The organism is Priestia sp. P1_B12_1, assembly GCF_056406695.1.
The window spans coordinates 1-56322 of record NZ_JBFTZR010000014.1; the positions used below are offsets into that span (position 1 = coordinate 1).

The 56322-nt window shown below is 39.8% G+C and carries 72 protein-coding genes, 1 rRNA gene and 2 other annotated features (1 of these 75 only partly in view); of the genes, 71 read left to right on the forward strand and 2 right to left on the reverse strand.

The features are described from left to right. From rrf to AC1D0Y_RS25720, 71 genes are all read left to right on the forward strand, one after another. A 5S ribosomal RNA gene (gene rrf / locus AC1D0Y_RS25370) occupies window positions 1-110 on the forward strand; the annotation flags it as partial. A 235-nt stretch (window positions 111-345) separates the two neighbouring features. After that, window positions 346-807: a CtsR family transcriptional regulator gene (locus AC1D0Y_RS25375; RefSeq protein ID WP_013054895.1), complete on the forward strand. Its 462-nt coding sequence runs from the start codon at window positions 346-348 to the stop codon at window positions 805-807. 41 nt (window positions 808-848) lie between these two features. Continuing rightward, window positions 849-1391 carry a UvrB/UvrC motif-containing protein gene (locus AC1D0Y_RS25380; RefSeq protein WP_025753183.1) on the forward strand — a complete coding sequence of 181 codons (543 nt, stop codon included), beginning with the start codon at window positions 849-851 and terminating at the stop codon, window positions 1389-1391. Window positions 1392-1394: 3 nt separating this feature from the next. Then, the gene (locus AC1D0Y_RS25385) at window positions 1395-2468 is read left to right on the forward strand and encodes a protein arginine kinase (protein WP_013054897.1); all 1074 of its coding nucleotides are present in this window, start codon (window positions 1395-1397) and stop codon (window positions 2466-2468) included. Between the two features lie 20 nt (window positions 2469-2488). Further along, window positions 2489-4930, forward strand: coding sequence for an ATP-dependent protease ATP-binding subunit ClpC (gene clpC, locus AC1D0Y_RS25390; protein ID WP_014462041.1), 2442 nt, complete (start codon window positions 2489-2491; stop codon window positions 4928-4930). 123 nt (window positions 4931-5053) lie between these two features. Continuing rightward, on the forward strand, window positions 5054-6430 hold the full coding sequence (gene radA, locus AC1D0Y_RS25395) for a DNA repair protein RadA (protein ID WP_477708115.1): 1377 nt from the start codon (window positions 5054-5056) through the stop codon (window positions 6428-6430). Window positions 6431-6433: 3 nt separating this feature from the next. Continuing rightward, window positions 6434-7513, forward strand: coding sequence for a DNA integrity scanning diadenylate cyclase DisA (gene disA / locus AC1D0Y_RS25400; RefSeq protein WP_013054900.1), 1080 nt, complete (start codon window positions 6434-6436; stop codon window positions 7511-7513). A 147-nt stretch (window positions 7514-7660) separates the two neighbouring features. Further along, a complete protein-coding gene (locus tag AC1D0Y_RS25405) occupies window positions 7661-8758 on the forward strand; it encodes a PIN/TRAM domain-containing protein (protein WP_013054901.1) in 1098 nt (365 codons plus the stop codon). 25 nt (window positions 8759-8783) lie between these two features. Continuing rightward, a complete protein-coding gene (ispD, locus tag AC1D0Y_RS25410) occupies window positions 8784-9485 on the forward strand; it encodes a 2-C-methyl-D-erythritol 4-phosphate cytidylyltransferase (RefSeq protein WP_028410360.1) in 702 nt (233 codons plus the stop codon). Further along, complete coding sequence (gene ispF, locus AC1D0Y_RS25415) at window positions 9482-9961, forward strand: 2-C-methyl-D-erythritol 2,4-cyclodiphosphate synthase (protein ID WP_013054903.1); 480 nt, start codon at window positions 9482-9484, stop codon at window positions 9959-9961. Before ispD ends, ispF begins: the two co-directional genes overlap by 4 nt. A 105-nt stretch (window positions 9962-10066) precedes the next feature. Beyond that, complete coding sequence (gene gltX / locus AC1D0Y_RS25420) at window positions 10067-11524, forward strand: glutamate--tRNA ligase (protein WP_477708116.1); 1458 nt, start codon at window positions 10067-10069, stop codon at window positions 11522-11524. A gap of 39 nt (window positions 11525-11563) precedes the next feature. Further along, window positions 11564-11788 (forward strand) — a binding site (T-box leader). A gap of 72 nt (window positions 11789-11860) precedes the next feature. Then, complete coding sequence (gene cysE / locus AC1D0Y_RS25425) at window positions 11861-12517, forward strand: serine O-acetyltransferase (RefSeq protein ID WP_025753192.1); 657 nt, start codon at window positions 11861-11863, stop codon at window positions 12515-12517. After that, a complete protein-coding gene (cysS, locus tag AC1D0Y_RS25430; RefSeq protein WP_477708117.1) occupies window positions 12507-13904 on the forward strand; it encodes a cysteine--tRNA ligase in 1398 nt (465 codons plus the stop codon). Before cysE ends, cysS begins: the two co-directional genes overlap by 11 nt. A gap of 7 nt (window positions 13905-13911) precedes the next feature. Continuing rightward, window positions 13912-14337 carry a Mini-ribonuclease 3 gene (locus AC1D0Y_RS25435; RefSeq protein ID WP_477708118.1) on the forward strand — a complete coding sequence of 142 codons (426 nt, stop codon included), beginning with the start codon at window positions 13912-13914 and terminating at the stop codon, window positions 14335-14337. Beyond that, window positions 14327-15070: a 23S rRNA (guanosine(2251)-2'-O)-methyltransferase RlmB gene (gene rlmB / locus AC1D0Y_RS25440; protein ID WP_028410364.1), complete on the forward strand. Its 744-nt coding sequence runs from the start codon at window positions 14327-14329 to the stop codon at window positions 15068-15070. The genes AC1D0Y_RS25435 and rlmB overlap by 11 nt, the downstream gene beginning before the upstream one ends. Before the next feature lie 2 nt (window positions 15071-15072). Then, window positions 15073-15582, forward strand: a complete 510-nt coding sequence (locus tag AC1D0Y_RS25445; RefSeq protein ID WP_013081364.1) for an NYN domain-containing protein — start codon at window positions 15073-15075, stop codon at window positions 15580-15582. 68 nt (window positions 15583-15650) lie between these two features. Further along, window positions 15651-16301 (forward strand): RNA polymerase sporulation sigma factor SigH, encoded by a 651-nt coding sequence (sigH, locus tag AC1D0Y_RS25450; protein ID WP_013054910.1) that lies wholly within the window; start codon window positions 15651-15653, stop codon window positions 16299-16301. Window positions 16302-16382: 81 nt separating this feature from the next. Then, window positions 16383-16532, forward strand: a complete 150-nt coding sequence (rpmG, locus tag AC1D0Y_RS25455; protein ID WP_028410365.1) for a 50S ribosomal protein L33 — start codon at window positions 16383-16385, stop codon at window positions 16530-16532. 53 nt (window positions 16533-16585) lie between these two features. Further along, complete coding sequence (gene secE, locus AC1D0Y_RS25460; protein ID WP_013054912.1) at window positions 16586-16765, forward strand: preprotein translocase subunit SecE; 180 nt, start codon at window positions 16586-16588, stop codon at window positions 16763-16765. A gap of 195 nt (window positions 16766-16960) precedes the next feature. Beyond that, complete coding sequence (nusG, locus tag AC1D0Y_RS25465) at window positions 16961-17494, forward strand: transcription termination/antitermination protein NusG (RefSeq protein ID WP_013054913.1); 534 nt, start codon at window positions 16961-16963, stop codon at window positions 17492-17494. Window positions 17495-17659: 165 nt separating this feature from the next. Next, window positions 17660-18085 carry a 50S ribosomal protein L11 gene (rplK, locus tag AC1D0Y_RS25470; protein WP_013054914.1) on the forward strand — a complete coding sequence of 142 codons (426 nt, stop codon included), beginning with the start codon at window positions 17660-17662 and terminating at the stop codon, window positions 18083-18085. 110 nt (window positions 18086-18195) lie between these two features. After that, window positions 18196-18891, forward strand: a complete 696-nt coding sequence (gene rplA / locus AC1D0Y_RS25475) for a 50S ribosomal protein L1 (RefSeq protein WP_013054915.1) — start codon at window positions 18196-18198, stop codon at window positions 18889-18891. 65 nt (window positions 18892-18956) lie between these two features. Next, window positions 18957-19100 (forward strand) — a sequence feature (ribosomal protein L10 leader region). A gap of 40 nt (window positions 19101-19140) precedes the next feature. Next, a complete protein-coding gene (gene rplJ, locus AC1D0Y_RS25480) occupies window positions 19141-19641 on the forward strand; it encodes a 50S ribosomal protein L10 (RefSeq protein WP_013054916.1) in 501 nt (166 codons plus the stop codon). A gap of 44 nt (window positions 19642-19685) precedes the next feature. Next, window positions 19686-20048, forward strand: a complete 363-nt coding sequence (gene rplL / locus AC1D0Y_RS25485) for a 50S ribosomal protein L7/L12 (protein ID WP_013054917.1) — start codon at window positions 19686-19688, stop codon at window positions 20046-20048. A gap of 112 nt (window positions 20049-20160) precedes the next feature. Further along, window positions 20161-20763, forward strand: a complete 603-nt coding sequence (locus AC1D0Y_RS25490; RefSeq protein ID WP_477708119.1) for a class I SAM-dependent methyltransferase — start codon at window positions 20161-20163, stop codon at window positions 20761-20763. 245 nt (window positions 20764-21008) lie between these two features. After that, window positions 21009-24572, forward strand: a complete 3564-nt coding sequence (rpoB, locus tag AC1D0Y_RS25495; protein ID WP_013081368.1) for a DNA-directed RNA polymerase subunit beta — start codon at window positions 21009-21011, stop codon at window positions 24570-24572. Between the two features lie 62 nt (window positions 24573-24634). Beyond that, the gene (gene rpoC, locus AC1D0Y_RS25500; RefSeq protein ID WP_013081369.1) at window positions 24635-28228 is read left to right on the forward strand and encodes a DNA-directed RNA polymerase subunit beta'; all 3594 of its coding nucleotides are present in this window, start codon (window positions 24635-24637) and stop codon (window positions 28226-28228) included. Between the two features lie 131 nt (window positions 28229-28359). Continuing rightward, complete coding sequence (locus tag AC1D0Y_RS25505; protein ID WP_013054921.1) at window positions 28360-28608, forward strand: 50S ribosomal protein L7ae-like protein; 249 nt, start codon at window positions 28360-28362, stop codon at window positions 28606-28608. Between the two features lie 99 nt (window positions 28609-28707). Beyond that, on the forward strand, window positions 28708-29130 hold the full coding sequence (gene rpsL, locus AC1D0Y_RS25510; protein ID WP_013054922.1) for a 30S ribosomal protein S12: 423 nt from the start codon (window positions 28708-28710) through the stop codon (window positions 29128-29130). Between the two features lie 50 nt (window positions 29131-29180). Continuing rightward, on the forward strand, window positions 29181-29651 hold the full coding sequence (gene rpsG / locus AC1D0Y_RS25515) for a 30S ribosomal protein S7 (protein WP_013054923.1): 471 nt from the start codon (window positions 29181-29183) through the stop codon (window positions 29649-29651). Between the two features lie 57 nt (window positions 29652-29708). Then, window positions 29709-31787 (forward strand): elongation factor G, encoded by a 2079-nt coding sequence (gene fusA / locus AC1D0Y_RS25520; RefSeq protein WP_028410367.1) that lies wholly within the window; start codon window positions 29709-29711, stop codon window positions 31785-31787. Between the two features lie 116 nt (window positions 31788-31903). Next, the gene (gene tuf / locus AC1D0Y_RS25525) at window positions 31904-33094 is read left to right on the forward strand and encodes an elongation factor Tu (protein ID WP_013081371.1); all 1191 of its coding nucleotides are present in this window, start codon (window positions 31904-31906) and stop codon (window positions 33092-33094) included. A 316-nt stretch (window positions 33095-33410) separates the two neighbouring features. After that, the gene (gene rpsJ / locus AC1D0Y_RS25530; protein ID WP_013054926.1) at window positions 33411-33719 is read left to right on the forward strand and encodes a 30S ribosomal protein S10; all 309 of its coding nucleotides are present in this window, start codon (window positions 33411-33413) and stop codon (window positions 33717-33719) included. Window positions 33720-33760: 41 nt separating this feature from the next. Beyond that, window positions 33761-34390 carry a 50S ribosomal protein L3 gene (rplC, locus tag AC1D0Y_RS25535; protein ID WP_013054927.1) on the forward strand — a complete coding sequence of 210 codons (630 nt, stop codon included), beginning with the start codon at window positions 33761-33763 and terminating at the stop codon, window positions 34388-34390. A gap of 28 nt (window positions 34391-34418) precedes the next feature. Then, window positions 34419-35042: a 50S ribosomal protein L4 gene (gene rplD / locus AC1D0Y_RS25540; RefSeq protein ID WP_013054928.1), complete on the forward strand. Its 624-nt coding sequence runs from the start codon at window positions 34419-34421 to the stop codon at window positions 35040-35042. Beyond that, on the forward strand, window positions 35042-35329 hold the full coding sequence (rplW, locus tag AC1D0Y_RS25545; protein WP_013054929.1) for a 50S ribosomal protein L23: 288 nt from the start codon (window positions 35042-35044) through the stop codon (window positions 35327-35329). Before rplD ends, rplW begins: the two co-directional genes overlap by 1 nt. Before the next feature lie 27 nt (window positions 35330-35356). After that, the gene (gene rplB, locus AC1D0Y_RS25550) at window positions 35357-36187 is read left to right on the forward strand and encodes a 50S ribosomal protein L2 (protein WP_013054930.1); all 831 of its coding nucleotides are present in this window, start codon (window positions 35357-35359) and stop codon (window positions 36185-36187) included. Window positions 36188-36244: 57 nt separating this feature from the next. Next, a complete protein-coding gene (gene rpsS, locus AC1D0Y_RS25555) occupies window positions 36245-36523 on the forward strand; it encodes a 30S ribosomal protein S19 (protein WP_013054931.1) in 279 nt (92 codons plus the stop codon). 19 nt (window positions 36524-36542) lie between these two features. Continuing rightward, window positions 36543-36884 (forward strand): 50S ribosomal protein L22, encoded by a 342-nt coding sequence (gene rplV / locus AC1D0Y_RS25560; protein WP_013054932.1) that lies wholly within the window; start codon window positions 36543-36545, stop codon window positions 36882-36884. A 3-nt stretch (window positions 36885-36887) separates the two neighbouring features. After that, the gene (rpsC, locus tag AC1D0Y_RS25565) at window positions 36888-37544 is read left to right on the forward strand and encodes a 30S ribosomal protein S3 (RefSeq protein ID WP_013054933.1); all 657 of its coding nucleotides are present in this window, start codon (window positions 36888-36890) and stop codon (window positions 37542-37544) included. Window positions 37545-37546: 2 nt separating this feature from the next. Beyond that, a complete protein-coding gene (rplP, locus tag AC1D0Y_RS25570; protein ID WP_060747341.1) occupies window positions 37547-37981 on the forward strand; it encodes a 50S ribosomal protein L16 in 435 nt (144 codons plus the stop codon). Then, window positions 37971-38171: a 50S ribosomal protein L29 gene (rpmC, locus tag AC1D0Y_RS25575; protein WP_013054935.1), complete on the forward strand. Its 201-nt coding sequence runs from the start codon at window positions 37971-37973 to the stop codon at window positions 38169-38171. Before rplP ends, rpmC begins: the two co-directional genes overlap by 11 nt. Window positions 38172-38196: 25 nt before the next feature. Beyond that, a complete protein-coding gene (gene rpsQ, locus AC1D0Y_RS25580; RefSeq protein WP_013054936.1) occupies window positions 38197-38460 on the forward strand; it encodes a 30S ribosomal protein S17 in 264 nt (87 codons plus the stop codon). A 51-nt stretch (window positions 38461-38511) separates the two neighbouring features. Further along, window positions 38512-38880 (forward strand): 50S ribosomal protein L14, encoded by a 369-nt coding sequence (gene rplN, locus AC1D0Y_RS25585; protein ID WP_013054937.1) that lies wholly within the window; start codon window positions 38512-38514, stop codon window positions 38878-38880. Between the two features lie 49 nt (window positions 38881-38929). Next, entirely contained in the window at window positions 38930-39241 is a 312-nt protein-coding gene (rplX, locus tag AC1D0Y_RS25590) for a 50S ribosomal protein L24 (protein ID WP_013054938.1), read from the forward strand. A 31-nt stretch (window positions 39242-39272) separates the two neighbouring features. Further along, a complete protein-coding gene (gene rplE, locus AC1D0Y_RS25595; protein ID WP_013054939.1) occupies window positions 39273-39812 on the forward strand; it encodes a 50S ribosomal protein L5 in 540 nt (179 codons plus the stop codon). A gap of 33 nt (window positions 39813-39845) precedes the next feature. Next, entirely contained in the window at window positions 39846-40031 is a 186-nt protein-coding gene (locus tag AC1D0Y_RS25600) for a type Z 30S ribosomal protein S14 (protein ID WP_013054940.1), read from the forward strand. 30 nt (window positions 40032-40061) lie between these two features. Then, entirely contained in the window at window positions 40062-40460 is a 399-nt protein-coding gene (rpsH, locus tag AC1D0Y_RS25605) for a 30S ribosomal protein S8 (RefSeq protein ID WP_028410368.1), read from the forward strand. Between the two features lie 30 nt (window positions 40461-40490). Continuing rightward, window positions 40491-41030: a 50S ribosomal protein L6 gene (gene rplF, locus AC1D0Y_RS25610; RefSeq protein ID WP_013054942.1), complete on the forward strand. Its 540-nt coding sequence runs from the start codon at window positions 40491-40493 to the stop codon at window positions 41028-41030. A 32-nt stretch (window positions 41031-41062) separates the two neighbouring features. Further along, the gene (rplR, locus tag AC1D0Y_RS25615) at window positions 41063-41425 is read left to right on the forward strand and encodes a 50S ribosomal protein L18 (protein WP_013054943.1); all 363 of its coding nucleotides are present in this window, start codon (window positions 41063-41065) and stop codon (window positions 41423-41425) included. 20 nt (window positions 41426-41445) lie between these two features. Beyond that, window positions 41446-41946 (forward strand): 30S ribosomal protein S5, encoded by a 501-nt coding sequence (gene rpsE / locus AC1D0Y_RS25620; protein WP_013054944.1) that lies wholly within the window; start codon window positions 41446-41448, stop codon window positions 41944-41946. Between the two features lie 14 nt (window positions 41947-41960). Continuing rightward, window positions 41961-42143, forward strand: coding sequence for a 50S ribosomal protein L30 (rpmD, locus tag AC1D0Y_RS25625; RefSeq protein ID WP_013054945.1), 183 nt, complete (start codon window positions 41961-41963; stop codon window positions 42141-42143). A 33-nt stretch (window positions 42144-42176) separates the two neighbouring features. Beyond that, window positions 42177-42617, forward strand: coding sequence for a 50S ribosomal protein L15 (gene rplO, locus AC1D0Y_RS25630; RefSeq protein WP_013054946.1), 441 nt, complete (start codon window positions 42177-42179; stop codon window positions 42615-42617). After that, window positions 42617-43909, forward strand: coding sequence for a preprotein translocase subunit SecY (gene secY, locus AC1D0Y_RS25635; protein ID WP_013054947.1), 1293 nt, complete (start codon window positions 42617-42619; stop codon window positions 43907-43909). Before rplO ends, secY begins: the two co-directional genes overlap by 1 nt. Window positions 43910-43975: 66 nt before the next feature. Beyond that, a complete protein-coding gene (locus AC1D0Y_RS25640; RefSeq protein WP_013054948.1) occupies window positions 43976-44629 on the forward strand; it encodes an adenylate kinase in 654 nt (217 codons plus the stop codon). Next, on the forward strand, window positions 44626-45372 hold the full coding sequence (gene map, locus AC1D0Y_RS25645) for a type I methionyl aminopeptidase (RefSeq protein ID WP_014462024.1): 747 nt from the start codon (window positions 44626-44628) through the stop codon (window positions 45370-45372). The genes AC1D0Y_RS25640 and map overlap by 4 nt, the downstream gene beginning before the upstream one ends. 235 nt (window positions 45373-45607) lie before the next feature. Further along, window positions 45608-45826 carry a translation initiation factor IF-1 gene (gene infA, locus AC1D0Y_RS25650; protein ID WP_010285101.1) on the forward strand — a complete coding sequence of 73 codons (219 nt, stop codon included), beginning with the start codon at window positions 45608-45610 and terminating at the stop codon, window positions 45824-45826. Window positions 45827-45863: 37 nt separating this feature from the next. After that, a complete protein-coding gene (gene rpmJ / locus AC1D0Y_RS25655; protein ID WP_003156543.1) occupies window positions 45864-45977 on the forward strand; it encodes a 50S ribosomal protein L36 in 114 nt (37 codons plus the stop codon). Between the two features lie 24 nt (window positions 45978-46001). Continuing rightward, complete coding sequence (rpsM, locus tag AC1D0Y_RS25660; RefSeq protein WP_013054950.1) at window positions 46002-46367, forward strand: 30S ribosomal protein S13; 366 nt, start codon at window positions 46002-46004, stop codon at window positions 46365-46367. A gap of 23 nt (window positions 46368-46390) precedes the next feature. Beyond that, a complete protein-coding gene (gene rpsK, locus AC1D0Y_RS25665) occupies window positions 46391-46780 on the forward strand; it encodes a 30S ribosomal protein S11 (RefSeq protein WP_013054951.1) in 390 nt (129 codons plus the stop codon). Window positions 46781-46960: 180 nt separating this feature from the next. Further along, on the forward strand, window positions 46961-47905 hold the full coding sequence (locus tag AC1D0Y_RS25670; protein WP_013054952.1) for a DNA-directed RNA polymerase subunit alpha: 945 nt from the start codon (window positions 46961-46963) through the stop codon (window positions 47903-47905). A 44-nt stretch (window positions 47906-47949) separates the two neighbouring features. Next, entirely contained in the window at window positions 47950-48312 is a 363-nt protein-coding gene (gene rplQ, locus AC1D0Y_RS25675) for a 50S ribosomal protein L17 (RefSeq protein WP_013054953.1), read from the forward strand. A 138-nt stretch (window positions 48313-48450) separates the two neighbouring features. Beyond that, window positions 48451-49290 carry an energy-coupling factor ABC transporter ATP-binding protein gene (locus AC1D0Y_RS25680; RefSeq protein WP_028410399.1) on the forward strand — a complete coding sequence of 280 codons (840 nt, stop codon included), beginning with the start codon at window positions 48451-48453 and terminating at the stop codon, window positions 49288-49290. Further along, window positions 49266-50135 carry an energy-coupling factor ABC transporter ATP-binding protein gene (locus AC1D0Y_RS25685; RefSeq protein ID WP_028410398.1) on the forward strand — a complete coding sequence of 290 codons (870 nt, stop codon included), beginning with the start codon at window positions 49266-49268 and terminating at the stop codon, window positions 50133-50135. The genes AC1D0Y_RS25680 and AC1D0Y_RS25685 overlap by 25 nt, the downstream gene beginning before the upstream one ends. Beyond that, window positions 50132-50929, forward strand: coding sequence for an energy-coupling factor transporter transmembrane component T family protein (locus AC1D0Y_RS25690; RefSeq protein WP_060747342.1), 798 nt, complete (start codon window positions 50132-50134; stop codon window positions 50927-50929). The genes AC1D0Y_RS25685 and AC1D0Y_RS25690 overlap by 4 nt, the downstream gene beginning before the upstream one ends. Before the next feature lie 18 nt (window positions 50930-50947). Further along, window positions 50948-51688 carry a tRNA pseudouridine(38-40) synthase TruA gene (gene truA, locus AC1D0Y_RS25695; RefSeq protein ID WP_013054957.1) on the forward strand — a complete coding sequence of 247 codons (741 nt, stop codon included), beginning with the start codon at window positions 50948-50950 and terminating at the stop codon, window positions 51686-51688. 156 nt (window positions 51689-51844) lie between these two features. Continuing rightward, a complete protein-coding gene (rplM, locus tag AC1D0Y_RS25700) occupies window positions 51845-52282 on the forward strand; it encodes a 50S ribosomal protein L13 (RefSeq protein WP_013054958.1) in 438 nt (145 codons plus the stop codon). Window positions 52283-52304: 22 nt separating this feature from the next. Beyond that, entirely contained in the window at window positions 52305-52697 is a 393-nt protein-coding gene (gene rpsI / locus AC1D0Y_RS25705) for a 30S ribosomal protein S9 (protein WP_013054959.1), read from the forward strand. A 111-nt stretch (window positions 52698-52808) separates the two neighbouring features. Further along, window positions 52809-53231: a DUF2521 family protein gene (locus AC1D0Y_RS25710; protein ID WP_013054960.1), complete on the forward strand. Its 423-nt coding sequence runs from the start codon at window positions 52809-52811 to the stop codon at window positions 53229-53231. Window positions 53232-53301: 70 nt separating this feature from the next. Further along, complete coding sequence (gene cwlD, locus AC1D0Y_RS25715) at window positions 53302-54009, forward strand: N-acetylmuramoyl-L-alanine amidase CwlD (protein ID WP_060747343.1); 708 nt, start codon at window positions 53302-53304, stop codon at window positions 54007-54009. A 90-nt stretch (window positions 54010-54099) separates the two neighbouring features. Beyond that, entirely contained in the window at window positions 54100-55173 is a 1074-nt protein-coding gene (locus tag AC1D0Y_RS25720; RefSeq protein ID WP_060747344.1) for an Mrp/NBP35 family ATP-binding protein, read from the forward strand. A 38-nt stretch (window positions 55174-55211) separates the two neighbouring features. On the opposite strand, the gene AC1D0Y_RS25725 is transcribed toward AC1D0Y_RS25720, so the two are convergent. Both AC1D0Y_RS25725 and gerD read right to left on the reverse strand, forming a co-directional pair. Beyond that, complete coding sequence (locus AC1D0Y_RS25725) at window positions 55212-56120, reverse strand: LysR family transcriptional regulator (RefSeq protein WP_477708120.1); 909 nt, start codon at window positions 56118-56120, stop codon at window positions 55212-55214. 187 nt (window positions 56121-56307) lie between these two features. Then, window positions 56308-56322, reverse strand: partial view of a spore germination lipoprotein GerD gene (gerD, locus tag AC1D0Y_RS25730; protein ID WP_013054964.1) — the end only. The gene runs 615 nt beyond the window's last position; the window shows 15 of its 630 coding nt (coding positions 616-630); its start codon lies off the right edge, out of view — the gene reads right to left on this strand; its stop codon occupies window positions 56308-56310.

Sequence of the window (56322 nt, forward strand, 5' to 3'; positions counted from 1 at the left end):
GGCGATAGCGAAGAGGTCACACCCGTTCCCATACCGAACACGGAAGTTAAGCTCTTTAGCGCCAATGGTAGTTGGGACTTTGTCCCTGTGAGAGTAGGACGTTGCCAGGCACCTGAAAAAGGACTAGCTATTTTAGCTAGTCCTTTTTTGTTTACAATTTATTTGTTTTATGAAAAAGTATAGTAAGAACAATAAAATTCACGATTTGCAGGTTTTGAAATAAATTTTAGTGGCAACGATAAAAGTAAAGAATAAACTTTAATAGTACATAGTTGAAAATTTTTTCGTTTCCTTTTATATTTAAATTAAGGTCAAATATAGTCAAAGTCAGAAGGAGGGGGCAGCGTGCCAAATATCTCTGACATTATCGAACAGTATTTAAAACAAGTACTTGAATTAAGTGAAAGAGAAATTGTTGAAATAAGGCGCAGTGAGATTGCTGATAAATTTCAATGCGTTCCGTCGCAAATTAATTACGTTATCAATACCCGTTTTACAGTTGAAAGAGGTTATCTTGTAGAAAGTAAGCGAGGCGGCGGCGGCTTTATTCGTATTGCAAAAGTAAAAATGCATGATGCAGCGGATTTGTTTCAGCAAGTAATTGAGATGATTCAAAATGAAATTTCACAAGTAAGTGCTGAAAACGTCATTATTAGGTTAGTTGAAGAAAAAGTCATCACAGAACGAGAAGCAAAAATCATGTTGAGTGTTATCAATCGTTCAGTTATTAATATTGAACTTCCTTATCGTGATGAGCTAAGGGCCAATCTTTTAAAAGCAATGCTTAATTCATTACGCTACCGATAAGCTCATGATCTATTTTATTTAGAACAGGGAGTGATGACAGGATGATTTGTCAGCAATGTGAAACGAGACCTGCAACTCTTCACTTCACAAAAATCATTAATGGTGAAAAGACGGAGATGCATGTATGTGAACAATGCGCTTCAGAAAATGGAGATGCATTTTCTTTTTCAAATCAGCAAGGTTTTTCAATCAATAACTTACTAGCTGGCCTACTTAACCTAGATCCAGCAGTAACTGAAAATTATAAGCAACAAAGTCAGGAGGTTCTTTCTTGTCCTACTTGTGGCATGACATATCAAAAATTTGCTAAAATCGGCAGGTTTGGATGTGCAGATTGCTACAAAACATTTGAGCGACCTCTTATTCCTTTCTTGAAGAGGTTGCATGGAGGTAATTATCTACATCACGGAAAAATACCAGCAAGAATTGCAAGTAATCTTCATTTAAAAAAGGAATTACAGGCATTAAGATTGAACTTAAAAGAGTATATCGAAAAAGAGGAGTTTGAGAAAGCAGCCGAACTCCGAGATCACATTCGATTACTAGAAAAGAAGATGAACGAATCGAGAGAGGAGGAAGCGTAATTCATGTCCCAGGATTTGTTCTTTTCCCAGCCTGTTAGCTCTTGGATGCGTCAAGAAGCTTCGAATTCAGATATTGTTCTAAGTAGTCGAATCAGGCTGGCTCGAAATTTAACTCATTATCTTTTTCCAACTCTCTTTTCTAAAGAACAAGCAGTTGAAGTGGTTCGAGTATTCGAGCAAGTTTTTCAAAAAAGTGAGAACACCAATCAGTGGAATTTGCATTTACTAAAGATGAACGAATTACAGCCTCTTCAAAAGCAAGTGTTGGTTGAAAAGCATCTTATCAGTCCTAACTTGGCTGAAGGAGATAACAACGGAGCTTGTTTTTTATCAGAAAAAGAAGATTTGAGTATTATGGTTAATGAAGAAGATCATTTACGCATACAATGTTTATTTCCAGGCCTTCAATTATCTGAAGCTTTAAGCACAGCGAATAAAGTAGATAATTGGATTGAGAAATACGTAGATTATGCGTTTGATGAAAATAGAGGGTATTTAACCAGCTGTCCCACAAATGTGGGTACTGGGCTACGTGCATCCGTGATGATGCATCTGCCGGCTTTAGTGATGACCCGTCAAATTCATCGTATTATTCCCGCTATTAACCAGCTTGGCTTAGTGGTGAGAGGAATTTATGGAGAAGGTAGCGAAGCTTTAGGGAATATCTTTCAAATTTCTAATCAGATAACCTTAGGGAAATCTGAAGAAGATATTGTGGCAGATTTAAATAGTGTCGTACAGCAGTTGATTACACAAGAGCACTCTGCACGAGACGCGCTGTTTAAAACATCTCATGTAGAGTTAGAAGATCGAGTGTATCGTTCATATGGAGTATTGGCCAATAGCCGTATTATTGAGTCAAAAGAAGCTTCACAATGTTTATCAGATGTTCGATTAGGAATCGATTTAGGGTATATAAAAGGACTGAGTCAAAATATATTGAATGAACTTATCATTATGACGCAGCCAGGCTTTTTACAAAAGTATTCGGGAGGTCCCCTAAAGCCTCAAGAACGTGACATTAAAAGAGCCACCTTAATTCGAGAACGTCTCACTATAAATAAAAACACAAATTAAACGTGGAGGGTGACGATTATATGATGTTTGGTAGATTTACAGAGCGCGCACAAAAAGTATTAGCTTTAGCACAGGAAGAAGCACTACGCCTAGGTCACAACAACATTGGAACGGAGCATATTTTATTAGGTATCGTTCGCGAAGGTGAAGGAATTGCAGCAAAAGCTCTTTCTGCTCTAGGCCTAAGCACTGAAAAAATTCAAAAAGAAGTGGAAGCATTAATTGGCAGAGGCCAAGAATTAACGCAGACCATTCATTATACACCTCGAGCGAAAAAAGTCATTGAACTTTCAATGGATGAAGCCCGAAAACTTGGTCATTCTTATGTAGGAACAGAACATATCTTACTAGGCTTAATTCGTGAAGGTGAAGGCGTTGCAGCACGCGTTTTAAATAATTTAGGTGTCAGCCTAAATAAAGCTCGTCAGCAAGTGCTTCATTTATTAGGTAGCAATGAAGCTGCTTCAAGTCATCAAGGCGGAGGCTCTTCAAACGCTAATACACCTACGCTAGACAGCTTAGCACGCGATTTAACAGTTGTAGCGCGCGAAGGAAGCTTAGACCCTGTTATCGGACGTGGGAAAGAAATTCAGCGTGTTATTGAAGTGTTAAGCCGACGTACAAAAAACAATCCTGTATTAATTGGGGAGCCAGGTGTCGGTAAAACGGCAATCGCTGAAGGTTTGGCTCAGCAAATCGTCAACAATGAAGTTCCAGAAATTTTACGCGATAAACGCGTTATGACTTTGGATATGGGAACGGTCGTTGCTGGTACAAAATACCGCGGAGAGTTTGAAGATCGCCTGAAGAAAGTAATGGATGAAATTCGTCAAGCAGGTAATATCATTCTCTTTATCGATGAGTTACACACATTAATTGGCGCTGGTGGCGCAGAAGGTGCTATCGATGCTTCTAATATTTTAAAACCGTCTCTTGCTCGTGGAGAACTTCAGTGTATCGGTGCTACGACTTTAGATGAATACAGAAAATACATTGAAAAAGATGCAGCGTTAGAGCGTCGCTTCCAGCCAATTCAAGTGGATGAACCAACGTTGGAGGAGTCTATTCAAATCTTAAAAGGGCTTCGTGACCGTTATGAAGCGCATCACCGAGTATCTATTTCTGATGAGGCAATCGAGCAAGCGGTGAAACTATCAGATCGCTACATTTCAGATCGTTTCTTACCGGATAAAGCAATCGATTTAATTGATGAAGCTGGTTCAAAAGTGCGTTTACGTTCATTTACAACGCCGCCAAATTTAAAGGAATTAGAGCAAAAATTAGAATCAGTACGCAATGAAAAAGATGCGTCTGTTCAAAGTCAAGAATTCGAAAAAGCAGCATCTTTACGCGATACAGAGCAACGCCTACGCGAAGAATTAGAAGACACAAAGAAAATTTGGAAAGAGCAGCAAGGTAAAGAAAACTCAGCTGTAACCGTAGAAGATATTGCGATGGTTGTATCTAGCTGGACGGGTGTACCGGTCTCTAAACTGGCACAGGAAGAGACAGAAAGACTGCTGAACATGGAAGAGATTCTTCACTCTCGTGTAATTGGGCAAGAAGAAGCGGTAAAAGCAGTTGCAAAAGCTGTGCGCCGTGCTAGAGCAGGCTTGAAAGATCCAAAACGTCCAATTGGTTCATTCATTTTCTTAGGACCAACAGGGGTTGGTAAAACAGAGCTTGCACGTGCATTAGCGGAGTCAATCTTCGGTGATGAAGATGCAATGATTCGTATCGATATGTCTGAGTACATGGAGAAACATTCTACTTCCCGATTAGTAGGTTCACCTCCAGGATATGTTGGATACGAAGAAGGCGGCCAGTTAACGGAAAAAGTAAGAAGAAAACCTTACTCAGTTGTTCTTTTAGACGAAATTGAAAAAGCGCATCCGGATGTATTTAACATTTTATTACAAGTGTTAGAAGATGGACGCTTAACAGATTCAAAAGGCCGTACAGTTGATTTCCGTAATACGATTTTAATTATGACATCAAACGTAGGTGCTGATACATTAAAACGAAGCAAGCACTTAGGGTTCACAGTAGAAGCAGAAGGGCAAGACTACAAAGATATGAAAGGAAAAGTAATGGCGGAAATGAAGCGCGCGTTCCGTCCGGAGTTCCTAAACCGTATCGATGAAATTATCGTCTTCCATTCATTAGAGAAACCTCACTTAGCTGAAATCGTTAAATTAATGGCGGATCAGTTAACAAAACGCTTAAAAGAACAAGAAATTGATCTTGAATTAACAAAAGAGGCAATTGATAAGATTGCAGAGGAAGGTTTTGATCCAGAATACGGTGCTCGTCCACTTCGTAGAGCAATTCAAAAACATATTGAAGACCGTTTATCTGAAGAGCTGCTAAAAGGAGTTGTTCAAAAAGGTCAGAAAGTGACGCTAGATGTAGACAAAGGAGAATTTGTTGTTAAATCCTCCGCTCCAAGCAGCATCAGCTAAATTTACTCAAACCAAGACGAGGCATACGAAAAAACACGTATGCCTCCCTTTTTATTTTAGCTTAGGAAATAGTGTACAATAGAGATAGAAATCGATTGAATGAACGGAGAGATTGATAACATAATGGCGAAACGAAAAACAAAATTTGCATGTCAGCATTGCGGATATGAATCAGCAAAATGGATGGGGAAATGTCCCGGATGCGGAAGCTGGAATTCTATGGTAGAAGAAATGGAAGAAACGAAATCATCACGCCGAGGAGCTTTTTCCGGAGCTACTGCTTCTAAAGTTCAAAAACCTCAGTCAATTACAGCGATTGAATCTACAACAGAACCACGAATTTTTACACCTTCTGCAGAGTTAAATCGTGTATTAGGTGGAGGTATTGTCAGAGGCTCACTCGTTTTAATAGGGGGAGATCCGGGTATCGGAAAGTCTACTTTACTTTTGCAAACCTCCGCGCAGTTAGCAATGAAACAAAATAAAGTACTATATATTTCGGGAGAGGAATCAACCAAACAAACGAAGTTAAGAGCGGACAGGCTAGATGTAAAAGCTGAAGAGCTTTATGTTCATGCAGAAACAAACTTAGAATTAATACTAGAGGCCATCTCAAGCATGCAGCCTGATTTTGTGGTGATTGATTCAATTCAAACCATTTACCATGCTGATGTGACATCAGCGCCAGGAAGCGTCTCACAGGTGCGAGAGTGTACGGCTGAACTAATGCGTGTTGCTAAAACGAATGGAATTGCCATCTTTATTGTGGGTCATGTAACGAAAGAAGGGGCCATTGCAGGACCAAGACTTCTTGAACATATGGTGGATACGGTTCTTTATTTTGAAGGAGAGCGCCATCATACGTATCGTATATTAAGAGCGGTTAAGAACCGATTTGGATCTACAAATGAAATGGGCATTTTTGAAATGAAAGAAAGTGGGCTAGAAGAAGTATTGAATCCATCTGAAATCTTTCTAGAAGAACGGTCTCAGGGAGCAGCAGGATCAGTTGTTGTCGCTTCAATGGAAGGGACAAGACCCGTATTAGTAGAGCTGCAGGCGCTAATCAGTCCAACGAGCTTTGGAAACCCTAGAAGAATGGCTACGGGAGTAGATCATAATCGTGTTTCGCTTATCATGGCTGTCTTAGAAAAGCGTGTAGGAATGCTGCTGCAGAATCAAGATGCGTATTTAAAAGTAGCAGGTGGAGTGAAATTAGACGAACCAGCAATCGATTTAGCTGTAGCCGTTAGCATTGCTTCAAGCTTCAGAGATGCTGCTTCTAGCGCTACAGATGTTATTGTAGGAGAGGTAGGATTAACAGGTGAAGTACGCCGAGTGTCTAGAATTGAACAGCGCGTTCAAGAAGCGGTAAAATTAGGGTTCCAACGAATTATTATCCCCGAGAAGAATTTAGGGGGATGGAAAGTCCCAGATGGTATTGATGTGATTGGGGTATCAACAGTAGCGGAGGCTCTGCAATATACATTAGGAGGATAAGCAGTGGAAGGAGAAAAAACAACAGTTAGTCAAAAACAAATATCAGAAATTCTGCAGTTTGTAGCACCAGGAACCCCTATTCGTGACGGTATCGATAACGTCTTGCGGGCAAAGACGGGCGGCTTAATTGTTATGGGCTACAATGAACAAGTCAAAAAGATGGTGGATGGGGGATTTTCGATTAATTGTGCATTTACACCTGCGCACTTATACGAGTTAGCCAAAATGGATGGAGCGCTTATTTTAAACGACAGCGGAAGCAAGATATTATTTGCTAATGCTCAGCTCATGCCAGATCCCTCTACTCCTTCTTCACAGACAGGAATGCGTCACCGTACAGCAGAACGCGTAGCTAAGCAGTCAGGTGTATTGGTGATAGCTATTTCACAAAGACGAAATGTGATTACGCTTTACAAAGGGTCTCTGCAGTATGTGTTGAAAGACATTAGTGTTATTTTAGCAAAAGCGAATCAAGCGCTTGGGACACTTGAAAAGTACAAGGCGGTATTAGACGAATCGATTACAAGTCTCAGTGCATTAGAGTTTGAAGAGCAAGTAACTCATACAGATGTGCTGCAGTCGCTTCATCGTACAGAAATGGTTCTGCGTATTAAAAATGAAATTTTGAGCTATATTAGCGAGTTAGGAACAGAAGGAAGACTAATCCGTCTCCAAATGAATGAATTACTTTCCCACTTAGAGGAAGAAGCAACTTTATTAATCAAAGATTATATGTATGACCTCAGCTTTGACCCTTACCGAGTAATTGAACGCATGCAGCAGCCGTCAAATAATGTTCTTCTCGATGACCAAACGCTCCTTCGCTTAATGGGATATCCCATGTATACAAGCTTTGAAGACAGCGTTATTCCTAGAGGGTATCGAATGCTTCATAAAATTCCAAGACTTCCATCGATTATTATTGAAAATCTCATTGATGAATTAGGGGATTTAAAAACGATAGCAGATGCGTCGGTAGAAGAATTGGATGAGGTAGAAGGCATCGGTGAAATTCGAGCAAGGAAAATCAGAGAAGGACTGAAAAGACTAAAAGAGCAGCATCTTACAAACCGTCAGCTATAGGATATTAATTGACATTAAATGTTTGATTCATTAAGATATTGTGAAAATACAAAAAAAGTGACAGTTTGTTTACAAATTCTGTTTTTTGGTTAAATAACAGGTTTCAATCATTGTAAACTGTTTATAATGATAAAGGGAGGTGAAGGCGTGTTAAAACGTTTTGTACAGTTATTTTTTATTATTACAGGTGGTACATTGGGCGTCTTTTTTATACCTGAACTTATTCAATTATTAAATCTGCAAGATGTAGCATTTCTAGAAAAGCCTTACGTCGATGCAATACTGGGAGCCATTTTGTTTTTCCTTGTCACGTTTTGGATTGTTGATTATATAGTTGAATTAATTCGCCGAGTGGAAGAGGCGTTACTGAAGGCGCCTGTAACGGATGTGCTTTTTGGGAGCTTAGGATTGATTTTAGGGCTTATTGTGGCCTACTTGGTCGGAGCTTTTTTAGGCAGAATTCAACTTCAAGTAGTAAGTACCATTTTACCAATCTTTCTAAGTATTCTTTTAGGTTACTTAGGGTTTCAAGTCGGGTTTAAAAAACGTGATGAGCTTGTAAGCGTGTTTTCGATGCCGGCTCGAATTGGGAAGAAAAAAGGCCAAGAAGAAGAAACAGATAACGAAGAATCATTAAAGTCTCTTAAGATTTTAGATACAAGCGTTATTATTGACGGCCGTATCGCAGATATTTGTCAAACAGGATTTTTAGACGGAACGATTGTTATTCCGCGCTTTGTGCTTGAGGAACTTCAGCATATTGCTGATTCTTCGGATGTTCTAAAACGAAACAGAGGTAGACGAGGTCTAGATATTCTAAACCGTATTCAAAAAGAACTGGCAATGAAGGTAGAAATTTATGAAGGCGATTTCGAAGACATTCAAGAAGTAGACAGCAAGCTGGTTAAATTGGCAAAGCTGACTTCCGGTTTGGTCGTGACAAACGATTTTAATTTAAATAAAGTATGTGAACTTCAAAATGTTGGCGTTTTAAATATCAATGACTTAGCAAATGCCGTCAAGCCAATTGTACTTCCAGGAGAAGAAATGAACGTATTGGTTATAAAAGACGGTAAAGAGCATAATCAAGGTATTGCCTATCTTGATGACGGTACAATGATTGTGGTAGAAGAAGGAAGAAATTATATTGGAAAGCAAATTGATGTACTGGTGACGAGCGTACTCCAAACCTCAGCAGGCCGTATGATTTTTGCGAAACCCAAGTTATTAGAAAAAGCACTGTGACGTAACAGGTAAAGGGAGTATACCTATGAAGTATGAAATTATCGTGTTAGCTGCAGGTCAGGGGAAGCGAATGAAAGCGGGGCGGAACAAACAATTTTTAACTATTCAAAACGTTCCGCTTATCATTCATACGCTGCAAAAATTCGAACAAGATCCTTGGTGCAGTGGAATTGTACTAGTCGTAAACGAAAAAGAAGTACAGATTTTTGAAGAGTTATTAATCAAATATCCAATTCAAAAGGTTCAATCTTTGACAGTTGGAGGCGATGAACGTCAACATAGCGTTTATAACGGTCTTAAAAGTTTAAAGCAGGCTCAGATGGTATTAATTCATGATGGCGCTCGTCCATTTGTTCAACAAAACACAATCCATGAGTTAGTAGAAAAAGCTGCTAGTGATAAGGCTGCTGTGCTGGCTGTTCCAGTAAAAGACACAATTAAGCGTGTGAAACAGGGTACTGTCATTGAAACAGTTGAGCGCTCTAGCTTGTGGGCTATTCAAACGCCGCAGGCTTTTCTTTTTGATGTAGTAATGGATGCACACGAAAAAGCAAAAATAAATGAATACTTAGGCACCGATGATGCAAGCTTAGTAGAAAAAGCGGGGCAAAAAGTATCGATTGTAGAGGGAAATTACGATAATATAAAACTAACAACACCAGAAGATTTGTTATATGCAGAAGCTATATTAACAAAGCTAAACAGGACTGAAGGAGTGGAAAAATGAACATTCGAGTAGGACAAGGTTTCGACGTACATGAATTTGCAGAAGGAAGACCTTTAATCATCGGCGGTTTAGAAATTCCGTATGAAAAAGGATTATTAGGCCACTCAGATGCAGATGTGCTGTTACATACAATCGCAGATGCCTTATTAGGAGCGGCGGCTAAAGGAGATATCGGAAAGCATTTTCCGGATACAGACCCTGAATTTAAAGATGCTGATTCAGCAAAGCTTCTTCAACACGTATGGAAACTGCTAAAAGATGAAGGTTATGAATTAAGCAATGTAGATTGCACCATTATCGCGCAAAAACCTAAAATGGCTCCTTACATTGAACCAATGAGAGAGCGTATTGCGCAGCTGTTAGAAGCAAGCATTTCTCAAATTAACGTCAAGGCAACAACAACAGAAAAGTTAGGCTTTACGGGACGCGAAGAAGGAATTGCCGCCCAAGCAGCCGTTTTAGTTTATCAAAAATAAAAACAGTTGACTTTGACAGATACCTATTTGGTGATAAAATTAGAACATGTCTAAAACATATAAATACATACTATAAGTAATATTAAATTGGAGGTCATCTTAGTTATGTCAAGCGAAGTAAGAGTTCGTTATGCCCCGAGTCCAACTGGACATCTTCATATAGGGAATGCAAGAACAGCACTATTTAATTATTTATTTGCACGAAATCAAAACGGTAAATTTATTATCCGTATTGAAGATACAGATCAAAAGCGTAATATCGAAGGCGGAGAAGAAAGTCAGCTGCGCTATTTAAAATGGTTAGGTATTGAATGGGATGAGAGTATCGACGTAGGCGGCGAGTACGGTCCTTATCGCCAGTCTGAACGTACGGAAATCTATCAAAAATATACGGAAGAACTTCTTGAAAAAGGATTAGCTTATCACTGTTACTGTACGTCAGAAGAGCTTGAAAAAGAGCGTGAAGAACAGCAGGCGAACAGTCAAATGCCGCGCTATTCAGGTAAGTGCCGTAACTTAACAGCTGAACAGCGTGCTGAACTAGAAGCAGAAGGCCGTGAGCCAAGCATTCGCTTCCGTGTTCCTAGCAACACAGAAATTAAGTGGAATGATATTGTCAAAGATGAAGTATCATTTGAGTCTGAAGGCATTGGTGACTTCGTTATTGTGAAAAAAGACGGTACCCCAACATATAACTACGCTGTAGCCATTGATGATTATCTAATGAAGATGACACATGTTCTACGCGGAGATGACCATATTTCTAATACACCGAAGCAAATTCTTGTGTATGAAGCTTTGGGCTGGACGCCTCCTGTATTCGGTCATATGACATTAATCGTAAATGAAAATCGCCGTAAGCTAAGTAAACGTGATGAGTCAATCATTCAGTTTATTGAGCAATATAAAGAATTAGGCTACTTGCCGGAAGCACTGTTTAATTTTATTACAATGCTTGGCTGGTCACCTGTGGGAGAAGAAGAAATCTTCTCTAAAGAACAGTTTATTGAAATCTTTGACCCAGCTCGTTTATCAAAATCTCCAGCACTATTTGATACAAGCAAATTACGTTGGATGAACAACCAATACATGAAACAATTGGATTTAGACGAGGTGGTAGCTTTATCAGTTCCTCACTTGGTGAAAGCCGGAAAAGTTGAAGAAACGCGCGGTGCAGAAACAGAACAATGGGTACGTGACTTAGTCGCTTTATACCAAGAACAAATGAGCTTTGGCGCTGAGATTGTTGAACTTACTGAAATGTTCTTTAAGAAAGAAATTGATTACAGTGAAGAAGCAAAAGCAGTGCTTGCTGAAGAGCAAGTACCGGAAGTGTTAAAAGCATTTGCTGAAGAGATTTCTTCCTTAGAAGAATTCAGCGCTGATGAAATTAAGGCAGCAACAAAGGCTGTACAAAAAGCAACAGGTCAAAAAGGTAAAAAACTATTTATGCCAATTCGTGTAGCAACAACAGGCGAAACACACGGTCCTGAGCTTCCAAAAGCTATTTCTCTTTTAGGGAAAGAAACAGTTTTAGCTCGTCTAGAAAGCATTTATAGTTAACAAATTTCTATTTTGCCCATATGATAAAATAATCAAATATGGATATCGTTGAGAAGGAAGAGTAGGCAAGTTCATTGCATATCAGAGAGGGTTATCACCGGCTGAAAGTAACCTATGACAAAACTTGTTGAAGTGCGCCTTTGAGTCTTTTGTTGAATGCTGCTAAAGTAAGTAGGCAAAAGCGGGTACTTTCACGTTATGAGAGAAGAGTTGGGATCGTTTGTTGATCCAAACAGAGTGGAACCGCGTATATACGTCTCTGTGTCATTTGACATAGGGGCGTTTTTTTATACAATCAATGAGTAGATAGAGGAATAGCGGAATTGGGGTGAGATGATGCTAAAGTTGTTAAAGGAAGACATTGAAGCCATATTTGAACAAGATCCTGCAGCAAGAAGTTATATTGAAGTGATATTAACCTATTCGGGGTTGCATGCTATTTGGGCACATAGATTCGCTCACGGGCTTTTTAAAAGAAAGTGGTTTTTTCTGGCACGTGTAATCTCACAAATTAGCCGATTCTTCACAGGGATTGAAATCCATCCGGGTGCGAAAATTGGCCGCCGCTTTTTTATTGACCACGGAATGGGAATTGTGATTGGGGAAACGTGCGAAATTGGAGATAATGTAACAGTATATCAAGGAGTAACACTCGGAGGAACAGGGAAAGAAAAAGGAAAGCGTCACCCGACGATCGAAGACAATGTCTTAATTGCAACAGGTGCTAAAGTGCTAGGGTCGATTACGATTCATGCACACTCCAAAATTGGAGCAGGTTCAGTTGTGTTAAATGACGTCCCAGAAAACTCAACGGTTGTTGGTATCCCTGGCCGAGTCGTCATTCAAAATGGCGTCCGGATTCCAAAAGATTTGAATCATCAAGATTTGCCAGATCCAGATGCAGAGCGTTTCAAACAGCTAGAGAAAGAAATTTTACACCTGCAAAATCAATTAAAGGAATTAAAAGAAGGGAAGATTCACCATGGCAATTAAGCTATATAACACGTTAACACGTCAAAAAGAGACGTTTGTACCGCTGGAAGAAAACAAAGTCAAAATGTACGTGTGCGGACCGACGGTGTATAACTATATTCATATTGGAAACGCGCGTCCTGCGATTGTATTTGATACGGTGCGCCGCTATTTAGAATTTAGAGGCTACGATGTAGAGTATGTCTCAAACTTCACAGATGTAGATGATAAATTAATTAAGGCAGCAAAAGAGCTAGGAGAAGATGTTCCAACGATCGCAAACCGCTTTATCGATGCTTACTTTGAAGATACGTCAGCTCTTGGATGCAAGCATGCCGATGTGCATCCGCGCGTAACTGAAAATATGGATATCATTATTGAGTTCATTGATGAACTTGTGAAAAAAGGTTATGCGTATGAGTCAGAGGGTGATGTATACTATCGTACACGTAAGTTTGAAGGATACGGAAAATTATCACATCAGTCTATTGATGAATTGCAATCCGGTGCTCGTATCGAAGTTGGCGAAAAGAAAGAAGATCCATTAGACTTTACTCTTTGGAAAGCAACCAAAGATGGAGAGATCGCATGGGATAGCCCTTGGGGTCAAGGAAGACCGGGCTGGCATATCGAGTGCTCGGCGATGGCACGCAAGTATTTAGGTGATACAATTGATATCCACGCAGGCGGTCAGGATTTAGCTTTCCCTCATCACGAAAATGAAATTGCCCAATCAGAAGCGCTCACTGGGAAATCGTTTGCGAAATACTGGCTTCATAACGGGTATATCAATATTGATAATGAAAAGATGTCTAAATCACTAGGGAACTTCGTGTTAGTTCATGACATTATTAAAAAGCATGATCCTTCCCTACTTCGATTCTTTATTTTATCTGTTCACTATCGTCACCCAATTAACTATAACGAAGAAATTTTAGAGAATACGCGCAAAGCGCTTGAACGTCTGCAAACAGCTTACGGCAACTTAACTCACCGTCTAGAGGCAGCAACAAATCTTCAAGAAGATGCTTCAGAATGGTTCGGAAAGCTAAAAGAGCTTCGCGAAACGTTTGTTGAAGAGATGGATGATGATTTTAATACGGCAAATGCTATTTCTGTTCTGTTCGAGCTAGCAAAGCAAGCTAACTTGTATTTGTTAGAACAAACAACGTCTACAGATGTAATTGAAGCCTTTATTAAAGAGTTTAAAGAATTAGGTGCTGCAATAGGCATTACGTTTGGAGAAGCTGAACTTCTAGACGAAGAAATTGATCAATTGATCCAAGATCGTATTCAGGCTCGTAAAGATCGTAATTTCCAATTAGCAGATCAAATTCGAGATGAATTAAAGGCTAAAAATATTATTTTAGAAGATACGGCGCAAGGAACAAGATGGAAAAGAGGATAATAGTGTTATGAGCAGCAGTAAATTAGATATAAAACAGCTAAATAGCTTAGCTCTTGCTTATATGGGTGATGCGGTGTTTGATTTACATGTTCGCCGCCACCTGCTGGTGTTAGGGACAGTGCGCCCTAACCAGCTTCATAATAAAGCTAAAAAATACGTATCAGCAAAAGCACAAGCGCAAATCGTATATTATTTTAAAAATGAAAACTTTTTTACTGAGGAAGAAGAAGGTGTACTGCGCCGAGGACGCAATGCAAAGTCCGGTACAGTCCCTAAAAACACAGATGTGCAAACGTATCGCTACAGTACGGCATTTGAAGCGGTCGTAGGCTATTTGTATCTTTTAGGTGAAGAAGAACGAATGATGGAACTTATTACTAAAGCTATCTCTTTCGTCGATGAAGGAGAGGGAGGAATGAATCATGGAACATGAATTTATCATTGGACGTAATCCGGTCCTAGAAGCCCTAAAGTCTGGGCGCGACATTAACAAACTATGGATTGCCGAAGGATCGCAAGGCGGTTCTATGGGGCAAATCACGCAGTTAGCAAAACGTAATGGTGTATTGGTGCAGTTTGTACCGAAAAAGAAAATTGAGCAAATGGTAGACGGTATTCATCAAGGAGTAGCTGCACAAGTGGCTGCTTATCAGTATGCAGAGTTAGATGATTTATTTAACTTAGCGGAAAAACGTAATGAAAGTCCGTTTTTTCTTCTGCTAGATGAGCTTGAAGATCCCCATAATTTAGGCTCTATTATGCGAACAGCCGATGCCATTGGCGCACACGGTATTATTATTCCAAAGCGCCGTTCAGTTGGATTAACGGCCACTGTAGCTAAGGCCTCTACAGGAGCGATTGAACATGTTCCCGTAGCAAGGGTAACAAACCTATCAAGGACGATTGATGAATTAAAAGATCGAGGCGTATGGATTGTTGGAACAGATGCGAAAGAAAGCGATGATTACCGCAACTTAGATGGAGGTATGCCGCTTACGTTAGTGATTGGAAGCGAAGGAAAAGGCATGAGTCGTTTGATTCGTGAAAAATGCGACTTCCTTGTACAGCTTCCAATGGTTGGGCATGTTACATCGTTAAATGCATCTGTAGCAGCTAGTCTTCTCATGTATGAGGTTTACCGAAAACGCCATCCTCTAGGTGAATAAGAATGGATATTCTACTGGTGGATGGTTATAACATGATAGGTGCGTGGCCCGACCTAAGAAAGCTTAGAGATAATGATTTAGCCGGTGCTCGAGACCTGTTAATCGAAAAGATGGCAGAGTATCAAGCATATATGGGTTATCGTGTCATTATTGTCTTCGATGCTCATATGGTCGAAGGAATTGAAAAGAAGGCAAAAAATCATAAGGTTGACGTTGTATTTACAAGAGAAAATGAAACAGCGGATGAGTACATTGAAAAGCTGGCTCAAGAGCTAAACAATGTAAAGACACAGATTCATGTTGCTACATCTGATTTCACGGAGCAGTGGGCAATCTTTGGACAAGGTGCGCTTAGAATTTCTGCTCGAGAATTGTACAACGAAATTGAGCAGATTGAGAAACATATTAATCTTGATGTGAAGTCTATTCAAAATCAAAAGCCAGCGGCACGCATTCAACTTTCCAATCAAGTAGCCGAAATTTTCGAAAAATGGCGTCGGGGACAGCGGTGAGGTTATTGACGGTACGGAATTAGCTACTGTATAATATTTCTATCTACTGTGCGGTCGGGGGGATCGATATGGGCGATAATTATGGGAGAAAACTGCATGCTCATTTCGAACAACAAGAGGATGAAACAGTTGTCGATCTTGTGCATAAAGGCGATATTGACGCATTAGAGTATTTGATTCATAAATACAAAAACTTTGTGCGAGCAAAGGCGCGGTCATATTTTTTAATTGGGGCAGACCGTGAAGATATTGTACAAGAAGGTATGATAGGGTTATATAAGGCAATTAGAGATTTTAGAGAAGATAAGCTAACTTCGTTTAAAGCTTTTGCTGAACTTTGCATTACCAGGCAAATTATTACCGCTATTAAAACCGCAACAAGGCAAAAACATATTCCATTAAACTCTTATGTATCATTGGACAAGCCAATATATGATGAAGAGTCCGACCGAACCTTAATGGATGTTATTTCGGGGACAAAAGTAGCAAATCCAGAAGAGTTGCTCATTAATCGAGAGAAGTTTGATGATATTGAATTAAAGATGGCTGAACTGTTAAGTGATCTTGAGCGAAAAGTTCTCGTTCTTTATTTAGATGGTCAATCTTATCAAGAGATTTCAGAAGAGTTAAACCGCCACGTCAAATCCATCGATAATGCACTTCAGCGTGTGAAGAGGAAATTAGAGCGCTACCTCGAGATTCGTGAAATCACAATGTAGCCTTCTATCCTCATATTGACATGCTAAGAAAGTCTGTGATACTTTTTTATAGACATTATCACTCTATAGGTGGTTGACATTATGCGTAAAAAAGTTGTACTTGCGTGTGTGCAATGCGCTAGTCGTAACTATACGACTATGAAAAACACACTGCAAAACGAAGAGCGTTTAGAAATGAAGAAGTTTTGCAAAACGTGTAACGCACATACGATTCATCGTGAAACAAAGTAGATCAATAATCTGCACAGACTAATACCCCTTTTAATTTATTGGAGGTTACAAACATGAACCGTGTAGGAAATTTCTTGCGTGATGTTGGGCGTGAGATGAAGAAGGTAAGTTGGCCTAAAAAAAATGAGCTAACTCGTTATACAATTACTGTTATTTCTACAGTTGTATTTATGACACTCTTTTTTGTAGTAGTTGATTACGGAATTTCGTCACTTATTCGTTTAATCCCTTGAATAAATTGACTTAAATCATGGTATAATAAAGCTAAATTATGTTTTTTTCAGAAAAGCCCGGAGACGGGTTTTTTAATTTGCTTTAAGAATGATTGTGCTAGGAGTCAACTATTTTCCTAGTGCGTTGTCTGTGCAATAGATTAGGACATCTTATTTTATAGTGAGCTGGGAGGGAAGGACGTATAGTCCTCAGAAATGGAGAAAAATTGGTATGTAGTCCATACTTATTCTGGATATGAAAATAAAGTAAAAACAAATTTAGAAAAGCGCGTAGAAACAATGGGTATGCAAGATAAAATTTTCCGCGTTGTTGTTCCTGAAGAAGAAGAAAGAGAAATTAAGAACAACAAAGAAAAGATTACAAAGAAAAAAGTATTTCCAGGGTACGTGTTAGTTGAAATCATCATGACGGATGATTCATGGTATGTAGTTCGTAATACACCTGGCGTTACGGGCTTTGTAGGTTCAGCAGGTTCTGGATCAAAGCCAACTGCTCTTCTACCAGAAGAAGTAGAAATGATCTTAAAACAAATGGGCATGGACGAGAAGCATGCTGACTTTGACTTTGAACTAAAAGAAACAGTATTGGTTCAAGAAGGTCCGTTTGCAAACTTTGAAGGTACCATTGAAGAAATCGATACAGATAAACGTAAAGTTAAGGTTCATGTGGATATGTTCGGAAGACAAACGCCAGTAGAGCTAGACTTTACACAAATTGAAAAAATATAATCTGTAAGACCTTGCAATTCATGAAGTTTAATGTTAATATTTCATAAGTCAGTATGTCTCAAAACTAGAGACTAAAACAACTATTTCTTTATTTTATATATAAAGAACATTGAGTGGGAGGGCATCGCCCTATTACCACATCACGGACTTAAGGAGGTGTGTCTCGTGGCTAAAAAAGTAATTAAACTTGTTAAGTTACAAATTCCTGCAGGTAAAGCAAATCCAGCGCCACCAGTTGGTCCTGCATTAGGTCAAGCCGGTGTTAATATCATGGGTTTCTGTAAGGAGTTTAACGCTCGCACAGCTGATCAAGCTGGTCTTATCATTCCTGTTGAAATCACGGTATTTGAAGACCGTTCATTTACATTTATTACGAAAACTCCACCTGCTGCTGTACTACTTAAGAAAGCGGCTGGTATTGAGTCTGGTTCTGGTGAACCAAACCGTAATAAAGTTGCAACAGTCAAGCGTGACAAAGTGCGTGAGATTGCTGAAACTAAAATGCCTGACTTAAACGCTGCTAGCGTTGAATCTGCAATGCGCATGGTAGAAGGTACAGCGCGCAGTATGGGAATCGTAGTTGAAGACTAATTCCATTTGATTGGGTGTTAGAAGGTTGCGAGAAATGGAAGTTTTCCTATGCTCGCAACCTTTATTAGTGGGAGGTTATTCCGTTAAAACCACATAAGGAGGAAACAAAAATGGCTAAAAAAGGTAAAAAGTACGTTGAAGCTGCTAAGCTTGTAGATCGTACACAAACTTATTCAGTACAAGAAGCGATTGAATTAGTAAAGAAAACAAACACAACTAAATTTGATGCAACTGTAGAAGTAGCATTCCGTTTAGGAGTTGACCCTAAGAAAGCTGACCAACAAATTCGTGGTGCAGTAGTACTACCAAACGGTACAGGTAAAACTCAACGTGTATTAGTATTCGCTAAAGGCGAAAAAGCTAAAGAAGCTGAAGCTGCAGGCGCTGACTACGTTGGCGATGCTGACTACATCAACAAAATCCAACAAGGTTGGTTCGAGTTCGATGTAATCGTAGCTACTCCAGACATGATGGGTGAAGTTGGTAAACTTGGTCGTGTATTAGGACCTAAAGGTTTAATGCCAAACCCTAAAACTGGTACAGTAACATTTGATGTTCAAAAAGCAGTTAACGAAATCAAAGCTGGTAAAGTAGAATACCGCGTTGATAAAGCTGGTAACATCCACGTACCAATCGGTAAAGTATCTTTCGAAGAGAGCAAGTTAGTTGAAAACTTCACTACAATCTTCGAAACTATGGTAAAAGCTAAGCCGGCAGCAGCAAAAGGCACATACATGAAGAACGTAGCTGTTACTTCAACAATGGGCCCTGGTATCAAAGTTGATACTGCTTCATTCTCTGCTTAATAAATTTGGAAATAAATCGGTGTTGACTTTTTGAAAGTCCCTGATTATAATAGATAATGTTGTTAAAAAGAATAACATTTGTACCGTAGACAGTAGGTGCTGCAAAGCTTAATTCCCTACCGAGGTGTGTGAGATAAATTAGTGAAACGTTATGGTTCGCTTACTACACCTCCATGTCTTTATTGTCATGGAGGTTTTTTATTGCACCTTGTCTGAGTGTACGGAAGGAAATCTACAGGAGGTGTAAAGATGAGCAACGTAATTGAACAAAAGAAACAAGTCGTAGACGAAATTGCTGAAAAACTTCAAGCGAGTAACTCAATAGTTGTCGTTGACTACCGTGGTTTGAATGTTGCTGAAGTTACTGAACTTCGTAAGCAATTACGTGAAGCAGGCATTGAGTTCAAAGTTTACAAAAACACTTTAACTCGCCGTGCTGTAGAAAAACTTGAACTAACAGATCTTAATGATGCGTTAGTAGGTCCAAATGCAATCGCATTTGGTGGAGAAGATGTTGTTGCTCCAGCTAAAATTCTAAACAACTTCGCGAAAGAACACGAAGCGTTAGAAATCAAAGCTGGTGTAATTGAAGGTAATGTTGCATCTGTTGAAGAAATTAAAGCACTTGCAGAACTACCATCTCGCGAAGGCTTACTTTCTATGTTGCTTAGCGTGCTTCAAGCTCCAATTCGCAACCTTGCTCTTGCTACAAAAGCTGTGGCAGATCAAAAAGAAGAACAAGGTGCATAATCTAGTCTGTTATATATAACACAATCACAAGGAGGAAATTAACAATGACTCAAGAACAAATCATTGAAGCAGTTAAAAATATGACTGTTTTAGAACTTAACGATTTAGTAAAAGCAATCGAAGAAGAATTTGGCGTAACTGCTGCTGCTCCTGTAGCTGTAGCTGGCGGTGCTGCTGGTGAAGCTGCTGCTGAGAAAACTGAATTTGACCTAGTACTTGAAAGTGCTGGCGGACAAAAAATCAAAGTTATCAAAGTAGTACGTGAAATCACTGGTCTTGGCTTAAAAGAAGCTAAAGAAATCGTTGATAACGCTCCAAAAGCTCTTAAAGAAGGTATTTCTAAAGAAGAAGCTGAAGAAGCAAAAGCTAAACTTGAAGAAGTTGGCGCTTCTGTAGAAGTTAAGTAATTATTGCTTAACAACTGATATAAAAAAGCTCGCTTGTACAAGCGAGCTTTTTTGCTTCTGTCATCCTTTTCATTTATAGTAAAGAAGAACATATTGATTAGGAGGTTCTATTTTGACAGAACATTATTTTTCCAATACACCATTGTCTGCAAGTAATGAAGAGTGCTTTTCATTTGAATTGAGAGGAACCTCTTTTTCATTTACGAGTGACCGCGGTGTTTTTTCAAAAAAAGAGATCGATTTTGGATCGCGCCTGTTAATTGAAACGTTTCAAATGCCCGAGAGTCCCGGCCCGCTTCTGGATGTTGGGTGCGGATATGGCCCAATTGGGTTGGCACTTGCAAAAGAGGACAGCCAAAGAAACGTTCATATGGTTGATGTTAATGAACGTGCATTAGCACTAGCTCAAAAAAATGCTGAAGTTAATTCAGTATCCAATGTTTCAATCTATCAAAGCTCTTGCTATGAAAATGTGAAGGAAACGAATTTTGCAGCTATTCTTAGTAATCCGCCGATCCGTGCGGGTAAAAAAGTTGTTCATGAAATTCTAGAAAAATCATTAGATCACCTTGCTGACCAAGGAGAACTTTGGATTGTGATTCAGAAAAAGCAAGGAGCGCCATCTGCTCTTGCGAAATTAGAATCTCTATTTAATGAAGTAGAAGTAGTAGACAAGAAAAAAGGGTATTATATCATATGTGCTAAAAAATGTTGACTAATATTTTTTAGTATGTTAGCATTATAAAATGCCAATATATAAATATTCCATATAAGCTCGGGTTATACATAAAATAAAAGGTATAATTTTGAATTATATGGGAAAAACTAATAAAATCAATAGTACGTTTTTATGAAATTGTGGTTTTCTATTTAAAGAGACCATTTTTCTTTTGTTCAATAATAAACATATGGTTTATTATATATTTTGAATAATAACGCTTGATTTGAGGGGTGAATCAGTTGACAGGTCAACTAGTTCAGTATGGACGCCACCGCCAACGCAGAAGTTATGCTCGTATTAGTGAAGTTTTAGAGTTACCGAACTTAATCGAGATTCAAACGGCTTCATACCAATGGTTTTTAGATGAAGGTTTACGAGAAATGTTCCAAGATATTTCTCCAATTGATGATTTTACAGGTAACTTATCACTAGAATTTATTGATTACAGCTTAGGTGAGCCAAAGTATTCAGTAGGAGAGTCCAAAGAACGTGATGTAACTTATGCAGCACCTCTTCGTGTTAAGGTGCGGTTAATTAATAAAGAAACAGGTGAAGTAAAAGACCAAGATGTGTTCATGGGAGATTTCCCATTGATGACCGAAACAGGTACCTTTGTAATTAATGGTGCTGAGCGTGTTATCGTATCACAGTTGGTTCGTTCACCAAGTGTTTACTATAGTGGAAAGCTTGATAAAAACGGTAAAAAAGGATATACAGCAACTGTTATCCCTAACCGTGGTGCATGGCTAGAATATGAAACTGATGCAAAAGATGTAGTATACGTGCGTATTGATCGTACTCGTAAACTGCCAGTAACAGTGCTGTTACGCGCGCTAGGTTTCGGTTCTGACCAAGAGATTATCGATTTAATCGGTGATAATGAATACATCCGTAATACGCTTGAAAAAGATAATACGGAAACAACGGAAAAAGCGCTATTAGAAATCTATGAGCGTTTACGTCCGGGTGAACCACCGACAGTTGAGAATGCGAAGTCTCTATTAGTATCTCGCTTCTTTGATCCAAAACGATATGACTTAGCGAACGTAGGTCGCTATAAAATTAATAAAAAGCTTCATATCAAACATCGCTTATTTAATCAAAAGCTAGCTGAAACATTAGTTGATCCTGAAACAGGTGAAATTATTGCAGAAAAGGGCGCAATGATTGACCGCCGTCTGCTAGATCGCTTGATTCCGATGCTTGAAGGTGGAGTAAACTTCAAAACTTACAGCCCGGTTGGTGGAGTAGTAGAAGACGATGTTACATTACAATCTATTAAGATTTATGCGCCAAATGATCCAGAAGGTGAAAAAATCATCACTGTATCAGGTAACGCGTATGTAACAGAAGAAGTTAAAAATATCACACCTGCTGATATTTTAGCATCGATCAGTTACTTCTTTAACTTGCTTCATCAAGTAGGAGACACAGATGATATCGACCACTTAGGTAACCGTCGTCTGCGTTCTGTAGGTGAATTGTTACAAAATCAATTCCGTATCGGTTTATCTCGTATGGAACGTGTTGTTCGTGAAAGAATGTCAATTCAAGACACGAATACAATCACACCTCAACAATTAATTAATATTCGCCCAGTTATTGCGGCGATTAAAGAGTTCTTTGGAAGTTCTCAATTATCACAGTTCATGGATCAAACGAATCCATTAGGCGAATTGACGCACAAACGTCGTCTTTCAGCTCTAGGACCTGGTGGTTTAACGCGTGAGCGCGCTGGTTTCGAAGTACGTGACGTTCACTACTCCCACTATGGCCGTATGTGTCCGATTGAAACGCCAGAGGGTCCGAATATCGGGTTAATCAACTCACTATCTTCTTATGCAAAAGTAAACAAATTCGGTTTCATCGAAACACCTTACCGTCGTATCGATCCTGAAACAGGTAAAGTGACAGAGCGAATTGACTACTTAACAGCTGATGAAGAAGATAACTATGTTGTAGCCCAAGCGAACGCTCGTCTAGGTGATGATGGTTCATTCTTAGATGAAAATGTCGTTGCACGTTTCCGTGGAGAAAACACGGTTATCCGTCGCGATCGTTTAGACTATATGGATGTATCACCAAAACAAGTTGTATCTGCCGCTACAGCATGTATCCCATTCTTAGAGAACGATGACTCTAACCGTGCATTAATGGGTGCGAACATGCAACGTCAAGCAGTACCTTTATTAAATCCTGAAGCACCAATCGTAGGTACAGGTATGGAATACGTATCTGGTAAAGACTCTGGTGCAGCCGTGATTTGTAAATATCCTGGCGTTGTAGAGCGCGTAGAAGCCAAACAAATTTTTGTTCGCCGCTATGAAGAAGTAGACGGACAAAAAGTTAAAGGTAACTTAGATCAATACAAACTATTAAAATTTGTTCGTTCTAACCAAGGTACTTGTTACAACCAGCGTCCAATTGTTTCAGTTGGCGACGAAGTAGTAAAAGGTGAGATCTTAGCCGACGGTCCTTCAATGGAAAAAGGTGAGCTTGCTTTAGGACGAAACGTAATGGTTGGTTTCATGACATGGGATGGTTACAACTATGAGGATGCCATCATCATGAGTGAACGCCTTGTGAAAGACGATGTATATACGTCTGTTCATATTGAAGAATATGAATCTGAGTCTCGTGATACGAAGCTTGGACCTGAAGAAATTACGCGTGACATTCCAAACGTAGGTGAAGATGCGCTTCGCAACTTAGATGAGCGTGGAATCATCCGCATTGGTGCAGAAGTAAAAGACGGAGATCTTTTAGTTGGTAAAGTAACGCCAAAAGGTGTAACAGAACTAACAGCTGAAGAACGTCTTCTACACGCTATTTTCGGTGAAAAAGCGCGTGAAGTTCGTGATACTTCTCTTCGTGTACCACACGGCGGCGGTGGAATCATTCTTGATGTTAAAGTCTTCAACCGCGAAGATGGCGACGAATTACCACCAGGTGTAAACCAATTAGTCCGTGTATACATTGTTCAGAAGCGTAAAATTTCTGAAGGTGACAAAATGGCCGGTCGTCACGGTAACAAAGGTGTAATTTCACGTATTTTACCTGAAGAAGATATGCCTTACCTACCAGACGGTACGCCAATTGACATCATGTTAAACCCATTAGGGGTACCATCTCGTATGAACATCGGTCAGGTGCTAGAGCTTCATTTAGGTATGGCTGCTCGTAAGCTTGGCATTCACGTTGCGTCTCCAGTATTTGATGGTGCGCGTGAGGAAGATGTTTGGGCAACAATCGAAGAAGCTGGCATGTCTCGTGATGCTAAAACAGTTCTATATGATGGTCGAACAGGTGAACCATTCGATAACCGTGTATCAGTAGGGATCATGTACATGATCAAACTTGCTCACATGGTAGACGATAAACTTCACGCTCGTTCTACTGGACCATACTCACTTGTTACACAACAACCACTTGGTGGTAAAGCGCAGTTCGGTGGACAGCGTTTTGGTGAGATGGAGGTATGGGCACTTGAAGCATACGGTGCTGCTTACACATTACAAGAGATCTTAACAGTGAAATCAGATGACGTAGTAGGTCGTGTGAAAACATACGAAGCAATTGTTAAAGGTGAAAACATTCCAGAACCTGGCATACCTGAATCGTTCAAAGTATTAATTAAAGAACTACAAAGTTTAGGTATGGATGTGAAGATGCTTTCTGCTGACGAGCAAGAAATTGATATCATGGACTCAGAAGAGGACCATGAGCAACCAACAGAATCAATTATTGCAGATAACGAAGAAAGCCTTTCTGAAGGACAAAAAGATCCTGTCACAAAAGAGTAAGGAATTACTTTCATATAAACGTTAAGGGAAAAAACCTGTAGATTAAAAGGGAGGTAGGCTCCTTGCTAGATGTAAATAACTTTGAGTATATGAAAATCGGTCTAGCTTCGCCAGATAAAATTCGTTCTTGGTCGTACGGTGAGGTAAAAAAACCTGAAACGATCAACTATCGTACGTTAAAACCTGAAAAAGACGGCTTATTCTGTGAGCGTATTTTTGGTCCACAAAAGGACTGGGAATGTCACTGCGGAAAATATAAGCGCGTTCGTTATAAAGGTGTTGTATGTGATCGTTGCGGCGTAGAAGTTACGCGCGCAAAAGTTCGTCGTGAACGCATGGGTCACATCGAGCTAGCTGCACCTGTTTCTCATATTTGGTACTTTAAAGGTATTCCTAGCCGCATGGGACTTGTCTTAGACATGTCCCCTCGTGCGCTAGAGGAAATCATTTATTTTGCTTCTTATGTAGTAACAGATGCTGGTGATACACCACTTGAAAAGAAACAGCTTTTATCAGAGAAAGAATACCGTGCGTATCGTGAGAAGTACGGACAAACTTTCCATGCAGCAATGGGTGCTGAAGCTGTTAAAAAATTATTGCATGACATCGATCTTGATAAAGAAGTAGATGCTTTGAAAGAAGAATTGAAAACTGCTCAAGGTCAACGTCGTACACGTGCTATTAAACGTTTAGAAGTACTAGAGGCTTTCCGTCATTCTGGTAACGAACCTTCTTGGATGATTTTAGACGTTCTACCGGTTATTCCGCCAGAACTTCGTCCAATGGTTCAATTAGATGGTGGACGCTTTGCTACGTCTGACTTAAACGATTTATATCGCCGTGTAATCAACCGTAACAACCGCTTAAAGCGTTTATTAGACCTTGGAGCTCCTAGCATTATCGTTCAAAACGAAAAGCGTATGCTTCAAGAAGCTGTAGATGCATTAATCGATAATGGTCGTCGCGGCCGTCCGGTAACAGGACCAGGTAACCGTCCATTAAAATCTCTTTCTCACATGTTAAAAGGTAAGCAAGGTCGCTTCCGTCAAAACTTATTAGGTAAACGTGTTGACTACTCTGGCCGTTCGGTAATCGTTGTAGGTCCGAACTTAAAGATGTATCAATGTGGTCTTCCAAAAGAAATGGCGTTAGAGCTTTTCAAACCTTTCGTAATGAAAGAGCTTGTTGAGCGCGGTTTAGCTCATAACATCAAGAGTGCAAAACGTAAAATTGAACGCGTGCAACCTGAAGTATGGGACGTATTAGAATCGGTTATTAAAGAGCATCCAGTTCTTTTAAACCGTGCACCAACGCTACACAGACTAGGTATTCAAGCATTTGAACCTACGCTTGTAGAAGGTCGCGCTATCCGTCTTCACCCGCTTGTATGTACAGCATATAACGCTGACTTTGACGGTGACCAAATGGCGGTTCACGTTCCATTATCTGCAGAAGCACAAGCAGAAGCACGTATCTTAATGCTTGCTGCTCAAAATATCTTGAACCCTAAAGATGGTAAACCAGTTGTTACACCTTCACAGGATATGGTATTAGGTAACTACTACTTAACGCTTGAGCGTGAAGAGGCAGTTGGAGAAGGTATGGTGTTCAAGGATACAAATGAAGCACTATTAGCGTACCAAAACGGTTATGTGCATCTTCATACACGTGTAGGTGTGTATGCAGGTTCTTTAAACAACGAAACGTTTACAGAAGCACAAAATCAACAGTTGCTTGTTACAACGGTTGGTAAATTAGTTTTCAACGAAATTTTACCAAAATCGTTCCCATACATTAACGAACCAACAAGAGAAAACTTAGAAGTGAAAACTCCTGAGAAGTACTTTGTTGAAAAAGGTGCAGATGTGAAGGAATTCATCAAGAATCAACCGGCTATCGCACCGTTTAAGAAAAAAATCTTAGGTAATATTATCGCTGAAGTATTTAAACGTTTCAAAATTACTGAGACTTCTAAAATGCTTGACCGTATGAAAGACCTAGGTTTCAAATATTCTACTAAAGCTGGTATTACAGTTGGTGTAGCTGATATCGTGGTTTTAGGAGAAAAAGAAGTTATCTTAACAGAAGCGCAAGCTAAAGTAGATAACGTACTAAAACAATTCCGTCGTGGTTTAATTACTGAAGATGAGCGTTATGAGCGTGTTATCTCTGTATGGAGTAGCGCGAAAGACGTTATCCAAGGTAAATTAATGGCGTCATTAGACAAACGCAACCCAATCTTCATGATGAGTGACTCTGGTGCCCGTGGTAACGCATCTAACTTCACTCAGCTTGCAGGTATGCGTGGACTAATGGCCAACCCGTCTGGTCGTATCATTGAGTTACCAATCAAATCTAGTTTCCGTGAAGGTTTAACAGTATTAGAGTACTTTATCTCTACCCATGGTGCACGTAAAGGTCTTGCCGATACGGCTCTTAAAACAGCTGACTCAGGTTACCTTACTCGTCGTCTGGTTGACGTGGCACAAGACGTTATCGTACGTGATGACGACTGTGGTACAGACCGCGGTATTCTGGCTGTTGCAATCAAAGAAGGAACAGAAGAAATTGAGAAACTTGATGAGCGTCTAATTGGACGTTATGCAAGAAAAACACTACTTCACCCAGGAACAAACGAAGTGTTAGTGAAAGAAAACGAACTGATTACAGAAGACCTAGCTGAAACAATTGTGGATGCTGGTGTTGAAGAAGTATGGATTCGTTCTGCATTCACTTGTAACACTCGCCACGGTGTATGTAAAAAATGTTACGGTCGTAACCTTGCAACTGGTTCAGAAGTTGAAGTGGGTGAAGCAGTTGGTATCATCGCTGCTCAATCTATCGGTGAGCCAGGTACACAGTTAACGATGCGTACATTCCATACAGGTGGGGTTGCTGGAGACGATATCACTCAAGGTTTACCGCGTATCCAAGAGATCTTCGAAGCGCGTAACCCTAAAGGTCAAGCCGTTATTTCTGAAATTGAAGGTACAATTGCCGGCATTTCTGAAGGACGCGATCGTCAACATGAAATTACTGTTCAAGGAGAGATTGAAACTCGTTCTTACACAGCTCCGTACAGTGCACGTCTGAAAGTTATTGAAGGACAGCGCATTGCACGTGGTCAAGAATTAACAGAAGGTTCAATTGATCCTAAAGAATTACTAAAAGTAAAAGACATCACGGCTGTACAAGAGTACTTGCTTCGTGAGGTGCAAAAAGTATACCGTATGCAAGGGGTAGAAATTGGAGATAAACACGTAGAGGTAATGGTTCGCCAAATGCTTCGTAAAGTGCGCGTAATGGATTCAGGAGATACAGATGTATTACCAGGTTCATTACTTGATATTCACCAATTCACTGATGCAAATGAAAAAGTATTACTTGAAGGCAATCGTCCAGCGACGGGTCGTCCTGTATTACTTGGTATTACAAAAGCATCTCTTGAAACTGATTCCTTCTTATCTGCTGCATCATTCCAAGAAACAACGCGTGTTCTTACGGATGCTGCAATCAAAGGAAAACGTGATGAGTTGCTTGGACTTAAAGAGAATGTTATCATTGGTAAGCTAGTTCCGGCTGGTACAGGTATGACGAGATATCGTAATGCTGAACCGATCAAAAACCAAGCTGAAGAAACGGTAACAATCGACTAATTATAAAATCATTACTCTAGAATGGATGTTTTTTTAAAAAACTACAAAACGTTAGTTGACATCCATTCTAGGGAATGATACTATATCAAAGGTGCTCCTATAAACTACCTGTTACTTTGGAGGATATGATAATGTCTTATGAAAAAGTATTACAGGCTGATCATATTATTGTAGGAACAAAGCAGACGGTGAAAGCATTAAAAAAAGGTACAGTAAAGGAAGTCATCATTGCTGAAGACGCTGATTTTTATGTCACATCCATTGTGGCAAAAACGGCACAGCAAGAAAACGTTCCGTATACGTATGTCCCTTCTATGCGAAAGCTTGGTCAAGCTTGTAGGATAGAAGTTAACGCTGCAACTGTTGCAATTATTAGTTAACACGTTTTTGAACTTTTAGTTTCAAAGACTTTGTTTTTTGCTAAAAAATGAACCACCTGGATGTGTGGTCTTACAAAAGGCGAAAGGAGGAAAATTTAAATGCCTACTATTAACCAATTAATCCGTAATGGTCGTGTGAGTAAAGGTAAAAAATCTGACTCACCTGCTTTAAACAGAGGTTACAACAGCTTCAAAAAAGCTCAAACTAACCAATCTTCTCCACAAAAACGTGGTGTATGTACACGTGTGGGTACTATGACACCGAAGAAACCGAACTCGGCTCTTCGTAAATATGCTCGTGTACGTTTAACAAACGGTATCGAGGTAACAGCTTATATCCCAGGTATTGGTCACAACTTACAAGAACACAGCGTGGTACTTATCCGCGGTGGACGTGTAAAAGATTTACCAGGGGTACGTTACCATATCGTACGTGGTGCACTTGATACTGCTGGTGTGGATGGCCGTATGCAAGGTCGTTCTAAATATGGTACTAAGCGACCAAAAGCAGCTAAAAAATAATAGCTTAACAATTAATAGATAAACTTTTAAAAGTGAAAGGAGGAAGTAGAATGCCACGTAAGGGACCTGTTGCAAAAAGAGACGTATTACCAGATCCGATTTACAATTCTAAGCTTGTATCTCGCTTAATCAACAAAATGATGCTTGATGGAAAGCGCGGTAAGTCACAAGCTATTCTTTATAGAGCATTCGATTTAGTACAAGAGCGCAGTGGTAAAGAAGCTATGGAAGTATTCGACCAAGCTCTTAAAAACATCATGCCTGTACTAGAAGTTAGAGCACGCCGTGTAGGGGGTTCTAACTACCAAGTTCCTGTAGAAGTACGTCCAGAGCGTCGTACTACTTTAGGTCTTCGTTGGTTAGTAAACTATGCTCGTCTTCGTGGAGAAAAAACGATGGAAGAGCGTTTAGCTAACGAAATCCTTGATGCAGCTAACAACACTGGTGCTGCAGTTAAGAAACGTGAAGATACTCACAAAATGGCAGAAGCTAACAAAGCATTTGCTCATTACCGTTGGTAATCTTTTAACGAAACTTTTTAAAAAACAAATTATAATATGGAAGGAGAAATACCTAAGATGGCAAGAGAGTTCTCCTTAGAAAACACTCGTAATATTGGGATCATGGCTCACATTGATGCTGGTAAAACAACAACAACTGAGCGTGTTCTTTATTATACTGGCCGTATCCATAAAATTGGTGAAACTCATGAAGGAGCTTCACAAATGGACTGGATGGAGCAAGAGCAAGAACGTGGTATCACTATCACGTCTGCTGCGACAACTGCTTCTTGGAAAGGTCACCGCGTTAACATCATTGATACTCCTGGACACGTAGACTTCACTGTTGAAGTTGAGCGTTCATTACGTGTACTTGATGGCGCTGTGGCAGTTCTTGATGCTCAATCTGGTGTTGAGCCTCAAACAGAAACAGTATGGCGTCAAGCGACTACGTACGGTGTTCCCCGTGTCGTATTCGTTAACAAAATGGACAAAATTGGTGCTGACTTCTTGTACTCTGTAAAAACGATCCACGATCGTTTAGGTGCAAATGCTCACCCAATTCAGTTGCCAATTGGTGCTGAAGATGAGTTCGAAGCAATCATTGACCTAGTGGAAATGAAAGCATACTTCTACGAAGATGACTTAGGTACTCGTTCAGAGTCTCGTGAAATTCCTGAGGAATACAAAGAGCAAGCTGAAGAATACCGTGCAAGCTTAGTAGAAGCTGTTGCAGAACTTGACGAAGAATTAATGATGAAGTACTTAGACGAAGGCGAGCTTACAGTTGAAGAACTAAAAGCTGGTATCCGTAAAGGTACTTGTGACGTTGAATTCTACCCAGTTATCTGTGGTTCAGCATTCAAAAACAAAGGTGTACAATTAATGCTAGATGCAGTAATTGACTACCTACCATCTCCAGTAGATGTACCAGCAATCCAAGGTATCGTACCTGACACAGAAGAAGAAGTTACGCGTGAGTCTAGCGACAACGCTCCTTTCTCAGCATTAGCGTTCAAAGTTATGACGGACCCTTATGTTGGTAAATTAACATTCTTCCGTGTGTACTCTGGTGTACTAAGCTCTGGTTCATACATCAAAAACTCTACAAAAGGTAAGCGTGAGCGTGTAGGTCGTATCCTACAAATGCATGCTAACTCTCGTGAAGAGATTTCTGAAGTATACGCTGGAGATATCGCGGCAGCTGTAGGATTAAAAGATACTTCTACTGGTGATACTCTATGTGACGAAAAGAGTCTTGTAATTCTTGAGTCTATGGAATTCCCAGAGCCAGTTATCTCTTTATCTGTTGAGCCAAAATCAAAAGCTGACCAAGATAAAATGACTACAGCTCTTCAAAAGTTACAAGAAGAAGATCCAACTTTCCGTGCGGAAACTAATACAGAGACTGGTCAAATCATCATCTCTGGTATGGGTGAGCTTCACCTTGATATCATCGTTGACCGTATGCGTCGCGAATTCAAAGTAGAAGCAAACGTTGGTGCTCCTCAAGTAGCTTACCGTGAAACTTTCCGCGCTGGTGCGAAAGTTGAAGGTAAATTCGCTCGTCAATCTGGTGGTCGTGGACAATTCGGTCACGTTTGGATTGAGTTCGAACCTAACGAAGAAGGAAAAGGCTTTGAATTTGAGAACAAAATCGTTGGTGGTGTAGTTCCACGTGAATACATCCCTGCAGTTCAAGCTGGTCTTGAAGATGCATTACAAAACGGTGTTGTTGCTGGTTATCCATTAATCGATATCAAAGCTGCTTTAGTTGATGGATCTTACCATGACGTTGACTCAAGTGAGATGGCGTTTAAAATTGCCGCTTCTATGGCTCTTAAAAACGCAGTATCAAAATGTAGCCCAGCTATCCTTGAACCAATGATGAAGGTTGAAGTTGTTATCCCTGACGAATACTTAGGAGATATCATGGGTGACATTACGTCTCGTCGTGGACGTGTAGAAGGTATGGAAGCACGCGGTAACGCTCAAGTTGTACGTGCATTCGTTCCACTTTCTGAAATGTTTGGTTATGCAACTGCATTACGTTCAAACACTCAAGGTCGCGGAACATATTCTATGCACTTCGATCACTACGAAGAAGTTCCTAAATCAATTTCAGAAGAAATTATTAAAAAAAATAAAGGTGAATAATTGATTTTCACTCTTTATTGAAGTATAACTACTTATGTACGCTGTGAAAGTGGAGCTCATTCCCTTTCACGGCCTCATAAAACATAAACTACATGAATTTTAAGGAGGATTTTCGAATGGCTAAGGAAAAATTCGACCGTTCAAAAACACATGCCAATATCGGTACAATTGGTCACGTTGACCATGGTAAAACAACTTTAACAGCTGCTATCACTACTGTTCTTGCTAAGAAAAGTGGTAAAGGTGCAGCAATGGCTTACGACATGATCGACGCTGCTCCAGAAGAGCGCGAGCGTGGAATCACAATCTCAACTGCACACGTTGAGTACGAAACTGACACTCGTCACTATGCACACGTTGACTGCCCAGGACATGCTGACTATGTTAAAAACATGATCACTGGTGCTGCTCAAATGGATGGCGGTATCTTAGTAGTATCTGCTGCTGATGGTCCAATGCCACAAACTCGTGAGCACATCCTTCTTTCTCGTCAAGTAGGTGTACCTTACCTAGTTGTATTCTTAAACAAATGTGACATGGTAGACGACGAAGAGCTACTTGAATTAGTAGAAATGGAAGTACGTGACCTTCTTTCTGAATACGACTTCCCTGGTGACGATGTACCAGTAATCAAAGGTTCTGCTCTTAAAGCTCTTGAAGGTGAAGCTGATTGGGAAGCTAAAATCATCGAGCTTATGGACGCTGTTGATGAGTACATCCCAACTCCAGAACGTGACACTGAAAAACCATTCATGATGCCAGTTGAGGACGTATTCTCAATCACTGGTCGTGGTACAGTTGCTACAGGTCGTGTAGAGCGTGGACAAGTTAAAGTTGGTGACGTTATCGACATCATCGGTTTAACTGAAGAGCCAAAATCTACTACTGTAACAGGTGTAGAAATGTTCCGTAAGCTTCTTGACTATGCTGAAGCTGGCGACAACATCGGTGCTTTACTTCGTGGTGTAGCACGTGAAGAAATCCAACGTGGACAAGTATTAGCTAAACCAGGCTCAATCACTCCACACACTAAATTTACTGCTGAAGTATACGTTCTTTCTAAAGACGAAGGTGGACGTCACACTCCATTCTTCACAAACTACCGTCCACAGTTCTACTTCCGTACAACTGATGTAACTGGTATTTGTAACTTACCTGAAGGCGTAGAAATGGTAATGCCTGGCGACAACATCGAAATGACTGTTGAACTTATCGCTCCAATCGCGATTGAAGAAGGTACTAAATTCTCAATCCGTGAAGGTGGACGTACAGTAGGCGCTGGCGTTGTAGCTAAAATCAGCGAGTAATTTCTCGTTTCAGTAAAGGGAGTAGGGTAACCTACTCCTTTTTTTATTTGGTGATAAAAGGTAAAGATAGTTTTTACTATTACACTTGCAAAATGATCTCCTTTTATATATAATGAAAAAAGTGTGCGACACATAAAAAAGTTTTTTAACTTTATTGTTGCAATATGAACCCATTTTTAGTATAATAAAAATGTTGGTCTTTGACTGCGATGATGCGGAAGGTTGCCGACACACCCGGCCGCTTTGCCATGGCGAGTGTGGGGAAATTTCCGCGGAGAATGTCTATTGTAAAATAGGCGAAAAAGGAGGGAAAATAATGGCAAAAGAAAAAATTCGCATTCGTTTAAAAGCATATGATCACAGAATTCTTGATCAATCTGCTGAGAAAATCGTAGAAACTGCAAAACGTTCTGGTGCGGCTGTATCTGGTCCGATTCCATTACCGACTGAAAAATCAATTTATACAATTCTACGTGCAGTACACAAATATAAAGATTCTCGTGAGCAGTTCGAAATGCGCACGCATAAACGCTTAATTGATATCGTGAATCCAACACCACAAACTGTTGATTCATTAATGCGTTTAGACTTACCATCTGGTGTAGATATCGAAATTAAACTTTAATTTAAAATAAAGAATGAAAAGATACTTAGGAGGTGTGACTAATGGCCAAAGGAATCTTAGGAAGAAAGATCGGTATGACTCAAGTATTTGCTGAAAATGGTGACTTGATCCCAGTAACAGTAATTGAAGCTTCTGCTAACGTAGTTCTTCAAGTTAAAAACGCTGAGACAGACGGTTACGAAGCAATCCAATTAGGTTTCGAAGATATCCGTGAAAAACTATCTAACAAACCTGCAAAAGGACATGCTACTAAAGCTAATACTGCTCCTAAGCGCTTCATCCGTGAGTTACGCGGTGTGGACGCTTCAGCATATGAAGTTGGTCAAGAAGTCAAGGTTGATATTTTCGCAGAAGGCGATGTAATTGATGTAACAGGAATCTCAAAAGGTAAAGGTTTCCAAGGTGCTATTAAACGCCACGGACAATCTCGCGGACCTATGTCTCATGGTTCTCGCTACCACCGTCGCCCAGGTTCAATGGGTCCTGTAGCTCCAAACCGCGTATTCAAAGGTAAATTATTACCAGGACGCATGGGTGGAGAGCGCATCACTGTGCAAAACTTATCAATCGTTAAAGTTGACGCAGAACGCAATCTTTTATTAGTAAAAGGTAACGTGCCAGGAGCTAGAAAATCTCTAGTTACTGTTAAATCTGCAGTTAAATCTAAATAATAATTCTTCGAGAAAGGAGGAATAACCAATGCCAAAAGTAGCATTGTTTAACCAAAACGGTGAAAACGTTGGAGAAATCGAACTTCAAGATGCCGTTTTCGGTATCGAACCAAACAACAAAGTACTTTTCGACGCGATCGTAATGCAACGCGCATCTCAACGTCAAGGTACTTCTAAAGTTAAAAATCGTTCTGAAGTAAGAGGCGGTGGCCGTAAGCCATGGCGTCAAAAAGGTACTGGTCGTGCTCGTCAAGGATCTATCCGTTCTCCACAATGGCGTGGTGGTGGCGTAGTATTTGGTCCAGTTCCAAGAAGCTATAGCTACAAATTACCTAAAAAAGTTCGTCGTTTAGCAATTAAGTCTGCATTATCAACTAAAGTTCAAGATAACAGCATCGTTGTTCTTGAAGCTCTTTCTTTTGATGCTCCAAAAACAAAAGAAATGGTAGCAGTTCTTAAAAACCTAACAGTAGAACGCAAAGCATTAGTAGTAACTGCTGATCTTAACGAAAACGTTGCACTTTCAGCACGTAATATTCCTGGTGTAACAGTTGTTGCAGCTAATGGTTTAAGCGTATTAGACGTTATGAACCATGATAAGCTTGTAATCACTAAAGACGCAGTTGAAAAAGTAGAGGAGGTGCTTGCATAATGAAAGATCCTCGTGATATTATTAAGCGCCCCGTAATTACAGAACGTTCAACAGACTTAATGGCTGAGAAAAAATATACGTTTGATGTTGATGTAAGAGCTAATAAAACTGAGGTTAAAGATGCTATCGAAAAAATCTTTGACGTAAAAGTTGAAAAAGTAAACATCATGAACTACAAAGGTAAATTCAAGCGTGTAGGTCGCTACAGTGGTCTTACTAACCGTCGTCGTAAAGCGGTAGTAACACTAACTCAAGAGAGCAACGAAATCGAATTCTTCGAAGCTTAAGATTACTAGAGAAGGAGGGAAATTGAGATGGCGATTAAAAAGTATAAACCAACCTCAAATGGTCGTCGTGGCATGTCAGTTTCTGATTTCGCTGAAATTACTACTGACAAACCAGAAAAATCGTTACTTGCACCTGTCAAGAGAAAAGGTGGTCGTAACAACCAAGGTAAATTGACTGTTCGTCACCAAGGTGGTGGGCACAAGCGTCAATACCGTATCATCGATTTTAAACGCGATAAAGATGGAATACCTGGACGCGTTGCTACAATCGAATATGATCCAAACCGTTCAGCTAACATCGCATTAATTCATTATGCTGATGGTGAAAAACGTTACATTCTTGCTCCTAAAAACCTAAAAGTAGGTTTAGAAGTTATGTCAGGTCCTGAAGCTGACATTAAAGTAGGTAACGCGCTTCCTTTAGCTAACATTCCTGTTGGTACAGTAGTACACAACATCGAATTGAAACCTGGTAAAGGTGGACAATTAGTTCGTTCTGCAGGTACATCTGCTCAAGTACTTGGTAAAGAAGGTAAATACGTATTAGTACGTTTAACTTCTGGTGAAGTACGCATGATTCTTGCAACTTGTCGTGCAACTGTAGGTCAAGTTGGTAACGAACAACACGAGTTAATCAACATCGGTAAAGCCGGTCGTTCTCGTTGGTTAGGTATCCGTCCAACTGTACGTGGTTCTGTAATGAACCCTAACGATCACCCACACGGTGGTGGTGAAGGACGTGCTCCAATCGGACGTAAGTCTCCAATGAGTCCATGGGGTAAACCAACACTTGGTTACAAAACTCGTAAGAAGAAAAACAAATCCGATAAATTTATCGTTCGTCGTCGTAAAAAATAACGGGATTGAGCTACGGTTCAAACGAACCGTAGGACAATCACGAAGGGAGGTTCATTTATGGGTCGCAGCTTAAAGAAAGGACCTTTTGTAGATGACCATTTAATCAACAAAATTGAGAAGTTAAACGAAACTGACAGCAAGCAAGTAGTAAAAACTTGGTCTCGTCGTTCAACTATCTTCCCTCAGTTCATTGGTCATACAATTGCTGTATATGACGGTCGTAAACATGTACCAGTTTATGTTACTGAAGACATGGTAGGTCACAAACTTGGTGAATTCGCACCATCTCGTACTTACAAAGGTCACGCAAGTGATGATAAGAAAACAAGACGCTAATATGAGAGGAGGCTTTTAAATGCAAGCTAAAGCTGTCGCGAGAACAGTACGTATTGCTCCTCGTAAAGTTCGTTTAGTTGTAGATTTAATTCGAGGTAAGCAAGTGGGTGAAGCGCTAGCAGTGCTACTTCACACGCCAAAGGCTGCTTCTCCAGTCGTTGAGAAAGTATTAAAATCTGCTATTGCCAATGCAGAACACAATTATGAAATGGACGCTAACAATTTAGTTATTACTGACGCTTTTGTTAACGAAGGTCCAACTTTAAAACGTTTCCGTCCACGCGCTATGGGACGTGCAAGCCAAATTAACAAGCGCACAAGCCACATCACAATCGTGGTATCAGAAAAGAAGGAGGGATAATTCATGGGTCAAAAGGTAAATCCGGTCGGTCTTCGCGTCGGTGTCATCCGTGATTGGGAATCAAGATGGTTCGCTGGCAAAGACTACGCTGACTTATTACATGAAGACTTAAAAGTACGTGAATATATCGCTAAACGTTTAAACGATGCAGCTGTTTCTAAAGTTGAAATCGAACGCGCTGCTAACCGCTTAAACGTAACGATCCACACTGCAAAACCTGGTATGGTAATTGGTAAAGGTGGTACTGAAGTAGAATCACTTCGTAAAGCTCTTAACCAATTAACAGGCAAGCGTGTACACATTAACATCCTTGAAATTAAACGAGCAGATTTAGATGCTAAACTAGTAGCTGAAAACATCGCTCGCCAACTTGAGAACCGTGTATCATTCCGTCGTGCTCAAAAGCAAGCTATCCAACGTAGCATGCGTGCTGGCGCACAAGGTATCAAAACAATGGTATCTGGTCGTTTAGGCGGAGCTGATATTGCTCGTTCTGAATATTACAGTGAAGGTACAGTTCCACTTCATACACTTCGCGCTGATATTGACTATGCTCACGCTGAAGCAGATACTACTTATGGTAAACTTGGTGTGAAAGTATGGATCTATCGTGGAGAGGTTCTTCCTACTAAAAAGAAAACTGAGGAAGGAGGAAAATAATTATGTTATTACCAAAACGCGTTAAATATCGTCGCGAACATCGCGGAAAAATGCGTGGACGCGCTAAAGGTGGTACGGAAGTACATTTCGGTGAATTCGGTTTACAAGCTACTGAAGCTTCTTGGATTACAAACCGTCAAATCGAAGCTGCTCGTATCGCAATGACTCGTTACATGAAACGTGGCGGTAAAGTATGGATTAAAATTTTCCCTTCTAAACCTTATACTGCTAAGCCTCTAGAAGTCCGAATGGGTTCTGGTAAAGGTGCTCCTGAAGGTTGGGTAGCAGTTGTTAAACCTGGAAAAGTAATGTTTGAAATTTCAGGTGTATCTGAAGAGGTTGCACGTGAAGCTTTACGTTTAGCTGCACACAAGCTACCTATAAAATGTAAGTTTGTAAAACGTGAAGAAATTGGTGGTGATTCTAATGAAAGCTAATGAAATTCGTGACCTTACCACTGCTGAAATTGAACAAAAAGTTAAGGCTTTAAAAGAAGAGTTGTTTAACCTTCGTTTCCAATTAGCGACTGGACAATTAGAGAATACTACTCGTATTCGTGAAGTGCGCAAATCGATCGCTCGTATGAAAACTGTAGTTCGTGAAAGAGAGATTGCTGCTAATAAATAATTAAGTCTGAGAGGAGGCTTTCAGAATGAGTGAACGCAACCAACGTAAAGTTTACACTGGCCGCGTAGTTTCTGACAAAATGGATAAGACTGTTACTGTTCTTGTTGAAACTTACAAAAAGCATTCGCTTTATGGCAAGCGTGTAAAATACTCAAAGAAATTCAAAGCTCACGATGAAAACAATACAGCTCAACTAGGCGATATCGTGAAGATCATGGAAACTCGTCCGTTATCAGCTACTAAACGTTTCCGTCTAGTAGAAGTTGTAGAAAAAGCTGTTATCATCTAATAGTTAAGATAGATCGGATAAGAATGATTCATCCGAAGGGAGGTTTCGTACATGATTCAACAAGAATCTCGTTTAAAAGTTGCAGACAACTCTGGTGCACGTGAGGTACTTACTATTAAAGTACTTGGTGGTTCAGGTCGCAAGACAGCAAACATTGGTGATGTTATCGTTTGTACGGTGAAACAAGCAACACCAGGAGGCGTTGTTAAAAAAGGTGACGTTGTTAAAGCTGTTGTTGTACGTACAAAAAGTGGTGTTCGCCGTACTGACGGTTCTTACATCCGTTTCGACGAAAATGCTTGCGTAATCATCCGTGACGACAAAGGACCACGTGGTACTCGTATCTTCGGACCAGTTGCTCGTGAATTACGTGATAACAACTTCATGAAGATCGTATCATTGGCTCCAGAAGTTATCTAATTGATATATAGAACAAATACAAAATGCCTTTTAAGGAGGTGCGAATAGGATGCATGTTAAAAAGGGCGACAAAGTAGTGGTTATCTCTGGTAAAGACAAAGGTAAGCAAGGTGAAGTACTTGCAGCTTTCCCAAAGAAAGACCGTGTACTTGTTGAAGGCGTGAACGTTGTTAAAAAACACTCTAAACCTTCTCAAGTAAATCCACAAGGTGGAATCGTTAGCCAAGAGGCACCTATCCACGTATCAAACGTAATGCCGTTGGATCCTAAATCTGGTGAGCCAACTCGTGTTGGGTACCAAGTTATCGATGGCAAAAAGGTACGTGTAGCAAAAAAATCTGGTGAAACTTTAGATAAATAATTAATGAAATGTGAAGGGAGGTTTAGTTCACATGAACCGTCTTAAAGAGAAATTTACAAAAGAGATTACTCCTGCTCTAGTTAGCAAGTTTAATTATGAATCTGTAATGCAAGTGCCAAAAATCGACAAGATCGTAATCAACATGGGTATCGGTGATGCTGTTTCTAACTCAAAAGCTTTAGATAACGCTGTTGAAGAACTAGCTGAAATCACTGGTCAAAAACCTGTTGTAACTCGTGCGAAAAAATCTATCGCTGGTTTCCGTCTTCGTGAAGGTATGCCAATCGGTGCGAAAGTTACTTTACGCGGCGAGCGTATGTACGAATTCTTCGATAAATTAGTATCAGTATCACTTCCACGTGTGCGTGATTTCCGTGGTGTATCTAAAAAAGCATTTGATGGTCGTGGAAACTACACGTTAGGTGTTAAAGAACAATTGATCTTCCCAGAGATCGATTATGATAAAGTAACTAAAGTTCGTGGTATGGATATCGTTATTGTTACAACAGCAAACACTGATGAAGAAGCTCGTGAGCTTTTAACTCAGTTCGGTATGCCATTCCAGAAGTAATAACTGCCAACGTTAAGCAGAGGAGGCGAAAATGTGGCTAAAAAATCAATGATTGCGAAGCAAAAACGCCAGCAAAAATTCCAAGTACAAGAGTATACACGTTGCGAACGTTGTGGACGTCCACACTCAGTACTACGTAAATTCAAGCTTTGCCGTATTTGTTTCCGTGAGCTTGCTTATAAAGGTCAAATTCCTGGTGTTAAAAAAGCTAGTTGGTAAAACCCAAGTTTGGGAAGGAGGTAAATTAATATGGTAATGACTGATCCTATTGCAGATTTACTAACTCGTATCCGCAATGCGAACATGGTTCGTCATGAGAAAATTGAAGTTCCTGCTTCTAACATTAAGAAGCAAATTGCAGAAATCCTTAAGCGTGAGGGTTTCGTACGTGATGTAGAATACATCGAAGACAACAAACAAGGTATTATCCGTATCTTCTTAAAATACGGTTCAAATAACGAACGTGTAATTACAGGCTTAAAACGTATCAGTAAACCTGGTCTACGTGTTTATGCAAAAAATAACGAAGTACCACGTGTACTTAACGGTTTAGGTATCGCAATCGTTTCTACTTCTCAAGGTGTTTTAACTGACAAAGAAGCTCGTCAAAAGCAAGCTGGTGGAGAAGTATTAGCGTACGTTTGGTAATAAGTTTTAAATGTGAATGGAGGTGTAACTATGTCACGTGTTGGTAAAAAGCCTTTAGAACTTCCAGCAGGTGTTACAGTTACGAACGAGAGCAACACTGTAACTGTAAAAGGACCAAAGGGTGAATTAACTCGTACATTCCACCCTGAAATCGAAATTAAAGTTGAAGACAACGTATTAGTTGTTAATCGTCCTAGTGACAATAAAGAGCACCGCGCTCTTCACGGAACTACTCGTAGCCTTTTAGGTAACATGGTTGAAGGTGTTACTAAAGGATTCGAACGTGGTTTAGAATTAGTCGGTGTAGGTTACCGTGCACAAAAATCTGGTAGCAAATTAGTATTGAGCGTTGGATACTCTCACCCAGTTGAGATTACTCCTGAAACAGGAATCGAAATCGAAGTTCCTTCTCAAACTAAGATCGTTATTAAAGGTATTGATAAAGAACGCGTAGGTGCATTAGCTGCAAATATTCGTGACGTTCGTCCACCAGAGCCTTACAAAGGTAAAGGTATTCGTTACGAAGGCGAATATGTACGTCGTAAAGAAGGTAAAACTGCTAAGAAGTAATGCCGGTTAGGTAAAAGAAAGGAGTGCCCGAAATGATCACGAAGCTTGATAAAAACAAAGTTCGTAAAAAAAGACATGCTCGTGTTCGTGCGAAGTTATCTGGAACTGCAACTCGTCCGCGTTTAAACGTGTTCCGTTCTAATCAACATATTTACGCACAAGTTATCGACGATTTAAATTCAGTAACAATCGCAAGTGCTTCAACGTTAGATAAAGACCTGACTTTAGAAAGCACTGGTAACACTGAAGCTGCTATCAAAGTTGGCGAATTAGTCGCTAAACGCGCAGTAGAAAAAGGTGTAAACGAAGTAGTATTCGACCGTGGCGGTTATTTATATCATGGCCGTGTTAAAGCATTAGCTGACGCTGCTCGTGAAGCTGGATTACAATTCTAATTGTAAAAGGAGGGAAAATCATGCGTCGTATTGATCCAAATAAATTAGAGCTTGAAGAACGTGTTGTTACCGTTAACCGCGTAGCTAAAGTTGTGAAAGGTGGACGTCGTTTCCGCTTCGCTGCATTAGTTGTAGTTGGTGACAAAAACGGTCACGTTGGATTCGGTACTGGTAAAGCACAAGAGGTACCAGATGCAATCCGTAAAGCAATTGAAGATGCGAAGAAAAACTTAATTACTGTACCTATGGTTGGTACAACTATTCCACACGAAATCCTTGGACAATTTGGTGCAGGTCAAATTTTCTTAAAACCTGCTTCTGAAGGTACAGGAGTTATCGCTGGTGGCCCAGTTCGTGCGGTACTAGAATTGGGTGGAGTAAGTGATATTCTATCTAAATCTTTAGGTTCAAACACTCCAATCAACATGGTACGTGCAACTCTTAACGGTTTAGCTAACCTAAAACGTGCTGAAGATGTTGCAAAACTACGTGGCAAGACTGTAGAAGAACTGTTAGGATAAGGGAGGGATATGGAATGGCAAACAAACTAGCAATTACCCTTACTCGTAGCGTAATTGGTCGTCCAGAAGATCAACGTGTAACTGTTCGTACACTTGGCCTACGTAAGTTAAATCAAACTGTCGTTCAAGACGATAATCCTGCAATTCGCGGAATGATTAACAAAGTAGCTCACCTTGTTACAGTAAAAGAGCAATAAGTATAAATTGTCACTCTAAGGAGGTGCTCCGGAATGAAACTTCATGAATTGAAACCAGCTGAAGGTTCACGTAAAGTACGTAACCGTGTAGGTCGTGGTACTGGTTCAGGTAACGGAAAGACTTCAGGTAAAGGTCACAAAGGGCAAAACGCTCGCTCTGGCGGTGGCGTAAGACCTGGCTTCGAAGGTGGTCAAACTCCTTTATTCCGTCGTCTTCCAAAACGTGGGTTCACTAATATCAATCGCAAAGAATACGCGATCGTTAATTTAGAAGCTCTTAACCGTTTTGAAGATGGAACTGAAGTAACACCAGAATTATTAATCGAAACTGGTTTAGTAAGCAAAGCAAAAGCTGGCGTTAAAGTACTAGGAAACGGTACATTAAACTCTAAGCTAACTGTTAAAGCTGCTAAATTCTCTTCAACTGCTAAAGAAGCTATCGAAGCTGCTGGCGGTACAGTTGAGGTGATCTAATGTTTCAAACAATCTCCAATTTAATGCGCGTGCGTGAAATAAGACAAAAAATCTTTTTCACTTTGTTAATGTTAATTGTCTTCCGAATTGGTACATTTATTCCTGTACCTAGTGTTAATACGGATGTACTGAAATTGCAAGATGGGTTAAATGTATTCGGAGTTCTGAATACATTTGGCGGCGGCGCGTTAAAAAACTTCTCCATTCTTGCTATGGGCATTATGCCTTATATTACAGCATCCATCATCGTCCAATTATTGCAGATGGATGTTGTACCTAAGTTTACAGAATGGTCAAAGCAGGGAGATGTTGGGCGCCGTAAATTAGCTCAAGTAACTCGTTATGGAACAATTGTGCTTGGATTTATCCAGGCTTTAGGTATGTCTATAGGATTCAACAATATTTCGGGCGGACAATTGATCGCTAATCCAGGAATTTCTACGTATCTTCTAATTGCTACAGTGTTAACGGCAGGTACTGCCTTCTTAATGTGGTTAGGAGAGCAGATTACTGCAAAAGGCGTAGGTAATGGTATTTCTATCATTATCTTTGCTGGGATTGCAGCTGGTATTCCGACAACATTAAATCAAATTTATGCACAGCAATTTGAAGACGTTGGGGATCAATTATTCATTCGTATCGTAACGGTAGTTTTAATTGCGATTGCAGTTTTAGCTATTATTGTTGGGGTTATTTATTTCCAACAAGCGCTACGAAAAATTCCTATTCAATATGCAAAGGGTTCAGCTGGTCGTAATCCTGTTGGAGGTCAATCCACTCATTTACCGTTAAAAGTAAATGCTGCTGGGGTTATTCCTGTTATCTTTGCAGTTTCATTTATTATCACACCACCAACAATTGCATCATTTTTCGGTCCAAATGATGTAACGACGTGGATTCAGAATACATTTGACTATACTAAGCCAATTGGTATGATAGTGTATGTAGCGTTAATCATTGCTTTTTGTTACTTCTATACATTTGTTCAAGTTAACCCTGAACAAGTAGCAGAGAACTTGAAAAAGCAAGGTGGCTACATCCCAGGCATCCGTCCTGGTAAAAGCACACAAGCTTATTTAACGAAAGTGTTATATCGTCTGACATTAATCGGTTCGATATTCCTTGCGTTAATTGCTGTGTTGCCGGTTCTGTTCATCAAAATTGCAAACTTACCATCATCTGCTCAGATCGGCGGTACTAGTTTGTTAATTGTTGTCGGTGTAGCTCTTGAGACAATGAAACAGCTTGAGAGTCAATTAGTGAAACGCCATTATAAGGGATTTATTAAGTAAAGCTGTTTAGTGGGAAGCAAGCTGCTTTCCCATTAAACGGATAAGATACTGAGGGGGAAGCAAGAAATGAATTTAGTGTTAATGGGCCTTCCTGGTGCTGGGAAAGGTACTCAAGCAGAAAAAATCGTTGAGCATTACGATATCCCTCATATCTCAACAGGAGATATGTTCCGAGCTGCAATTAAAGAAGGAACGCAACTAGGTTTAAAAGCTAAATCATTTATGGACCAAGGTAACCTTGTTCCTGATGAAGTAACAATTGGAATTGTGCGCGAGCGTTTAAACAAACAAGATTGTGAAAACGGCTTTTTACTTGATGGCTTCCCGAGAACAGTAGCCCAAGCAGAAGCTCTTGAAACAATTACAAAAGAACTAAACAAGCAAATTGATTATGTGATTAATATTGATGTAGATCAAAGCATTTTAATGGAGCGTCTTACTGGACGCCGCATTTGTAAAGATTGCGGAGCTACTTACCACTTAGTATTCAATCCTCCTGCGAAAGAAGGAGTTTGTGACAAATGTGGCGGAGAGCTTTATCAACGTGCAGATGACAATGCTGAGACGGTTTCAACTAGACTTTCAGTTAATGTTAAACAATCTCAACCTCTACTTGATTTCTATCAAGAAAAAGGTTATCTACGCAATATTAATGGTAATCAAGATATTAACATTGTGTTTGAGGATGTTCGTCAATTACTTGCTGGGGTTAAGCAATGATCATTTGCAAGACACCAGAGGAAATTGAGGTCATGCGTGAAGCTGGACGAATCGTGGCTTTAACTCATCAAGAGTTAAAAAAGCATATCGCTCCAGGTATTACGACTATAGAATTGGATGCAATTGCTGAAAATTTTATTCGTCAACATGATGCAATTCCGTCTTTTAAAGGGTATAATGGTTTTCGCGGCAGTGTATGTGCTTCTGTGAATGAAGAATTAGTTCATGGTATTCCGGGTGAACGCAAGCTTAATGAAGGGGATATCATCAGTTTAGACATCGGAGCTAAATTCGGTGGCTATCACGGTGATTCAGCTTGGACATATGGAGTAGGAAAGATTTCATTAGAAAATCAAGAGCTGCTTGATGTGACTGAGCAATCTCTCTACAAGGGATTAGCAGAAGCTAAGCCGGGCGAGCGTTTGTCGAATATTTCACATGCTATTCAACAGTACGCAGAATCACGTAACTTTTCGATTGTAAGAGAATATGTTGGCCATGGGGTCGGCAAAGACTTACATGAAGATCCGCAAGTACCTCATTATGGTCCACCGAATAAAGGACCGCGTCTACGTCCAGGCATGGTATTGGCAGTTGAGCCAATGGTGAATGCTGGTATGCGATATGTAAAGACATTACCTGATAACTGGACAGTTGTCACAGTAGATGGTAAAATGTGTGCGCACTTCGAACATACTATTGCAATTACTGAGACGGGATATGAAATTCTGACAGCATTGTAATGTTAAAGGATGTTATCTCTATCCATTCCTCGCTAGATGCACTGGACAGTAAACAGTAATTATCTAAATTCACGATGATCGTTTTTCGTCTGAATTGCTGTTAAAATGGTAAAGATGTATATTAGCGTCAATCATCTTGAATTTAATGATTACGATCTCCGGATGTTCAGAACAGGTTCTTTTTAAGTCGTTTAATGATAGCTTGTTACTGTTTCAAAGAAAGGAGAGCACTTTAATGGCAAAAGACGATGTAATTGAAGTTGAAGGTACAGTTGCTGAGACTTTACCTAACGCTATGTTCAAGGTAGAATTAGAAAATGGTCATACAGTACTTGCTCACGTATCAGGAAAAATTCGCATGCATTTCATTCGAATCTTACCTGGTGATAAAGTAACTGTAGAATTGTCACCATACGATTTAACTCGCGGTAGAATTACGTACCGTTTCAAATAAAACCTATGCACTCCGTACTATCAAGGAGGTATGAAACATGAAAGTCAGACCATCAGTTAAACCAATCTGCGAAAAATGTAAAGTTATCCGTAGAAAAGGTAAAGTAATGGTAATTTGTGAAAACCCTAAGCATAAACAAAAACAAGGTTAATCAATAAGGAGGTGCACTATTCATATGGCACGTATTGCTGGTGTTGATATTCCTCGTGACAAGCGTGTAGTAATTTCATTAACATACATTTTCGGTATTGGTCGTCCAACTGCTGAAAAAGTTCTAGCTGAAGCTGGAGTTTCTGAAGATACTCGCGTTCGTGACTTAACAGAAGAAGAATTAGGTAAAATTCGTGATATTTTAGATAGCTATAAAGTAGAAGGCGATCTTCGTCGTGAAGTTTCTTTAAACATCAAACGTTTAATTGAGATTGGTTCATACCGTGGTATCCGCCACCGTCGTAGTTTACCAGTTCGTGGTCAAAACAGTAAAAACAATGCTCGTACACGTAAAGGCCCACGCCGTACTGTAGCGAACAAGAAGAAATAATTAGTAAGGGAGGTCATTAACAGATGGCACGTAAAACTAATACACGTAAACGTCGCGTGAAAAAGAATATTGAAGCTGGTGTAGCTCATATTCGCTCAACGTTTAACAACACTATTGTAACAATTACAGATGTTCACGGTAATGCGATTGCTTGGTCTAGTGCAGGCGCACTTGGCTTCAGAGGTTCTCGTAAATCTACTCCATTTGCTGCGCAAATGGCTGCTGAAACTGCTGCTAAAGTTTCTATGGATAACGGAATGAAAACTCTTGAAGTTACAGTTAAAGGCCCTGGTGCTGGTCGTGAAGCAGCTATCCGTGCTCTTCAAGCTGCAGGTTTAGAAGTAACAGCTATTAAAGATGTTACTCCTGTACCTCACAACGGATGCCGCCCACCAAAACGTCGTCGTGTATAATTAATATGTATAGATTCTATTTCGTTGTCTATAATGATGATGGTGTAGAATTTATTCATGCAACGAAATGTTTTCCATTTGTTGTGCACATTCGGGAACTGTCTAATAGGGAATTTCGGTTAGGCATTTGAGAAATCAGCCGTCTAGCCGAGGTTTCGACGTTTTGAAGGAGGGTTTATATTGATAGAGATTGAAAAGCCAAAAATCGAAACGGTAGAAATCAGCGATGATAGAAAGTACGGTAAATTCGTCGTCGAACCACTTGAGCGTGGATATGGTACTACTTTGGGTAACTCCTTACGTCGTATCCTATTATCCTCACTCCCTGGTGCAGCTGTAACATCTATTCAAATTGAAGGTGTATTACATGAATTTTCAACAGTTCCTGGAGTTGTTGAAGATGTAACAAACATCATTTTAAACGTTAAAAAGTTAGCGTTAAAGATTTACTCTGATGAAGAGAAAACACTTGAGATCGATGTTAAAGGTCCTGGTACAGTAACGGCTGCTGACATTCAAGCAGACAGTGATATCGAAGTTCTAAATCCAGATCTTCATATTGCAACACTTGAGTCAGATGCTCATTTCCGTATGAGACTTACTGCTCGCACAGGTCGAGGTTATAATCCTGCCGATGCTAACAAGCGTGAAGACCAACCAATTGGTGTACTTCCAATTGATTCAATCTATACGCCTGTTACTCGCGTATCGTATTATGTAGAGAATACTCGTGTTGGTCAAATGACAAATTACGATAAGTTAACGTTGGATGTTTGGACTGACGGTAGCATCGAGCCAGAAAAAGCTGTTGCTTTAGGTGCAAAGATTCTAACTGAACACTTAAATATCTTCGTTAACTTAACAGATGAAGCTCAAAAAGCAGAGATCATGGTAGAAAAAGAAGAAGATCAGAAAGAAAAAGTTCTAGAGATGACGATCGAGGAACTGGATTTATCTGTTCGTTCTTACAACTGCTTAAAACGAGCAGGCATCAATACTGTACAAGAGCTTGCTAATAAAACAGAAGAAGATATGATGAAAGTTCGTAACTTAGGCCGTAAATCTTTAGAAGAAGTTAAAGCTAAACTTGAAGAATTAGGTTTGGGTCTACGTAAGGACGACTGATTATATCTACCTGTTTAACTACTTAACAAAGGAGGGGACCTCACATGTCTTACCGTAAATTAGGTCGTACAAGCGCACAACGCAAGGCGCTTCTTCGTGATTTAACAACTGATTTAATCATCAGTGAACGCATTGAGACAACTGAAGCTCGTGCAAAAGAATTACGTTCAACTGTTGAAAAAATGATTACTTTAGGTAAACGTGGAGATCTACACGCTCGTCGTCAAGCTGCATCTTACATCCGTAATGAAGTAGCTAACGAAGAAGCTGGTCAAAGCGCTTTACAAAAACTATTCAGCGATATCGCTACTCGCTACGAAGATCGCCAAGGCGGTTACACTCGTATCTTAAAAGTTGGACCTCGCCGTGGTGACGGTGCTCCAATGGTTATCATTGAATTAGTTTAATATTTTTAATACAGATAGAAAAGGGCGAGACAGTGTGTAACTAGTCGTTGCCCTTTTTTTATACCTAAAACCGGGTAAATAGCGTAAAAAATCAATGTAGGCAATGCTGCAATAGAAAAAGCTGAGAGGAAGATAGCGTTGAAAGAAATGTCTTTAGAGGTAAAAGATTTATGCTTTCGATACGATCCTGAAGCAGACCTAACATTAGATCACCTTTCTCTCTCTGCTTATAAAGGTGAATGGTTAGCGATTGCTGGACATAATGGATCTGGTAAGTCGACGCTGGCACGAATTCTAAACGGCCTTTTGCTACCTGAAAAAGGAACGGTTCGAGTGGGCGATACGCTTTTATCTGAAGAAACAATATGGGATGTGCGCAAGCAGATTGGAATGGTGTTTCAAAATCCAGATAATCAATTTGTTGGCTCAACCGTTCAAGACGATATTGCGTTTGGGCTTGAAAATAACGGGATTCCATTTGAGATTATGGAAAAACGTATACCTGAAGCAATCGACATGGTCAATATGAGTGCTTTTCTGGATCAAGAGCCTCATCAGCTATCAGGTGGACAAAAACAGCGTGTGGCCATTGCGGGTATAATTGCCGTACAGCCATCTGTCATCATTCTAGATGAAGCAACATCTATGTTAGATCCTATTGGGCGAACTGAAGTGCTTGAAACTGTTAGAAAATTAAAAGAAGAAAAACAACTGACGGTTATTTCAATTACTCACGATTTAGATGAAGTAGCAATGGCTGACAGAGTCGTTGTGATGAACAAAGGGAAGATCTATGCAACAGGTACTCCACGCGAAGTATTTGCATTAGGTTCCAAGTTAACGGATATTGGACTAGACTTGCCGTTTTCCGTTAAACTAAGCCATCGTTTTGCTTCCGTAGGAATTCCTTTATCAAAAATTCATTTAACAGATGAGGACTTGGTGGACGAACTATGGACATTATATTCAAAGAAGTAGAGCATCGTTATCAAGTTAATACACCATTTGAACGAATTGCTCTACATGACTTAAATTTAAACATTCAATCAGGTACATTTTTGGCTGTTATTGGCCATACTGGTTCTGGGAAATCAACAATCATACAGCATCTGAACGCCTTATTGAAACCAACTGCTGGTGAAATTCAAATCGGTGAGCGCACCATTAAAGCCAATCGAAAAGAAAAGAATTTAAAAGCTATTCGTCAGCAAGTAGGCGTGGTGTTTCAATTTCCAGAACATCAGCTTTTTGAAGAAACGGTGGAAAAAGATATAGCTTTTGGGCCAATGAATTATGGCGTTTCGGAAGAAGAAGCAAAGCAAAAAGCAAGAGAGCTTATCAAGTTAGTAGGGTTGCCAGAAGACATTCTCACCAGATCTCCTTTTGATTTGAGTGGTGGACAAATGCGTCGTGTAGCGATAGCAGGTATTCTAGCGATGAATCCTAGTGTGCTAATTTTAGATGAACCAACTGCTGGATTGGACCCTAGAGGGCGTCAAGAAATTATGAATATGATTTATCATCTTCATAAAGAAAAAGGCTTGACGACGATTCTCGTGACTCACAGCATGGAAGATGCAGCTATGTACGCAGATGAACTAATTGTGATGAATAAGGGAACGATTGCGATGAAAGGATCACCTAGAGAAGTATTTGGTCAGCATACGCAGCTAAAAGAATATGGATTGGATGTTCCAGAATCACTTCGCTTTATGCTGAAGCTGCAAGAGAAATTTCAGCTTGAAGCATCGGATACGGTTATTACCTTTTCTGAAGTGGTAGAGAAAGTGGAGCACCTTATGCAGCAAGGTGAACGATTATGATGAACTCAATCATTATTGGTAAGTATGTGCCGGGTCATTCTGTTGTCCATCGAATGGATCCCCGAGCCAAGCTGCTTCTTGTATTTGCGTATGTATTAATTGTGTTTTTAGCAAATAACCCTATCGGCTATGCTTTTTTAGGTGTGTATACCCTTATGATAGTGGCCATGAGTAAAGTGCCCGTTTCGTTTATTTTAAGAGGGTTAAAGCCCGTTATGTTTATTATTATCATCACGTTTCTTTTGCACATTTTTATGACAAAGGAAGGTCCTCTTTTGTTTGAATGGGGATGGTTTTCTGTCTATAAAGGCGGCCTTATTCAAGGTGTTTTAATTTCCTTGCGCTTCTTGTTCTTAATTTTAATTACGACGATGCTAACTTTAACGACTACGCCTATTGAAGTAACAGATGGAATGGAAAGCTTGCTGAATCCATTTAAAAAGCTCAAGCTTCCTGTACACGAATTAGCTTTAATGATGTCCATTTCTCTTCGCTTTATTCCTACATTGATGGAAGAGACAGATAAAATTATTAAAGCGCAGACAGCACGAGGAGTGGACTTTAGCAGCGGCCCCATTGCGGATCGTTTGAAAGCTGTGGTTCCTTTGCTTGTTCCTCTATTTATAGGTTCATTTAAGCGTGCTGAAGAGCTGGCTATTGCCATGGAGGCAAGGGGTTATAAAGGCGGAGAAGGGCGTACAAAGTATCGTCAATTGAAATGGGGAAGCATAGATACAATTATGCTTTTACTTCTGCTGCTAGTAGCAGTTGTTTTAGTGCTGATTAGAACGTAAAGATTGTTTGGTGAAAAGATGAAACGTTTAAAATGTATAGTTGCATACGACGGCACACACTTTTCAGGTTATCAAGTTCAGCCCAATAAGCGAACTGTTCAACTGGAGATTGAAGCCGTTTTAGAGAAAATGCATAACAAAAAAGTTCCGATTTACGCCTCTGGACGAACGGACACAAATGTTCATGCACAGGGGCAAGTCATTCATTTTGATACAAACCTAAATATTCCATGTGATAAGTGGAAAAAAGCATTGAATTCAATGCTACCAGATGATATTGTAATGAAGAATGTATGTGAAGTTGATGCACATTTTCACGCCCGGTATGACGTTACTTCAAAAGAGTACCGCTATCATATTTTGCGCGGCGAAGATCGAAATCCTTTCACTCGTTCTTATGCATACCATTACCCTTATCCATTAGACTACTCAAAAATGAAAAAAGCCATCACATATTTACTCGGTACACACGACTTCACAAGCTTTTGTTCAGCGAGGACAGAAGTGGAAGATAAGATTCGTACGATTTACAAGATTGATATGTATGAAGAGAATAGTCAGCTTGTGTTTAGATTCGTTGGAAGTGGCTTTCTGTATAATATGGTTCGTATTCTTGTTGGAACGCTTTTAGAAGTAGGACAAGGCCGTATTGAACCAGATGCTATAAAAGATATTCTAGAAAGCAAATCACGTCCTCGTGCAGGGAAAACTGCGCCTTCGCAAGGGCTATATTTATGGCGCGTTTTCTATGACAACTAAACCTGGTGTAACATTTTCTTGACATTAGTAGCTTAAAGATATAATATATCATATGGTATGTATTTTAACCCCACGGTTAGCCCCGGAAATTAATCGTGTTGAAATAGAAGGTTGAAATAATTTTATAATTGATGATGAAAATTAGGAGGGAAACTCATGCGTACAACTTTCATGGCGAAAGCAAACGAAGTAGAGCGTAAATGGTATGTTGTCGATGCTGAAGGTAAAACTTTAGGTCGTTTAGCAAGTGAAGTAGCATCAATCTTACGCGGTAAACATAAACCAACTTTTACACCACATGTTGATACTGGTGATCACGTGATCCTTATCAATGCGTCAAAAATCGAACTAACAGGTAAAAAATTAACTGATAAAATTTATTACCGTCACAGCATGCACCCAGGTGGTTTGAAACAACGTACAGCATTAGAAATGCGTACTAACTACTCTGAGAAAATGCTTGAATTAGGAATCAAAGGCATGCTTCCAAAAGGTAGCCTAGGCCGTCAAATGTTCAAAAAATTACATGTGTATGCTGGTGAAACACATCCACATGAAGCACAAAAACCAGAAGTTTACGAACTTCGCGGATAATTAATAAGAGGAGGTTATTATCTTGGCACAGGTACAATATTACGGAACTGGTCGTCGTAAAAGCTCTGTTGCTCGTGTACGTTTAGTACCAGGTAACGGTCGCGTAACAATCAACGGTCGTGAAATCGAAGAATACATTCCATTTGCTGCACTACGTGAAGTAGTAAAACAACCACTTGCTTTAACTGAAACTGTAGGTAACTATGACGTATTTGTAAACGTTAATGGTGGAGGTTATGCAGGTCAAGCTGGCGCTATTCGTCACGGAATCTCTCGTGCTTTATTAGAAGCAGACCCTGAATACCGTGGAACATTAAAACGTGCTGGTCTATTAACTCGTGACGCTCGTGCGAAAGAACGTAAAAAATACGGTCTTAAAGGCGCTCGTCGTGCACCACAATTCTCAAAACGTTAATTTTATATTACGTTTCAAGCCTTGGTCTTTGGACCAAGGCTTTTTTTATTTGTTGTTTGCGTATGAGACGAAGGCTTGTGCAGACAATATGTAAAAAAGGGAGGCGTTATCGTGAACGAGGTTACATATTTAAAAGAAAAACGTTATGAAAAAGAAATGAAATATGAACGCAAAGTCCTAAGGGAGCTGTCCTTTGATTTGCTTCAAGAGAGGCTGCGCCGTTATTTTCATCCCATGTTTCAGTGGAATATGCTAGGAGACGAACATGTGGAGGAGTACTGTCTTGATATTGCCATCGAATCATTTTTATTAGGTGCCCGGGTGAGTAAACGTGGTAAAGGCTACGAAGATTTTCAGAAGCACAGTAAGCAAGAAGAGTCTCTTTTAATTGATACATTGTACGGAGCCGTCAGCATGTCTGTAACAGATCTTTATCAAGATGGTCTGTATTATTTGTGTCAAGGATATGTGCAAGACTGGTGGAAAGAAGGTTATCGAACCGCAGAAAAAAGACGTCGGTTACGTTTGCATTAAAAAGTACTCATAATTCCCGTTCTTGTCCCATATAGAAATAAATAGGTGAGGCAAGAAGGGAAGGGATAAAATGTCTAAAGTAAAAATAATGAGCACAATTATAGCGCTTCTCGTTCTTTATGTCATTGTACAATATCAGATAGATCATAGAACATCATCCGGTTCGCTTTCACTTCCTCTTAGCGGGAAAGTTATTGTACTAGATCCTGGACATGGCGGTGTTGATGGAGGAGCCGTAGGAGAGGATGAAGTGCTTGAAAAAGAAATAACTCTTAAAATTTCGTTAATGCTTCGGGACTATCTGCAAGAGCAAGGGGCACTTGTTATAATGACGAGAGAAAAAGACGAAGACCTAGCGGCCAAAGACACAAGAGGATACAGTCGCAGAAAAGTAGAAGACTTAAAAAATCGCTTAACGATGATTAATAAATCCAATGCTGATTTGTACTTAAGTATTCACTTGAATGCTATTCCATCCTCTGCATGGAGAGGGGCTCAAACTTTCTATTACGGGTCCCTAAAAGAAAACGAGCAAGTGGCTAAACTCATTCAACAAGAGCTAAGAAATAATCTGGATAATACGAGTCGTGAAGCAAAAGCTATTCAAACTCTTTACCTTCTTAAGCATTCTAAGCCACCAGGTGCTTTGGTTGAAGTAGGATTCTTATCAAATCCTACAGAACGTAAAATGCTTCAATCGAAACGCTATCAAAAAAAGTTAGCTGAATCCATTTATGAAGGAGTCAGCCGGTATTTTACTGGAGAAAAGCCCAAATAAAAAGCATAGCATCCTTCTATTCAGAAAAATCTAATATGTATGATATACTTGATAGTATAAATAAATAGATTTTAACATGGTGGTGGGAGTATGCTAACGGAAAAGCAAGTAAAAGAAGTAGTAGGGGAAATTACAGATCCATTTTTAAATAAAAAACTATCAGAAACAGATGCGATTAAAGAAATAACAATTAAAGCTGAAAAACAGCATATAAGCCTGAAGATTGCTGTTGCAAAAACAGGTACTAGTGAACAGCTGAGCCTTCAAGGCACGATTGTAGAAGAATTAAAAAAAGCAGGTGTACATTCGGTTGGACTGCGATTTGTTGAGTTTACGCCTGAAGAACTTCAGCAGTACCGCGCTGAGCAACCGAATACTGGCAACTTACTAACTAGTCCCAATGCACCTGAATTTATTGCTATTGCCAGCGGTAAAGGAGGCGTTGGTAAATCAACAGTCTCTGTTAATTTGGCCGTTTCTCTAGCTCGTTTAGGAAAGAAAGTTGGTTTAATTGATGCTGACATTTATGGATTCAGCGTCCCAGATATGATGGGAATCACACAGCGTCCTGTAGTAGAAGGTGAAAAGATTATTCCAGTTGACCGTTTCGGAGTAAAAGTTATTTCCATGGGCTTCTTTGTAGAAGATAATTCACCTGTTATCTGGCGAGGACCTATGCTTGGAAAAATGTTGACGAGCTTTTTTACAGAAGTTGAATGGGGAGAATTAGATTATCTTTTACTAGACTTACCTCCCGGAACAGGTGATGTCGCATTAGACGTTCACTCCATGCTTCCTGCTTGTAAAGAAGTAATTATTACAACACCACATCCTACAGCGGCATTTGTTGCAGCTAGAGCGGGTGCTATGGCTTTGAAAACCGATCATGAGGTAATCGGAGTTGTAGAAAATATGGCCTACTTTGAAAGCCAGCTAACAGGGGAAAAAGAGTATGTATTTGGTAAAGGCGGAGGTCCAAAACTCGCTGAGGAACTTCAGACAGAGCTGTTAGGACAGCTTCCGTTAAGTCAGCCTGACTGGAATGAAGAAGATTTTGCACCTTCCATTTACGATGAATCGCATCGTTTAGGTAAAATATATGGAGAGATTGCAAGCAAGATTGCATTTATTTGCGAAAATGAAAAAGCAGCAACAGGAAAATAGCAAAAAGCACGCGCTCGAACAGCGCGTGCTTTTTGCTATTATACAGAGAGTTCAATTTGCGCCTTTTTTAAATCAAATGCTAGGTTTTGTTTTAAGAGAGCTAAAAATGTTTTTCCGGCTGTACTTACGGTGTGAGACTGGTGCTTTAAAATGCCGATTGCAGGCCCCTCATGCAAGTCATGAATCGTTTTAACCACCACTTGATCTGGCGGAAGAGTTGCGCTTATTTGTGGAACAACGGCTACTCCTAAGTTTTCTTTTACAAAATGCTGAAGTGTGCTAATAGTGCCTAACTGGACTTTAGCAGGCAGTTGGCCCGTTCGTTCAAAGATTAGCTGCTCAATTTTCTTTTGAACGGAAGATTGCCCAGCTGTAATCAGCGTTTCGTGTATTAAATCTTTTGCAAAGATTGTTTTTCTTTTTGTTAGAGCATGATTGAATGGTAGTAGCAGCACAAGTTTTTCCGTTAGTAATGCCTCAAATTCTATATCTCTGAACGATTCTGAGACAGTGCCAATCGCGAAATCAATTTCTTGATTGCGTATATGTTGATGAAGATGCTTTTCGTCTGTAACGAGTAAGCTAATTTCTGTGTTGGGATATCTTTTTTTAAATAATGAGAGAATGGAAGGCAGTCGACTGCTTGCTGTAGGCTCTGCAGCACCTATACGGATAGTGCCAGCTTCGCCTGTTGAATAATCCTTTAAGGTGTTATTTAGATATTCATATTCCTTTAGTAAAATATTTGCCCGCTCGTAAAAGATTTTACCTGCTTCAGTAAGTTTTATGCTTTTTCCTCGTTCTAAAAGCTTAAATCCTAGTTCGGATTCTAACTTTTGAATGTGCAGTGTAATGGTAGGCTGAGAGTACTTTAAATATTCAGCGGCTAATTGAAAGCTTCCTAAACGAACAATGGTTTGAAACGTTTTAATAACGCGAAATTCCATCGAATTCCCTCCTTTTGCTATAAAACGATTGTGTTAATTTCTAATATTTTACCATAAAGCTAAGAATTAAAGTTTACAATTCCAATAAAAATACTAAGTATTAAAAAATATAAAGAAGTTATTTAGGTTTTTTAATAAAAATAAATGACATAATTAAATACGCACCTCATATGAGATGCGTATTTAATCACTGCTGTTGCTG

Coding starts and splice junctions, on each gene's coding strand:
- AC1D0Y_RS25380 (WP_025753183.1), top strand. CDS start 849: ATGATTTGTCAGCAATGTGAAACGAGACCTGCAACTCTTCACTTCACA.
- infA (WP_010285101.1), top strand. CDS start 45,608: ATGGCAAAAGACGATGTAATTGAAGTTGAAGGTACAGTTGCTGAGACT.
- AC1D0Y_RS25720 (WP_060747344.1), top strand. CDS start 54,100: ATGCTAACGGAAAAGCAAGTAAAAGAAGTAGTAGGGGAAATTACAGAT.
- AC1D0Y_RS25445 (WP_013081364.1), top strand. CDS start 15,073: ATGGATATTCTACTGGTGGATGGTTATAACATGATAGGTGCGTGGCCC.
- ispD (WP_028410360.1), top strand. CDS start 8,784: ATGAAGTATGAAATTATCGTGTTAGCTGCAGGTCAGGGGAAGCGAATG.
- AC1D0Y_RS25505 (WP_013054921.1), top strand. CDS start 28,360: ATGTCTTATGAAAAAGTATTACAGGCTGATCATATTATTGTAGGAACA.
- rplP (WP_060747341.1), top strand. CDS start 37,547: ATGTTATTACCAAAACGCGTTAAATATCGTCGCGAACATCGCGGAAAA.
- rplF (WP_013054942.1), top strand. CDS start 40,491: ATGTCACGTGTTGGTAAAAAGCCTTTAGAACTTCCAGCAGGTGTTACA.
- rplL (WP_013054917.1), top strand. CDS start 19,686: ATGACTCAAGAACAAATCATTGAAGCAGTTAAAAATATGACTGTTTTA.
- rplJ (WP_013054916.1), top strand. CDS start 19,141: ATGAGCAACGTAATTGAACAAAAGAAACAAGTCGTAGACGAAATTGCT.
- rpsS (WP_013054931.1), top strand. CDS start 36,245: ATGGGTCGCAGCTTAAAGAAAGGACCTTTTGTAGATGACCATTTAATC.
- AC1D0Y_RS25690 (WP_060747342.1), top strand. CDS start 50,132: ATGATGAACTCAATCATTATTGGTAAGTATGTGCCGGGTCATTCTGTT.
- rplO (WP_013054946.1), top strand. CDS start 42,177: ATGAAACTTCATGAATTGAAACCAGCTGAAGGTTCACGTAAAGTACGT.
- radA (WP_477708115.1), top strand. CDS start 5,054: ATGGCGAAACGAAAAACAAAATTTGCATGTCAGCATTGCGGATATGAA.
- rpsG (WP_013054923.1), top strand. CDS start 29,181: ATGCCACGTAAGGGACCTGTTGCAAAAAGAGACGTATTACCAGATCCG.
- rpsH (WP_028410368.1), top strand. CDS start 40,062: ATGGTAATGACTGATCCTATTGCAGATTTACTAACTCGTATCCGCAAT.
- cwlD (WP_060747343.1), top strand. CDS start 53,302: ATGTCTAAAGTAAAAATAATGAGCACAATTATAGCGCTTCTCGTTCTT.
- rplR (WP_013054943.1), top strand. CDS start 41,063: ATGATCACGAAGCTTGATAAAAACAAAGTTCGTAAAAAAAGACATGCT.
- fusA (WP_028410367.1), top strand. CDS start 29,709: ATGGCAAGAGAGTTCTCCTTAGAAAACACTCGTAATATTGGGATCATG.
- AC1D0Y_RS25685 (WP_028410398.1), top strand. CDS start 49,266: ATGGACATTATATTCAAAGAAGTAGAGCATCGTTATCAAGTTAATACA.
- ispF (WP_013054903.1), top strand. CDS start 9,482: ATGAACATTCGAGTAGGACAAGGTTTCGACGTACATGAATTTGCAGAA.
- rplX (WP_013054938.1), top strand. CDS start 38,930: ATGCATGTTAAAAAGGGCGACAAAGTAGTGGTTATCTCTGGTAAAGAC.
- map (WP_014462024.1), top strand. CDS start 44,626: ATGATCATTTGCAAGACACCAGAGGAAATTGAGGTCATGCGTGAAGCT.
- truA (WP_013054957.1), top strand. CDS start 50,948: ATGAAACGTTTAAAATGTATAGTTGCATACGACGGCACACACTTTTCA.
- sigH (WP_013054910.1), top strand. CDS start 15,651: ATGGGCGATAATTATGGGAGAAAACTGCATGCTCATTTCGAACAACAA.
- rpsM (WP_013054950.1), top strand. CDS start 46,002: ATGGCACGTATTGCTGGTGTTGATATTCCTCGTGACAAGCGTGTAGTA.
- cysE (WP_025753192.1), top strand. CDS start 11,861: ATGCTAAAGTTGTTAAAGGAAGACATTGAAGCCATATTTGAACAAGAT.
- secE (WP_013054912.1), top strand. CDS start 16,586: ATGAACCGTGTAGGAAATTTCTTGCGTGATGTTGGGCGTGAGATGAAG.
- gltX (WP_477708116.1), top strand. CDS start 10,067: ATGTCAAGCGAAGTAAGAGTTCGTTATGCCCCGAGTCCAACTGGACAT.
- rpsL (WP_013054922.1), top strand. CDS start 28,708: ATGCCTACTATTAACCAATTAATCCGTAATGGTCGTGTGAGTAAAGGT.
- cysS (WP_477708117.1), top strand. CDS start 12,507: ATGGCAATTAAGCTATATAACACGTTAACACGTCAAAAAGAGACGTTT.
- rplB (WP_013054930.1), top strand. CDS start 35,357: ATGGCGATTAAAAAGTATAAACCAACCTCAAATGGTCGTCGTGGCATG.
- rpsK (WP_013054951.1), top strand. CDS start 46,391: ATGGCACGTAAAACTAATACACGTAAACGTCGCGTGAAAAAGAATATT.
- clpC (WP_014462041.1), top strand. CDS start 2,489: ATGATGTTTGGTAGATTTACAGAGCGCGCACAAAAAGTATTAGCTTTA.
- rplC (WP_013054927.1), top strand. CDS start 33,761: ATGGCCAAAGGAATCTTAGGAAGAAAGATCGGTATGACTCAAGTATTT.
- rpmG (WP_028410365.1), top strand. CDS start 16,383: ATGCGTAAAAAAGTTGTACTTGCGTGTGTGCAATGCGCTAGTCGTAAC.
- rpsJ (WP_013054926.1), top strand. CDS start 33,411: ATGGCAAAAGAAAAAATTCGCATTCGTTTAAAAGCATATGATCACAGA.
- AC1D0Y_RS25640 (WP_013054948.1), top strand. CDS start 43,976: ATGAATTTAGTGTTAATGGGCCTTCCTGGTGCTGGGAAAGGTACTCAA.
- rplA (WP_013054915.1), top strand. CDS start 18,196: ATGGCTAAAAAAGGTAAAAAGTACGTTGAAGCTGCTAAGCTTGTAGAT.
- rpmJ (WP_003156543.1), top strand. CDS start 45,864: ATGAAAGTCAGACCATCAGTTAAACCAATCTGCGAAAAATGTAAAGTT.
- rplE (WP_013054939.1), top strand. CDS start 39,273: ATGAACCGTCTTAAAGAGAAATTTACAAAAGAGATTACTCCTGCTCTA.
- rplM (WP_013054958.1), top strand. CDS start 51,845: ATGCGTACAACTTTCATGGCGAAAGCAAACGAAGTAGAGCGTAAATGG.
- rpsQ (WP_013054936.1), top strand. CDS start 38,197: ATGAGTGAACGCAACCAACGTAAAGTTTACACTGGCCGCGTAGTTTCT.
- rpsC (WP_013054933.1), top strand. CDS start 36,888: ATGGGTCAAAAGGTAAATCCGGTCGGTCTTCGCGTCGGTGTCATCCGT.
- rplD (WP_013054928.1), top strand. CDS start 34,419: ATGCCAAAAGTAGCATTGTTTAACCAAAACGGTGAAAACGTTGGAGAA.
- rplQ (WP_013054953.1), top strand. CDS start 47,950: ATGTCTTACCGTAAATTAGGTCGTACAAGCGCACAACGCAAGGCGCTT.
- rplN (WP_013054937.1), top strand. CDS start 38,512: ATGATTCAACAAGAATCTCGTTTAAAAGTTGCAGACAACTCTGGTGCA.
- AC1D0Y_RS25385 (WP_013054897.1), top strand. CDS start 1,395: ATGTCCCAGGATTTGTTCTTTTCCCAGCCTGTTAGCTCTTGGATGCGT.
- AC1D0Y_RS25725 (WP_477708120.1), bottom strand. CDS start 56,120: ATGGAATTTCGCGTTATTAAAACGTTTCAAACCATTGTTCGTTTAGGA.
- rlmB (WP_028410364.1), top strand. CDS start 14,327: ATGGAACATGAATTTATCATTGGACGTAATCCGGTCCTAGAAGCCCTA.
- rpmD (WP_013054945.1), top strand. CDS start 41,961: ATGGCAAACAAACTAGCAATTACCCTTACTCGTAGCGTAATTGGTCGT.
- tuf (WP_013081371.1), top strand. CDS start 31,904: ATGGCTAAGGAAAAATTCGACCGTTCAAAAACACATGCCAATATCGGT.
- rplV (WP_013054932.1), top strand. CDS start 36,543: ATGCAAGCTAAAGCTGTCGCGAGAACAGTACGTATTGCTCCTCGTAAA.
- secY (WP_013054947.1), top strand. CDS start 42,617: ATGTTTCAAACAATCTCCAATTTAATGCGCGTGCGTGAAATAAGACAA.
- AC1D0Y_RS25435 (WP_477708118.1), top strand. CDS start 13,912: ATGAGCAGCAGTAAATTAGATATAAAACAGCTAAATAGCTTAGCTCTT.
- rpsE (WP_013054944.1), top strand. CDS start 41,446: ATGCGTCGTATTGATCCAAATAAATTAGAGCTTGAAGAACGTGTTGTT.
- rplW (WP_013054929.1), top strand. CDS start 35,042: ATGAAAGATCCTCGTGATATTATTAAGCGCCCCGTAATTACAGAACGT.
- nusG (WP_013054913.1), top strand. CDS start 16,961: ATGGAGAAAAATTGGTATGTAGTCCATACTTATTCTGGATATGAAAAT.
- rpmC (WP_013054935.1), top strand. CDS start 37,971: ATGAAAGCTAATGAAATTCGTGACCTTACCACTGCTGAAATTGAACAA.